At 60.7% G+C, this 57355-nt stretch carries 51 protein-coding genes and 2 pseudogenes (2 of these 53 cut by a window edge); 32 read left to right on the forward strand and 21 right to left on the reverse strand.

Annotated elements, in window-relative coordinates:
- The 12 genes from HF916_RS19630 to HF916_RS19685 all read left to right on the forward strand — a co-directional run.
- On the forward strand, positions 1 to 241 hold the 3' portion of the coding sequence (locus HF916_RS19630; protein WP_168790514.1) for an ExbD/TolR family protein. The gene continues 185 nt to the left of window position 1, outside the view; the window shows 241 of its 426 coding nt (coding positions 186–426); its start codon lies off the left edge, out of view; the stop codon is at positions 239 to 241.
- Between the two features lie 58 nt (positions 242 to 299).
- Complete coding sequence (locus tag HF916_RS19635) at positions 300 to 728, forward strand: ExbD/TolR family protein (RefSeq protein WP_168790515.1); 429 nt, start codon at positions 300 to 302, stop codon at positions 726 to 728.
- A gap of 40 nt (positions 729 to 768) precedes the next feature.
- Positions 769 to 1761, forward strand: coding sequence for a succinylglutamate desuccinylase/aspartoacylase family protein (locus tag HF916_RS19640; protein WP_168790516.1), 993 nt, complete (start codon positions 769 to 771; stop codon positions 1759 to 1761).
- Positions 1762 to 2346: 585 nt separating this feature from the next.
- Positions 2347 to 2895: a GNAT family N-acetyltransferase gene (locus HF916_RS19645; protein WP_168790517.1), complete on the forward strand. Its 549-nt coding sequence runs from the start codon at positions 2347 to 2349 to the stop codon at positions 2893 to 2895.
- Between the two features lie 58 nt (positions 2896 to 2953).
- The gene (locus HF916_RS19650) at positions 2954 to 3898 is read left to right on the forward strand and encodes an ABC transporter substrate-binding protein (RefSeq protein ID WP_168790518.1); all 945 of its coding nucleotides are present in this window, start codon (positions 2954 to 2956) and stop codon (positions 3896 to 3898) included.
- Between the two features lie 135 nt (positions 3899 to 4033).
- A complete protein-coding gene (locus HF916_RS19655) occupies positions 4034 to 6535 on the forward strand; it encodes a TonB-dependent receptor plug domain-containing protein (protein ID WP_168790519.1) in 2502 nt (833 codons plus the stop codon).
- 138 nt (positions 6536 to 6673) lie between these two features.
- Positions 6674 to 7675: an LLM class flavin-dependent oxidoreductase gene (locus HF916_RS19660; protein ID WP_168790520.1), complete on the forward strand. Its 1002-nt coding sequence runs from the start codon at positions 6674 to 6676 to the stop codon at positions 7673 to 7675.
- A 28-nt stretch (positions 7676 to 7703) separates the two neighbouring features.
- A complete protein-coding gene (locus HF916_RS19665; RefSeq protein WP_168790521.1) occupies positions 7704 to 9026 on the forward strand; it encodes an LLM class flavin-dependent oxidoreductase in 1323 nt (440 codons plus the stop codon).
- A 31-nt stretch (positions 9027 to 9057) separates the two neighbouring features.
- Positions 9058 to 10878 carry an amino acid ABC transporter permease/ATP-binding protein gene (locus tag HF916_RS51525; RefSeq protein WP_168790522.1) on the forward strand — a complete coding sequence of 607 codons (1821 nt, stop codon included), beginning with the start codon at positions 9058 to 9060 and terminating at the stop codon, positions 10876 to 10878.
- A 41-nt stretch (positions 10879 to 10919) separates the two neighbouring features.
- The gene (locus HF916_RS19675; protein WP_168790523.1) at positions 10920 to 11861 is read left to right on the forward strand and encodes an ABC transporter substrate-binding protein; all 942 of its coding nucleotides are present in this window, start codon (positions 10920 to 10922) and stop codon (positions 11859 to 11861) included.
- Positions 11862 to 11955: 94 nt separating this feature from the next.
- Positions 11956 to 12996 (forward strand): LLM class flavin-dependent oxidoreductase, encoded by a 1041-nt coding sequence (locus tag HF916_RS19680; protein ID WP_168790524.1) that lies wholly within the window; start codon positions 11956 to 11958, stop codon positions 12994 to 12996.
- A gap of 111 nt (positions 12997 to 13107) precedes the next feature.
- Positions 13108 to 13635 (forward strand): GNAT family N-acetyltransferase, encoded by a 528-nt coding sequence (locus HF916_RS19685; protein ID WP_168790525.1) that lies wholly within the window; start codon positions 13108 to 13110, stop codon positions 13633 to 13635.
- A gap of 27 nt (positions 13636 to 13662) precedes the next feature.
- Here HF916_RS19685 and HF916_RS19690 read toward each other — a convergent pair whose 3' ends face one another.
- Entirely contained in the window at positions 13663 to 14994 is a 1332-nt protein-coding gene (locus HF916_RS19690; protein WP_168790526.1) for a type II toxin-antitoxin system HipA family toxin, read from the reverse strand.
- Between the two features lie 2 nt (positions 14995 to 14996).
- The gene (locus HF916_RS19695; protein WP_206001917.1) at positions 14997 to 15584 is read right to left on the reverse strand and encodes a helix-turn-helix domain-containing protein; all 588 of its coding nucleotides are present in this window, start codon (positions 15582 to 15584) and stop codon (positions 14997 to 14999) included.
- Positions 15585 to 15774: 190 nt separating this feature from the next.
- On the opposite strand from HF916_RS19695, the gene HF916_RS19700 reads away from it, so the two are divergent.
- Entirely contained in the window at positions 15775 to 16836 is a 1062-nt protein-coding gene (locus HF916_RS19700) for an LLM class flavin-dependent oxidoreductase (RefSeq protein WP_168790527.1), read from the forward strand.
- Positions 16837 to 16902: 66 nt separating this feature from the next.
- Here HF916_RS19700 and HF916_RS19705 read toward each other — a convergent pair whose 3' ends face one another.
- The 7 genes from HF916_RS19705 to HF916_RS19735 form a co-directional block, all read right to left on the reverse strand.
- Entirely contained in the window at positions 16903 to 18144 is a 1242-nt protein-coding gene (locus HF916_RS19705) for an acyl-CoA dehydrogenase family protein (protein ID WP_168790528.1), read from the reverse strand.
- 90 nt (positions 18145 to 18234) lie between these two features.
- Complete coding sequence (locus HF916_RS19710; RefSeq protein WP_168790529.1) at positions 18235 to 19239, reverse strand: NrtA/SsuA/CpmA family ABC transporter substrate-binding protein; 1005 nt, start codon at positions 19237 to 19239, stop codon at positions 18235 to 18237.
- 35 nt (positions 19240 to 19274) lie between these two features.
- Complete coding sequence (locus tag HF916_RS19715; protein WP_168790530.1) at positions 19275 to 20021, reverse strand: ABC transporter ATP-binding protein; 747 nt, start codon at positions 20019 to 20021, stop codon at positions 19275 to 19277.
- A complete protein-coding gene (locus tag HF916_RS19720) occupies positions 20018 to 20857 on the reverse strand; it encodes an ABC transporter permease subunit (RefSeq protein ID WP_168790531.1) in 840 nt (279 codons plus the stop codon). The genes HF916_RS19715 and HF916_RS19720 overlap by 4 nt, the downstream gene beginning before the upstream one ends.
- A 132-nt stretch (positions 20858 to 20989) precedes the next feature.
- Positions 20990 to 21856 carry a class II glutamine amidotransferase gene (locus HF916_RS19725; RefSeq protein ID WP_168790532.1) on the reverse strand — a complete coding sequence of 289 codons (867 nt, stop codon included), beginning with the start codon at positions 21854 to 21856 and terminating at the stop codon, positions 20990 to 20992.
- A 192-nt stretch (positions 21857 to 22048) separates the two neighbouring features.
- Positions 22049 to 23008, reverse strand: coding sequence for an aliphatic sulfonate ABC transporter substrate-binding protein (locus tag HF916_RS19730; RefSeq protein WP_168790533.1), 960 nt, complete (start codon positions 23006 to 23008; stop codon positions 22049 to 22051).
- Positions 23009 to 23104: 96 nt separating this feature from the next.
- A complete protein-coding gene (locus tag HF916_RS19735) occupies positions 23105 to 24346 on the reverse strand; it encodes an SfnB family sulfur acquisition oxidoreductase (protein WP_168790534.1) in 1242 nt (413 codons plus the stop codon).
- Between the two features lie 412 nt (positions 24347 to 24758).
- Here HF916_RS19735 and HF916_RS19740 point away from each other — a divergent pair, with 412 nt between their 5' ends.
- From HF916_RS19740 to HF916_RS19755, 4 genes are all read left to right on the forward strand, one after another.
- Positions 24759 to 25313: an OsmC family protein gene (locus HF916_RS19740; RefSeq protein ID WP_168790535.1), complete on the forward strand. Its 555-nt coding sequence runs from the start codon at positions 24759 to 24761 to the stop codon at positions 25311 to 25313.
- A 136-nt stretch (positions 25314 to 25449) separates the two neighbouring features.
- Entirely contained in the window at positions 25450 to 27039 is a 1590-nt protein-coding gene (locus HF916_RS19745) for an ABC transporter substrate-binding protein (protein WP_168790536.1), read from the forward strand.
- A 411-nt stretch (positions 27040 to 27450) separates the two neighbouring features.
- On the forward strand, positions 27451 to 28500 hold the full coding sequence (locus HF916_RS19750; protein WP_168790537.1) for a sulfonate ABC transporter substrate-binding protein: 1050 nt from the start codon (positions 27451 to 27453) through the stop codon (positions 28498 to 28500).
- Positions 28501 to 28619: 119 nt separating this feature from the next.
- Entirely contained in the window at positions 28620 to 29375 is a 756-nt protein-coding gene (locus tag HF916_RS19755) for an SDR family NAD(P)-dependent oxidoreductase (RefSeq protein WP_168790538.1), read from the forward strand.
- A gap of 57 nt (positions 29376 to 29432) precedes the next feature.
- Here HF916_RS19755 and HF916_RS19760 read toward each other — a convergent pair whose 3' ends face one another.
- Complete coding sequence (locus HF916_RS19760) at positions 29433 to 30203, reverse strand: GntR family transcriptional regulator (RefSeq protein ID WP_168790539.1); 771 nt, start codon at positions 30201 to 30203, stop codon at positions 29433 to 29435.
- Positions 30204 to 30391: 188 nt separating this feature from the next.
- Between HF916_RS19760 and HF916_RS19765 the strand changes: the two genes are divergently transcribed.
- The gene (locus HF916_RS19765) at positions 30392 to 31936 is read left to right on the forward strand and encodes an SLC13 family permease (RefSeq protein ID WP_240975600.1); all 1545 of its coding nucleotides are present in this window, start codon (positions 30392 to 30394) and stop codon (positions 31934 to 31936) included.
- A gap of 43 nt (positions 31937 to 31979) precedes the next feature.
- A complete protein-coding gene (locus HF916_RS19770) occupies positions 31980 to 34394 on the forward strand; it encodes a hypothetical protein (RefSeq protein ID WP_168790540.1) in 2415 nt (804 codons plus the stop codon).
- Positions 34395 to 34488: 94 nt separating this feature from the next.
- Here HF916_RS19770 and HF916_RS19775 read toward each other — a convergent pair whose 3' ends face one another.
- Both HF916_RS19775 and HF916_RS19780 read right to left on the reverse strand, forming a co-directional pair.
- Positions 34489 to 35832, reverse strand: coding sequence for a tetratricopeptide repeat protein (locus HF916_RS19775; protein WP_168790541.1), 1344 nt, complete (start codon positions 35830 to 35832; stop codon positions 34489 to 34491).
- Between the two features lie 55 nt (positions 35833 to 35887).
- A complete protein-coding gene (locus tag HF916_RS19780; protein WP_206001918.1) occupies positions 35888 to 36178 on the reverse strand; it encodes a hypothetical protein in 291 nt (96 codons plus the stop codon).
- Between the two features lie 380 nt (positions 36179 to 36558).
- Here HF916_RS19780 and HF916_RS19785 point away from each other — a divergent pair, with 380 nt between their 5' ends.
- The 5 genes from HF916_RS19785 to HF916_RS19805 all read left to right on the forward strand — a co-directional run bounded on the left by HF916_RS19785 (position 36559) and on the right by HF916_RS19805 (position 40949).
- On the forward strand, positions 36559 to 36774 hold the full coding sequence (locus tag HF916_RS19785; RefSeq protein ID WP_168790543.1) for a hypothetical protein: 216 nt from the start codon (positions 36559 to 36561) through the stop codon (positions 36772 to 36774).
- A gap of 151 nt (positions 36775 to 36925) precedes the next feature.
- The gene (ahpC, locus tag HF916_RS19790) at positions 36926 to 37489 is read left to right on the forward strand and encodes an alkyl hydroperoxide reductase subunit C (protein ID WP_168790544.1); all 564 of its coding nucleotides are present in this window, start codon (positions 36926 to 36928) and stop codon (positions 37487 to 37489) included.
- Positions 37490 to 37674: 185 nt separating this feature from the next.
- Entirely contained in the window at positions 37675 to 38742 is a 1068-nt protein-coding gene (locus HF916_RS19795) for a sulfate ABC transporter substrate-binding protein (protein WP_168790545.1), read from the forward strand.
- 4 nt (positions 38743 to 38746) lie between these two features.
- Positions 38747 to 40531: a SulP family inorganic anion transporter gene (locus tag HF916_RS19800; RefSeq protein ID WP_168790546.1), complete on the forward strand. Its 1785-nt coding sequence runs from the start codon at positions 38747 to 38749 to the stop codon at positions 40529 to 40531.
- 214 nt (positions 40532 to 40745) lie between these two features.
- Entirely contained in the window at positions 40746 to 40949 is a 204-nt protein-coding gene (locus tag HF916_RS19805) for a cold-shock protein (protein ID WP_083083486.1), read from the forward strand.
- Positions 40950 to 41019: 70 nt separating this feature from the next.
- Here HF916_RS19805 and phaP read toward each other — a convergent pair whose 3' ends face one another.
- Entirely contained in the window at positions 41020 to 41589 is a 570-nt protein-coding gene (phaP, locus tag HF916_RS19810; RefSeq protein WP_168790547.1) for a TIGR01841 family phasin, read from the reverse strand.
- A gap of 361 nt (positions 41590 to 41950) precedes the next feature.
- On the opposite strand from phaP, the gene tauD reads away from it, so the two are divergent.
- From tauD to HF916_RS19825, 3 genes and pseudogenes are all read left to right on the forward strand, one after another.
- The gene (gene tauD, locus HF916_RS19815; RefSeq protein WP_168790548.1) at positions 41951 to 42784 is read left to right on the forward strand and encodes a taurine dioxygenase; all 834 of its coding nucleotides are present in this window, start codon (positions 41951 to 41953) and stop codon (positions 42782 to 42784) included.
- 53 nt (positions 42785 to 42837) lie between these two features.
- Positions 42838 to 42984: pseudogene (locus tag HF916_RS50975) on the forward strand (ATP-binding cassette domain-containing protein); the annotation flags it as partial.
- A gap of 160 nt (positions 42985 to 43144) precedes the next feature.
- Positions 43145 to 43456 carry a hypothetical protein gene (locus HF916_RS19825; protein WP_240975601.1) on the forward strand — a complete coding sequence of 104 codons (312 nt, stop codon included), beginning with the start codon at positions 43145 to 43147 and terminating at the stop codon, positions 43454 to 43456.
- A gap of 72 nt (positions 43457 to 43528) precedes the next feature.
- Here the strand turns inward: HF916_RS19825 and HF916_RS19830 are convergent, their stop codons facing one another.
- Positions 43529 to 44356, reverse strand: a complete 828-nt coding sequence (locus HF916_RS19830; RefSeq protein WP_168790550.1) for a MetQ/NlpA family lipoprotein — start codon at positions 44354 to 44356, stop codon at positions 43529 to 43531.
- A 124-nt stretch (positions 44357 to 44480) separates the two neighbouring features.
- Positions 44481 to 45881 carry a dihydrolipoyl dehydrogenase gene (gene lpdA / locus HF916_RS19835; protein WP_168790551.1) on the reverse strand — a complete coding sequence of 467 codons (1401 nt, stop codon included), beginning with the start codon at positions 45879 to 45881 and terminating at the stop codon, positions 44481 to 44483.
- Positions 45882 to 46307: 426 nt separating this feature from the next.
- On the opposite strand from lpdA, the gene HF916_RS19840 reads away from it, so the two are divergent.
- A complete protein-coding gene (locus tag HF916_RS19840; protein ID WP_168790552.1) occupies positions 46308 to 47246 on the forward strand; it encodes a helix-turn-helix domain-containing protein in 939 nt (312 codons plus the stop codon).
- 197 nt (positions 47247 to 47443) lie between these two features.
- On the forward strand, positions 47444 to 48535 hold the full coding sequence (locus tag HF916_RS19845; RefSeq protein WP_168788681.1) for an IS630 family transposase: 1092 nt from the start codon (positions 47444 to 47446) through the stop codon (positions 48533 to 48535).
- Here the strand turns inward: HF916_RS19845 and HF916_RS19850 are convergent.
- From HF916_RS19850 to HF916_RS19870, 5 genes are all read right to left on the reverse strand, one after another.
- Positions 48494 to 49015 carry a DoxX family protein gene (locus HF916_RS19850; protein ID WP_168790553.1) on the reverse strand — a complete coding sequence of 174 codons (522 nt, stop codon included), beginning with the start codon at positions 49013 to 49015 and terminating at the stop codon, positions 48494 to 48496. The genes HF916_RS19845 and HF916_RS19850 overlap by 42 nt on opposite strands.
- On the reverse strand, positions 49012 to 49926 hold the full coding sequence (locus tag HF916_RS19855) for an HvfC/BufC N-terminal domain-containing protein (protein ID WP_240975603.1): 915 nt from the start codon (positions 49924 to 49926) through the stop codon (positions 49012 to 49014). The genes HF916_RS19850 and HF916_RS19855 overlap by 4 nt, the downstream gene beginning before the upstream one ends.
- A complete protein-coding gene (locus tag HF916_RS19860; RefSeq protein ID WP_240975606.1) occupies positions 49898 to 50686 on the reverse strand; it encodes a hypothetical protein in 789 nt (262 codons plus the stop codon). Before HF916_RS19860 ends, HF916_RS19855 begins: the two co-directional genes overlap by 29 nt.
- A 185-nt stretch (positions 50687 to 50871) precedes the next feature.
- Positions 50872 to 51813 (reverse strand): MNIO family bufferin maturase, encoded by a 942-nt coding sequence (gene bufB / locus HF916_RS19865; protein WP_168790556.1) that lies wholly within the window; start codon positions 51811 to 51813, stop codon positions 50872 to 50874.
- Positions 51814 to 51878: 65 nt separating this feature from the next.
- Positions 51879 to 52211, reverse strand: coding sequence for a BufA1 family periplasmic bufferin-type metallophore (locus tag HF916_RS19870; RefSeq protein ID WP_168790557.1), 333 nt, complete (start codon positions 52209 to 52211; stop codon positions 51879 to 51881).
- 534 nt (positions 52212 to 52745) lie between these two features.
- Between HF916_RS19870 and HF916_RS52075 the strand changes: the two are divergent.
- A pseudogene (locus tag HF916_RS52075) lies at positions 52746 to 53022 on the forward strand (DDE-type integrase/transposase/recombinase); the annotation flags it as partial.
- A 158-nt stretch (positions 53023 to 53180) separates the two neighbouring features.
- On the opposite strand, the gene HF916_RS19880 reads toward HF916_RS52075, so the two are convergent.
- Entirely contained in the window at positions 53181 to 53897 is a 717-nt protein-coding gene (locus HF916_RS19880; RefSeq protein ID WP_168790558.1) for a transposase, read from the reverse strand.
- Between the two features lie 446 nt (positions 53898 to 54343).
- On the opposite strand from HF916_RS19880, the gene HF916_RS19885 reads away from it, so the two are divergent.
- Together HF916_RS19885 and HF916_RS19890 are read left to right on the forward strand one after the other, a co-directional pair.
- Positions 54344 to 55486, forward strand: coding sequence for a helix-turn-helix domain-containing protein (locus tag HF916_RS19885; protein WP_168790559.1), 1143 nt, complete (start codon positions 54344 to 54346; stop codon positions 55484 to 55486).
- 91 nt (positions 55487 to 55577) lie between these two features.
- A protein-coding gene (locus tag HF916_RS19890) for an NAD(P)/FAD-dependent oxidoreductase (protein ID WP_168790560.1) crosses the window boundary here: on the forward strand, positions 55578 to 57355 show its 5' portion. Its footprint extends 25 nt past the window's final position; only the first 1778 of its 1803 coding nucleotides appear in the window; the start codon lies at positions 55578 to 55580; its stop codon lies beyond the right edge, outside the window.

A 57355-nucleotide genomic window follows, 5' to 3' on the forward strand; every position in this document is an offset into this window, starting at 1 on the left:
CAGCATCGAGATCGCGGTCAACAAGGACGGCGACCTGTTCTGGAACGAGAAGCTGGTCGATCGGCCGACCTTGCTCGCGCGGCTGAAAGTGGCGTCGGTGAAGCTGCCGCAGCCAGAGGTACATGTACGCGGTGACCAGACTACGCGCTATGAGTTCATCGGCCGTGTGGTCACGGCCTGCGAGCGTGCCGGGATTTCGAAGATGTCATTTGTTACTCAACCGCCGGCGCGCGGCGGTTAGATTTGCATGGGATCGGACTAAGCGCTAAAGCGCCAAGTCCGATCGACAGGAGACGACGATGGGAATGAATGTATCTTCGGGTGGCGGCAATGAACCGGAGGTGATGGTGGACATCAACACCACGCCGCTGATCGACGTGATGCTGGTGTTGCTGATCATGCTGATCATCACGATTCCGATCCAGATGCACTCGGTGAAGATGAACCTGCCAGTCGGCAAGCCACCGCCTCAAGCCGTGCCGCCGCCGGTCGTGCAGGTCGACATCGATTTCGACGGCACAATCAGGTGGAACGGCGCGCCGGTTGCGGCCGGCGCCGATCTGGAGAAGCATATGGCCGAGGTCGCGGCGCACACGGACCAGGCGGAGATTCATCTGCTGCCGAACAAGCTCGCGCCGTATAAGGACGTGGCCGCCGTACTGGCCGCTGCCCAGCGCGAAGGGGCGACGAAGATCGGGCTTATCGGCAATGAACAATATATGCAGTGAGCGCGTCTGAGCGGTCGTCGCGTATCAAGAAGGAGATCCCATGAGCACGCTCCACAATGAAATCGACCTGAATGCCGACGGACGTCACGTAGGTTATCTGCGCCTACCTCACTCGGTTCATCGCTCCGCGTATGGCTGGATTCCGATTCCGATCGCCTCGGTGCGCAACGGCGACGGTCCCGTCGTGCTACTCATGGGCGGCAATCACGGTGACGAATACGAAGGACAGGTACTCGTTTCCAGTCTGATTCGCGAGATCGAACCGCAATGGGTCCGCGGGCAACTGATCTTTTTGCCGATGGCGAATTTTCCGGCTGCGGCCGCGGGCCTGAGGACTTCGCCGCTCGACGGCGGCAACCTGAACCGCAGTTTTCCTGGCGATCCGCAAGGCGCGCCGACCGCCGCGATTGCCGACTACATCGAGCACTCGCTGCTTGCACGCGCGCAATATCTGATCGACCTGCATTCGGGCGGAAGTTCGCTTCTCTACCACGGCGCCAATATGCTGGCCATCGAGCCGCGCGATCCCGAGGAAGAGGAACGACTCAAGGCATTGCTCGCTGCATTCGGGTTGCCGCGTGCATTTCTGCATCGGCCGAATCCGGTCCACGCGGCGAGCGCCGCGCGGCGGCAGGGCGCGATTTCCATTCTCACGGAACTCGGCGGCGGTGGCACCGTGCAGGCGAGCCTGCTGCGCGATGCGCGACACGGACTGCTGAATCTGCTCGGCTTCATCGGCGTGTTGAGTGGACCGCTCGTACCGGACGGCCCGCCCGCGCAGACGCGCTTCTTCACGGTGTCCGGCTCGCGCCACTATGTCTATGCCTATGATCGCGGCGTGTACGAGCCACTCGTCGAGTTGGGCGATCAGGTCGTGGCGGGCCAGCCTGCGGCGCGAATCCATTTCCCCGACACGCCGCTGCGGGAACCGGTCACCACCTTTTTCGCGAGCGCGGGCGAGGTCGTTTGCAAACGTGTGCCGGCCGCCGTAGAGCGTGGCGACTGTCTATTCCATCTCGCCGAGCCGGTTTGAAGACGATGCGGCGAGGTCCAGTGCCGCTATTGTGGAAGATTGCACGTTTCATCGACGGTGCCATCCGGTTCGCAATGAGATGAATGGCGACGCGAAATGAACGATTAGAATTAACCAGAAACAAAAAACCTACGCCGCTATTCTGGAAATTTACACGCTCTATTAGACTTGCGGATGTTCTGCCGTGATCTGCCTGATCAAGCGAATTCAATATTTGAAAGTAATTAGAAATAATTCTGCAATTATTGGACGTCAAACCCGGGATATAAAATCATTACCGGATGGGTGTTTGCCACGTTTCGTTGGTGAGGCAGCTTAAACATGAAAGCAACATGAAATAAATGTGCAATCAATAAACAGCCAATCAGCGTATATCACCCTCATTTAGAGCACCTGCCGCTATAGCGCGGTTAACGACGTCAATTAAATATACGAATTACACGGAATAACGATTCGTTAAATGTTTGGTTCATTCGGAATGGGCGGCCTGTTATCTTATTTATAGTTCGACGCCAATCAAAGTCGGACGGGAAAAAGAATTCAACGACAGGAGCGGTAGGGATAAGAGCTATCCCCCTATTCAGCATGACCTACAAAATTATTGACACCACGCCGCTGGATCCGATTGCGCGGCCGCTACTGGACGCGCTGAACGTCGAATACACGACACGCTATCGCGAGTTCCGGCCGGCAAGCGCGGCATCGGTGAGTGAAGAGATGTTGCGTTATCCGGCCGAGTTGTTCGCGCCGCCCGATGGCGCGTTCATTGTCGTCGTGCGCGATGGGGAGACGGTCGGCGGCGGTGCGTTCAAGCGCTATGACGCGACGACCGCGGAACTCAAGCGCATCTGGACACACGCTAGCCAGCGACGTCAGGGATTGGCTCGCCGCGTCGTGCAGGAACTCGAGGATCGAGCGCTGCGCCAGGGATATCGCCGCGTCTATCTGACCACCGGCTTCAAACAGCCGGAAGCAAGCGGACTCTATTTCAATGCGGGCTACGAGCCGCTGTTCGACCGTTCGATCGCACCTGAGATCCATTTTCGTCTTCCGTTCGGCAAGGATTTGCTGGAGCCGGGTCGCGTCGACTCGTTACACGATCTGGTTGCGCCCGAGCCGCTCGGCCAACGGTAGTCACGTGCGCAACGTAGCGCATCGATCAATTCGTTCATCTCACGGGGTACATCAAGTCATGAAGCAAAGCAGGGGAATTCGGGTAGCTGCGGCCGGGACGTTCGTCGCATTGGCGATGGGTGTAGCAGGCATCGCTCTAGCGGCAAGCAGCGTCTTCAATCTAAGTCCGGATCAGCACGACCAGATCCGGACCACGGCTGACACCGCGGCCATCAAGGCTGTACCGGCGACGTTTCCGTTTGCCGCGAAGGACGAACTGGTCATTGGCATGACCGTGGCGTGGCCGCCGCTCGGCACCTATGCGACGGATAACAAAACGATCGTCGGCTTCGACCCGGATCTTGCGCAACTGGTCGCGGACGGTTTGGGACGCAAACTAAAAATCGTGGTGCTCGCGTGGGAAGACTGGCCGCTCGCCGTGCAATCGGGCAAGGTCGACGCGGTTCTGTCGAACGTGACGGTCACCGAGCAGCGCAAGGAGAAATTCGATTTCTCAACCTATAGACGCGACGTGCTCGGTTTCTACGTAGCCAGTTCGAGTCCGATCAAGGCGATCCGCGAGCCGAAGGACGTTGCGGGTCTACGAGTCATTACCGACTCCGGCACGAATCAGGAAAAGATCCTGCTCGCGTGGGACAAGGAGAACATTGCGCACGGACTCAAGCCCGTGCAGATTCAGTACTACGACGATATCGCCGTCAGGGATGTGGCGCTCCGCTCCGGGCGCGCCGACGCGATCCTTAGCGTCAACTCGGCACTCGCTTACGAGTCCGCGCAGAGGGGCGGAATACGCGCGGTCGGCACCATCAGCGGCGGCTGGCCGATCATGGCCGATGTCGCGATCACGACGAAGAAGGGCAGTGGACTCGCCGCGCCGCTCACGGTGCTGCTGAACGACCTCATTCGCAGCGGTAAATACACTCAGGTACTCGACCGCTGGAATCTCGGCTCCGAAGCGATCGATCAGGCCAAAACGAATCCTCCGGGGCTTCCCAAGAGTTAAATCGTCGAGGCAGTTGAGACTGCCTCGATAAGGTCAGTTGTCAATCATAAGGATTACTACAGAGTGGCTTTGCGCGTGTCTGATATCAGGCACGTGCTGGAGCATTGTGTCCGCAAATAACCAACGGAATAGTCGATGCGTGGGAAAGACAGGAAGAATAGGGCCGATCGGCCCATTATCGGGGTTCGCAGAAAAGTGCTGTCAGTTGCGGTTCTGGCAGCCACTTGCAACAGCGTGGCATGGGCACAGAGCGCGGCGGCGCCGACGGAAGCGAGCAACGCTGCCGCCGTTGCACCGAGCGCCGCTCAGCCGAATGCAGGAGCGGCCGACGCGAAGCAGTCCGGCGCAGTCAATACCGTGCAGCAGGATACGGTGGTCGTCACTGGTACGCGTACCGACACGAAGGCAAGCCAGAGCCTGACACCGGTGGACGTGATCAGCGGCGCTCAATTGCGCGCCACTGGCCAAAGCAATCTGCGTGATGCGCTCGTTCAGCTATCGCCGTCGATCTCGCGCGAGAACTACGCAGGCGATGCCGCGGTGCTGACCGACGCGCTGACGCTCCACGGGCTGAGTCCTGACCACGTGCTCGTGCTGGTGAACGGCAAGCGCCGTCATACCACGGCGAATATCGCGCTCGACGGCGGGTTGAACCAGGGCTCGACCGGTGTCGATATCGACATGATTCCGGTGGGGCTTATCGACCACATCGAGGTGCTGCGTGATGGGGCCGCGGCACAGTACGGCTCGGACGCAATCGCGGGCGTTATCAACATCATCCTGAAGAAAGGTTCGCACGGCGGAGAGTTGCAGACGACAAACGGCCAGACGTATGCCGGCGACGGCTTCAAGAACGGCGAGTCGGCCACTATCGGTTTGGACCTGGGCGGCAAGGGATTTCTCGATCTGAGCGCGGAATACAATCGTCAGAACCACACGATCCGCACCGGCCCTGACGACTACTTCGGATCGTTTCAACCGGGCCACGGTTACTACAATCCGATCGAGGGCGACCCGGCGAGCACGCGCACGTCAGTGGGTTACAACGCCGGCTACTACCTCGGCGACGATGTCGAACTCCATGGCTTTGGTACCTATGCGCATCGCGACGCAGAGTCCTATCAGAATTACCGTCCGCCTTCAGTGCTGCCGCAAATCTATCCAAACGGTTTCGTGCCGGTGGAGACAATCAACGAGAACGACTTTTCGGTGACGACGGGCATCAAGGGCCAGAATCTATTCGGCTGGTCGTGGGATCTGAGTACAACCTACGGCGGCGATCATGACGTCGTGGGCTTGCGCAACTCGGCTAACACAGGGTTGTATGCGGCGCAGGGCTATACGCCGACCAGCTTTCACCTTTCCACCGTCAGCAACGCGCAGCTGACGAACAACCTCGATTTCTCGCGGGCATTCCAGCTGCCGCTACTCCCGGCGCCGGTGAATGTTTCATGGGGCGTGGAGCAGCGCCGCGAGACCTACTCGGTGGGAGCGGGCGATTACGCGTCGTATGTCGACGGCGGCTCCCAGGCGCTGCCGGGCCTCGCGCCAGTGAGTGCGAGCGACAACTCGCGCAACGTGCTCGGCACCTATCTCGACCTGTTGACCCACCTGACGCCGAAATGGACGGTCGATCTGGCAGGACGCTTCGAGCACTACAGCGACGTGGGCAACACGACGAACGGAAAGCTATCCACGCGCTACGACTTCACGCCGGCATTCGCGATCCGAGGCAGTGTCAGCACCGGCTTCCGTGCGCCGTCGCTGGCCGAGGAGTACTACAGCAATATCAACGAATCGCCTGCCTCCGTGTTCGGTCTGCTTGCGGCCAACTCAGCAGCGGCGAAGCTGATCGGTGCGCAGCAACTGCAGTCGGAGAAATCGACCAACTACAACATCGGCTTCGTGCTGACGCCGGTCAAGAATCTGCACGTGACGCTCGACGCTTATCAGATCGACATCCGCAACCGGATCGTCGAGGGCGGTACGGCGTCGGGCGCGGATGCCATCGCCGCGATGCAGGCGGCGGGCCTGTCGGTGCCCACTTCAGTGCCGGCATCGGCGGTATCCGCGAGTTACTTCACCAACGGCGCCAGCACGCGTACTCGCGGGATCGATCTGACCGGCACTTACCACACGGGCTTTGGCCGCTTCGGATGGGTTGACTGGGATCTGGGCGTGAACATCAATACGACCTCGGTCACGCATGTCGCGACCGGCCCGAACGGCAAGCCGGAACTCAACGCGCAACAGGTCGCGTGGCTGAGCACGTCGACGCCGAAGAACAAGATCATCATCGGCGGCACGTGGCATCTCGACAAGTGGGGTGTGAGCCTGCACGAGACGCGTTATGGCGCCACGTCGAGTGAGGAAACCTACATCGTCGGGCCGAACGCGTTCTCGACGACACAGTTTCTCCATTTCGAGAATGCAGCCCGCTACATCACCGACGTCGAAGTCCGCTATGACGTGACGAAGAAATTCCAGATCGCGGTGGGCGCCAACAATCTCTTCAACGTCTATCCGAGCAAGCTGCCTTATGAAGCGCAACTCGAAGGCGTGCAGTACGACGCATTCGCTTCGACGACAGGCGTGAATGGCGGCTTCTACTACGCGCGGGCTCGCTACGTGTTTTGACGTTTTCTTGATATGCATAGAAAAATTTGCTCGAACGGTTTCGCACCCCGATAGCCATAATGGGATCAACGGAGTCGTTCAGCGAATTCCATCAATTTCTTTTCCCATGTGCCGCAGCGTGCATTGGGAGGGTTCGATATGTCCTACTCACTTTCGATTCTCGACAAGAGTCCGATCGCCGACGGAAAGAGTGCTCATGATGCATTGCGCTTTACCGTGCGGCTCGCGCAGCGCGCGGAAGCGTTGGGTTACAAGCGTTACTGGATCGCCGAGCATCATGGCGCACCAGGACTCGCGAGTTCCGCGCCGGAGATCGTCGTGTCGCATCTGCTCGCGCACACCTCGCGCATTCGTGTCGGTTCGGGTGGCGTGATGCTGCAGCACTACAGTCCCTTCAAGGTGGCGGAAACGTTCCGGGTGCTCGCGTCACTTGCGCCGGGGCGCGTCGATCTCGGCATCGGCAAGGCGCCGGGCGGACTGCCATTGACGACGCGCGCGTTGCAATGGTTTCACGACAAGGCGAAGAAGCAGGACTTCGCGCATCAGTTCGCGGAACTCGACGCATTCCTGAAGTGGGGCGTCGCGGAAGATCACCCGCTGGCCGGCGCGATTGCGCTGCCGACGCCGCCCGAAGCGCCCGAGCGCATTCTGCTGGGCGCGAGCGCGGAGAGTGCGGCGCTTGCCGCGCAGCACGGCTGGCAGTTCTGCTACGCCGGCCATTTCAACGGCGACGAAGCCAACATCGAGCGCTCGCTCGACACCTATCGCAGCGTGACCGGACGCACGCCGCTGCTCGCGCTCTACGCGTTCGCAGCGCCCTCGCGCGCCGAAGCGCAGCGCCAGGTCGGCGCACTGCGTATTTTTAAGCTGCAGCTTGCAACGGGGCAGAGCGTCAATCTTCCGAGTCCCGAGGCGGCAGCGGAATTCGCGCGACAAACCGGCGTGACCGACTATCGTCTCGACGAACTGCATCCACACGTCATCGCCGGCACTGCGGAAGACGTGCGCCGGGAACTCGACGTCTTGCACGAACGCTTCGGCATCGAAGAATTCGTGATCGACACCCCGATAACAGACTACGCGCTGCGCCTCGCTTCGGTCGAAGCGCTGGCCGGCGCGGAACAGACCGCGCGCGTCTGATTAGCTCATTCTATTTACGGACCAGACTATGACTCAGCGAAATCTCACATTCGGCATCATGCTGCACGGCGCGGGCGGCCATATGAACGCGTGGAAGCATCCGGCCGGTCCCGCGGACGCCAGCGTCAACCTGGATTTCATCACCGGCGTCGCGCAGAAGGCCGAGGCCAATGGCGTTGCGTTTGCGTTTGTCGCCGATGGACTCTATATCAACGAAAAGTCGATTCCTCACTTCCTGAACCGCTTCGAGCCCATTTCGATCCTGTCGGCACTCGCGACATCGACTTCGAAAATCGGCCTCGCCGGCACGCTGTCGACTTCGTACAGTCATCCGTTTACGGTGGCGCGGCAGTTCGCGTCGCTCGACCTGATCAGCGGCGGGCGCGCGGGATGGAATGTGGTGACCTCGCCGCTCGAAGGGTCCGCGAAGAATTACGGCGGCCAGCATCCGGACCACGAACTGCGCTACGAGATCGCCGACGAATATCTGGAAGTCGTGCAGGGACTGTGGGATAGCTGGGACGACGACGCATTCGTTCGCGAACGCGAGAGCGGCCGCTTCTTCGACCGCGACAAGCTGCATACGCTCGATCACAAGGGACGATTCTTCGAAGTCGCCGGGCCATTGAACATCCAGCGCTCGCCGCAAGGACAGCCGGTGATCTTCCAGGCCGGTTCGTCGGATTCGGGGATTGCGCTCGCCGGCAAATACGCGGACGCAGTGTTCACGCATTCGCCGTCGCTCGAAGAAACGAAGGCGTTCGCCGACCAGGTTCGTCAGAGCGCGGTCGAGCACGGACGCGCGGCGACCGACGTGAAGATCTTTCCGGGCATCGGACCCATCGTCGGCGCGACGGCAGACGAAGCCGAAGCGAAGTATCGCGCGATCCGCGACCTGCTGACCGTGGACGATGCGCTCGCCTATCTCGGGCGCTTTTTCGAGCATCACGACTTTACGCAATACCCGCTCGACGAGCCGTTTCCCGAACTGGGCGATCTCGGCTCGAACAGCTTCCGTTCGACGACCGACCGCATCAAGGCCGACGCCAAGCGCACCGGTGCAACGCTGCGCGAGGTCGCACTGGAAGTGGCCACGCCGAAGACGCAGTTCATCGGCACCGGCGAGCAGATTGCCGACGAACTGATCCGCTGGTTCGACGCGGGCGCCTCCGACGGCTTCATCCTCGGCTTTCCGGCGCAGGCAGAAGGGCTGGACGATTTCGTTCGATACGTGATCCCTGCATTGGAGGCGCGCGGCCGTTACAGCCGAACCTTGACCGGCACGACGCTGCGCGATCACCTGGGCCTGCCGCGCCGGGAAAGCCGCTACGTGACCGCGGAAACGGCCTGATGAACGGCATGCCACGCACAAGGACAGCATCATGAACGACACTACCCAGCTTGCCGGTCCCGCTCATGCGGTTCACGCGGCACACGCGATCGGCGCCGATGACGGTCATGACTACGCGCGCTATCGGATCGTGCCGGCGCGGCATCATGCACGCACGGCCGCCACCGTGCTAGCCATCGTCGTGATCGGGCTCGTACTGAATTCGATATTCGGTAATCCGCGCTGGGGCTGGGGCGTCTTCGCGCAATGGTTCTTCGCCGAACCGGTGCTCTCGGGGCTCGGGCGTACGCTTGTGCTGACGGCGCTCGGCGCGCTGTTCGGCTTCGCGCTCGCGACGCCGCTGGCACTGGCGCGCGTATCGCGTTCTCCGCTGCTGGCGGGCTGTGCGTGGGCCTTCATCTGGCTGTTCCGCTCGATCCCTCCGATCGTGTTGCTGCTCCTCTTGAACAACCTCGGCTATCTGTACGAGACGATCTGGATCGGCGTGCCGTTCACGCACTTCGCGTTGCTCAACCAATCGACCACTGACCTGATCAGTCCGTTTTTCGCGGCAGTACTGGGACTCACGCTGAACCACGCTGCGTTCTCGGCCGAGGCGATCCGCGGCGGGATTCTATCCGTCGACCACGGACAACGTGAAGCGGCCGCCGCGCTCGGCCTGCCGGGCGCGCGCCAGGTCCGGCGCATCGTACTGCCGCAGGCGATGCGCTCGATTCTGCCGACCGCCTTCAACGACGTGATCGGTCTCGCGAAAGGCACCTCGGTTGTGTATATCCTCGCGATGCCGGATCTGTTCTACACGGTGCAGATCATCTATCACCGCAACCTGGAAGTGATTCCACTACTGATGGTCGCGACGGTCTGGTATCTGATCATCCTGACCGTGTTGTCGGCGCTCCAGGTTCACATCGAACGTTACTACGCACGCGGCGCGACGCGCGAGCAGGTGGCGGTGTCGCCACTGACCGCGCTATTCGGGCGGTGGCGTACCGCGCGTGCTGCTCGCAGCGAGGCCTCGGGTCCGCCGGATCGCCAGCAACGCACACCAACGACGGCGGACGCGGCAGCGGGAGGCTGGGCCCAGCGGCGCGTCGGCGGCCGGGTCGGCATCCACAACGTGTCGAAAAGCTTCGACACGCTGAAGGTGCTCGACAATGTCTCATTGTCGGTCCCGTCGGGCAGCGTCACCGTGATTCTCGGCCAGTCTGGCTCGGGCAAGTCGACGTTGCTGCGCTCGATCAATCACCTTGAACGCGTCGACGACGGCTTCATCGACATCGACGGCGAACTCGTTGGATATCGCCGCGAAGGGCGCACGCTCTATGAGCTCAAGGAGCGGGACATTCTTCAGCGCCGTCGCGACGATGTCGGGATGGTGTTCCAGAGCTTCAACCTGTTTCCGCATCTGACTGTGCTCGACAACGTCGTCGAGGCGCCGCTCGCGGCGGGCGTGCCGCGAGCGCAGGCAGAAGCGGCGGCGCGCGCTCTGCTCGCGCGCGTCGGACTCACGGGCAAGGCCGACGCGTGGCCACGCCAGCTATCCGGCGGCCAACAGCAACGCGTGGCGATCGCGCGTGCGCTCGCGCTCAAGCCCAAGGTTCTGCTGTTCGACGAACCCACCTCGGCGCTCGATCCGGAACTCGTCAACGAGGTACTCGACGTGATCCGTCAGCTTGCGCGTTCCGGCACGACGCTGATCATTGTCACGCACGAGATCGGCTTCGCGCGCGAGGTCGCCGACACGATCGTCTTCATGGATGGTGGCCGCATCGTGGAGTCCGGTCCGCCGTCGCGTGTGCTGCGCGACCCGGCCCATCCACGTACCCGCGAATTCCTTTCGAAGGTGCTTTGAAACGCATGTCACGCAGACAACCCCAACCCCCGACTCGATCGATGACGAAACGCCGGACATTCCTGAGCAACATGGCCGCGCTGGCCGCCGTGCCGATCGCGTGGCACGCCGGCCTCGCACGGGCAGCCACGCAGTCTTACGATTTCAGCCCGCAGCAGCAAGGCCGCGTGCATGCATCGAAAGATCCCGAAGTGCTGCGCCAGGTGACGGACTATCGCTTCGTCACACCCGGCGTATTCACGGTGGCGGTAGCGCCATTCGCGGCACCGATCGCCACGTACGCGACCGATGCCCGCAGCATCGTCGGCTCCGATCCCGATTACGCGCAGCTGGTCGCCGACGCACTCGGCCTGCGGCTGCAAATCGTGCCCGTCGCGTGGCCGGACTGGCCGCTTGGTCTTGCCTCCGGCCGCTACGACGCGGTGATTTCGAACGTCGGCGTGACGGAGAAGCGCAAACAGAAATTCGACTTCACGACATACAGGTTGGGCCTGCACGGTTTCTATGTGCGGGACGACAGCTCCATCAAGTTGATCAGCGAACCTAAGGACATTGCGGGGCTGCGCATCATCACGGGCTCGGGTGCGATTCAGGAGCGCATTCTGCTCGAATGGAACCGGCGCAACGCGGCGCAGGGATTGAAGGAGGCCACGTTGCAGTACTACGACGACGGCGCGTCCGAGCGCCTTGCGCTGCTGTCGGGGCGCGCGGATGCCATCTTCAATCCGCACGCGCCGCTGGCCTATGAGGCCGCGACGCAGGGGCAGATCCGTCAGGTGGGCACGGTCAACGCCGGCTGGCCGTTCAAGGCCGATGTCGCGATCGCGACTCGCAAGGGGAGCGGACTGGCGCAGGCGCTGACCATCGCGACGAACGGGTTGATCCGTGGCGGGCAATATCGCACGGCGCTTGCCCGCTGGGGTCTGCAAACGGAAGCAGTGGCTCACTCGGAAACGAATCCGCCCGGCTTTCCGGACGCCTGAACCAAGAGCGGTTCCTGCTGCAAACGCCGCCCCCGGTTGGCGGCGCGATCAGTCGGGTGCCATCGAAATCGCCAGAACAACCACCAGGTCCGGTATGTGTGCCGTCCACATCGATCATCTTGCTTTCCTGACGCCCGGCAATTACCCGGACGACGCCCCGCTCGCGGGCTTCGAGCGGACGCTCGAACTCTTTGGCGCCGGCGAGGCGCTCGGCTATGACAGCGCATGGGTGCGTCAACGCCACCTCGAACGGGCGGTGTCGTCCGCCGCGACTTTCCTCGCGGCCGCGAGCCAGCGCACGACGCGTATCGGACTCGGCGCGGCCGTGATCCAGATGGGTTACGAAAACCCGTTCCGTCTTGCCGAGGATCTTGCCACCGTCGATGTGCTATCGCGCGGCCGTCTGAACATCGGCCTGAGCGCGGGCGCGCCCGCGCACGGCATTCTGCTCGGCGAGCGGCTCTTCGATGCCAATCCTGGACTGATCGATTTCTCGCATGCGCGCGTCGAGCGTCTGCGCCGCAATCTCGCGGAAGAATGGCTGGGCGACGAGGATACTTTCGTCGAATCGGCGGCGGGCCGTGTGCGCCCCCGTGTGACGCCGTACGCGCCGGGCCTGACCGATCGGCTCTGGTACGGCGGCGGTTCGCGTCGTTCGATCGAATGGGCCGGCCGCAACGGTTTCAATCTGCTGATCGGCAATATCACGACGGGCGAGGGCACTGACGACTATCGCGAGGCGCAGTTACGCCAGCTTGATCTGTTCCGGTCGCATTGGAGCGAAGCGCGGCCGCCGCGTGTTGCGCTAGGCCGCGTGATCGTGCCGACCGACAGCGCCGATGCCCGCACACGACAGCGCTATCGCGAGTTCGCCGAAGGGCGCCACGCGCGCACGCTGACTCCGCATGGCGAGCGGCGCACGCTGTTCGTGCCCGATCTCGTCGGTACGGCTGACGAGATCGTCAGCCGCTTGCTGGCGGATCCCGTCGTCGGGCAGGTTCGTGAACTGCGCCTCGAATTGCCGTACGACCTGCCGTTCGAAAACTATCAGCAGATTCTCGAAGATGTCGTCACGCGCGTCGCACCCGAACTCGGCTGGCGGCCCGAAGCCGCGCGCGAGGCCGCGGCCGCCTAGCCGTGGCGCGTTTGTCGCCGGCGTAGCTCCAGCGAGCGCGAATACGTTTTACTCACTCATTTCGAAGGGATTGTTCACCATGAGTTCAGCCACACACGCAAGGGGTAAGGCATGGTAGCTGTGTTCTCGTCCGTTGTGCCGGAGGACCGCTTCGCTTACGTCTCGGTTCACGACCCGCTGGCCCGTCCTTTGTTCGATGAATTAGCCTACGAGTACGGCAGCCGCTACGCCGGGCTCATCAATGCCGAGGAAATTTCACACGAACTCCGGCGCTATCCGGACGAGGCGTTCGCTGCGCCGCACGGCGCGTTCGTGCTGCTGTTGCGCGACGGGCAGGCAATCGCAGGCGGCGCGTTGATGCGCCATGATGACGTCGGCACCGCCGAGTTCAAGCGCATATGGGTCCGTCGCAGCCATCGTCGTCAGGGGCTTTCACGTCGCGTGCTGGCCGAGCTCGAGGCGCAGGCTGTTCGTCAGCGCTACACGCGGGTATTTCTGAGCACCGGTCCCCGTCAGCCCGAAGCCATCGCGCTTTATCAGACGAGTGGCTATACGCTGTTGTCGGCCCATGATTTCGGTGAGGAGGAGCCGCCTGGCTATCTGTTCGAGAAGAATCTGCTGACGTTGCAGACTGGCTAGCGCCGGTACGCGTTGCCATCAACCGGTCTACTGGGCAGCGAGCTTCGAGCTTTGTTGTCGCAGGCCCTCAAAGATCCTGTCCGACACATCGTTTGGAAACGCGGCTGGCAACAGCGCATCAACCTCCGCGACGACAGCCTCCGTCATGTCCGTTAGGGTGGTGATCATCTCCTCGACATCAGCCGGGGCTAGCGTGACTCGTTGCCCTTGCGCAGTCCAGTGGCGTCGCCGGATCTCATTGATCAGATAGTGAGCGTTGTTGCCCCTCACCGCCATTGCCAGTTTCACCCGACGCGCGGAAAGCAGGTTCGGTCCGTTTCCAATAATCGGGTGCGCGGAGAGAACGTCATAGATCGGCGTGGATTCATAGCGGTTCGACTTCAGGTGGGCGATGCTGAAATTCTTTGCGTGCCCGTCGGTGGCTGCGAGCATCCAGAAGACGATCTGCGTCATGAAGAAATGGCGCTGATCGATCGCGGAACGCTCTGAACCAGCCAGAACTTCCATGACCTTCTGGATGCCGGGGCCGCCATCTGACTCATATTTGTCCGCTGCGGACGTTCCGGTCGCCTGGCACATATCCTCCTGGGGAAGCCGCAGGATCCATGAACCGTCGCTCGCATACCTGCGATCGAATCGCTCGACGACAAGTACTTTCTGGTCCTCGAAGGTTGCGATGTCGCAACTGGCGATGGGCAAACCATACGCGGCGACGATTTTCGAGCACAGCCACTCGTTTTCCACCGACGCGCGCATGTCGGCGCGCATGTTTCCGATGAGCCCAAGAGGCAGCTTCAGGATATGCGTGGTCGGGGTACTGCCTTCCGGAATGGCCCACTGGTCGTCGTGCCACAGAAGCGCGGTCTTTTCCTGCGCGCCAGCGATGGACAGGCGCAGGTCGTCGATGGGCTCATGCTGGCCCAACACGGGCGGGGCCGTTGTTTCCCGCAGTAGCCGCGCGATTTCCGCCTCGTTGAGGGGGCGCCCGCTGATCTGCTCAAGATCCACCGGGGTTTCATCCGGAGGCAGCATCTGGATAGCACCTACGCAGTCTCGGCCAAGCATGGCCAGCAACTCGAAAGGCGACGTGCCACCCGTTTTGTAGCGCCCTGCGATGCGCTCGCGGATAGCCCTGCTATCGGGCAGCAGGTTGTCAAAATAGTCCGAGACGACCTTGCCGCGGTAGGGCTGATTGCCGGCCGTAAACGGCAGCGAGAGCGACAGGGGACGTCCTTGTTCGTCTGCTATCCAATCTTCGAAGTAAGTGAGTTTTTCCCCGTCCCGGGTTGTCTCCCATGTACCGACGGGCAACCCGTTCATCCAGAGGTTCAGGCTTTTGGTGTGTGCGCGGCGGCCCATTGTTACCAGTCCTCCCGCTTCTTGGGTGCAGCAGCCATTGACGCCGCTCGCTTCCGTGTGAGCGGCTTCGGTGTGCCTTGCGTGCTACCGCGCGCCGGTGTGGCGGCGGCTTTCCGGCTACCGGCCGTCTTCGCGGCCGTAGTAGTCGCGCGCTTTTTTGTCACGCTCTGTTTCGCCACGGCCGGCGACTCCGTTGTCCGCAGACGCGCGGATGGGCGGCCTTCGAGATCTGCCGGGCTCAACACCTGGGTCAGAACGATATCGACCTTGAGCACCTTCAAAACGTGGAATAGGCGGTCCATGCTCGCGGATTCGGGCTTTGCCTCGAGTTGGGCGTAGGTCTGCTGGGTGATCCCCAAGCGGCTCGCCACTTGGGCCTGCGTGAGTCCGGCGGCCTTGCGGAAGCCGACAAGAATGGGCCGCAACTGGCGAGGGGTTTTAACGGGATAGTCCACGGTCGACCTCGGATAGTCGTGAAAAACAGTAACCAGCCTGTAAATGACAAAAACAGTATATATCCTGTATTCGACAAATACAAAGAATAGCCTGTAAATGGCAAATACAGGAAGTAGCCTGTAAAGCTGGCTCATCGGCTGCGCGCGGGTTGAGCCAGGCTCGTCCCCTTGAGGATAGGCCGGGCAAGTGTCATTGTTGACGCGCCAATCCGAGGGTCTTAATGCCATTCTGCCAATTGCATATCGATAGAAATTGGAAGGCGAGGCACACGGGTAGCGGTAGCATGAGCCTCCCTTCACGTGTCTCTTCCCGCGTATCAAATCGATGTCAGTCAAATCTCCACGCTTCGGTATCTGGGCGCTCGTGCATGGCAGCCGTGCGGCGCTGCAGGATCCCGCCGAACCGTATGACGCCTCATGGGAGCGCAACAAGGCGCTCGTGCTCGACGCCGAGCGCCTCGGCTACGACTCGGTGCTCGTCGCCCAGCATACGGTCAATCCGCATGACGCCTCGCTCGACCAGCTCGAGGCATGGACGGCATCGGCTGCATTGGCGGCGCTCACGTCGCGCATCGAGATCATTGCGGCCATCAAGCCCTATCTCTATCACCCGGTCGTACTCGCCAAGATGGCTCAGCAAATCGAGCACATTAGTGGCGGGCGCTTTGCGATCAACCTGGTGAACGCATGGAATCGTCCGGAGCTAGAGCGCGCCGGCATCGGCTTTCCGGAACACGATGAACGCTACGTGTACGGCCGCGAATGGATCACGGTCGTCGATGCGCTGTTGCGCGGCGAAGTGGTGAATCATCACGGCGACAACTTCCGCATCGACGGGTATCAGTTGCGTCCCGCCGATCCGTTTCGCGCGCGTCCGCGGATCTATGTGGGCGGTGAGTCGGAGCCGGCGCGCGCGCTGGTGGCCGCACACGGCGACGTGTGGTTCATCAACGGTCAACCGCACGACGACGTCGCGCGTCTGATCGCCGACGTGTCCGCTCGCGCTCGCCCGGTCGGGCAGGACGCTTTGCGTTTTGGCCTGTCGGCTTTCGTGATCGCACGCGAAACACAGGTGCAGGCAGAGGCTCACCTTGAACATCTCTTCGCGCTGGCCGAGTTGGACAAGCCGTTGCGGGAGCGGCAGAAAGCCAATATCGATCCGAACGTCGTGATGATCCAGACATTCGCGCAGTCGCCCCGTGTCGGTTCGAACGGGGGGACTGCCGCAAAACTCGTTGGCGATTACGATACGGTCGCGCGGCGTATTGCCGAGTTTCACCGAGCGGGGATCGAACTCTTCATGCTGCAGTTCCAGCCGTTCGAGGCCGACATGCAGCGCTTTGCAGAAGAGGTCGCGCCGCGCGTTCGCCGTCTGCTTTCCGCCTGAGCGCGGAGTATCTCGCTGGCGGCCATCAAGGCTCGTCCCCGGCACCAGGGACGACGGCGTTCGCGCTCAGAAGAACGCGCCTGTGGGCGGAAGACGCCCAGTGAGCAAGTTCTGGCCGAGCAGGCGCTCCTTGTAAAGTCGTGGATTGTGCGAGGCAATGACCTTGATGTTGCGCCAGTGCCGGTCCATTGCGCCCACACGCGAGACGACCGAGCCGGACCCAAGGTCGATCAGCCAACTCGCGATCTGCGGAGCGAGATCGTCGATCACCACTTTGGCTTCTGCCGCCGAAAGCGTAGCGGCAAGTGTGCTCTCATATTCGTCGCTGGTGCCATAACTGTCCCACGCTCGTTGCAGCGCGCCGACAGCGCGATCGACAGTCGCCTCGGCGCTGGCCGCATACGCGCGGATACGACCGAGCAACGTCTGCAGGACCGGCTCATCGGTCGGATGCGCGGCTTCGCCATGATAGAAGTTGCGTCCCCGTGCGCGCAGCACCTCTATAGCGTCCAGAACGATCCGCCGCACGACGCCGGCGATGCAGTTGGTCAGATAAACCTGATGAAACGTATATCCCCACGGCGCGGCTTCCTCAGCCTTCGGCGGATCCGGCGGATAAACATGGTCGGAGGGCACGATCACGGCGCGAAACGTCGCCGTGCCTGAGCCTGTCAGGCGCTGGCCGAAGCCCTGCCAGTCGTCGTGGTCGCTAACCCCTTCGCCCCGGTCGAGCACGTATTGCACCGTCCGGCCGGCACGGCTTTCCACAGCGAGGCCGATAAATGCGTCGTTGTAGAGGTTGCCGGTCGCATAGACTTTATCTCCGGAGCCGATGTAGGCATGCCGTGTCTCGTCCCATTCGAGCTTGCTCAGCACGCGGATGGGACGAGCGCCGGCCGCCACCACGTCGCTCTCGGTAAAGCTGAGACCGACTGTCTTGTTCTGTCTGGCCAGGTCGAGGACATGCGCATGGAAGGGATGATCTCGCTGTCTAAGCGACGCTTCGACTTGCCACAGATGGTTACGAAAAGCATGGGCGATATTAGAATCGGCCGCTGCAACATCGCGGGCTACGACGAAGAGGTCGGTCAGCGACGCACCTCGTCCTCCTGCCTCGGTCGGCAGGCGCAGTGCACCGAAGCCCAGCGCCTTGAGCCTCGCGATCTCATCGTATGGCAGACGATGCGTTACTTCCCGCTCGGCGGCAGTCGACGCGATATCGGCGATGGCCTCCGAAAAGCCGAGGGTTGCGGTCAGTGGCGAGACGAGTTGGGGCCGGCCGCTATCGACGATCGTGGCGTCAGACATGCTTACGCCGACCACAGAAAGCTTCGTTGCGGCCACCGGCCTTCACCTCGACGCCCGGACGAATGTGTCGTGCGATCATCATTTGCCCCATCAAACCTTGATGCTGTAATCCGCGACCTTGATTCGCGAGTGGATGATCTTGCGTTCCGCGAGCCAGTCGGCTGCCCGTTGAAGCTGCGAGATGAAAGCGGCGTCGTCGGGTTCGTGGAATTGATTCACCCGCTTCAGGCCGGCCAGATAATCGCGCACCTGGTTCGGGTATTTGGCTTCTCCCTGTGCGAGTTGCTCGGCTTCGGTAGAGTGCGTCGACTGCCACGCGCCTTCGACGTAGTACGCATCGATCACTGCGCGAATCAGATCGGAGTTCTCTTCGGTGAACCTTCGGCGCGTCACCAGCGAGCTGTAATCGATCAGGAAATCGAGGTCGCGTCCCTCGTTGAAGATGTCCTTTGCATCGTTCGAATTACGCGCGATGTCCACCGCCGGTGACCACATCGACCAGGCATCGACTTTGCCTTGCGCGAACGCCGGAGCGGCATCGGGCGGATTCAGGTAGACAAACTCGACCTTCTCGCGGTCGACGTGGTTCTTTTCCAGCGCTGCGATCAGCAGGAATTCGCCAAGCCCCGAACGATTGATCGCGACCTTGCGGCCCGCCAGATCGGCAACCGAGTTGATGCCGCTCGATTTCTTCACGATGATGGCGGTCGAGCGCGGCGAATAGACATCGAACGCATTGAAGACGATGGGCGACCCGGCCAGCATGGCGGCCAATGCCGGCGTGGTCGATCCCCAGAAGCCGAAATCCGCACTGCCGCCGACCACGGCCTGAATCGACGGCGCGTGGTTCGGGAACGGACCGATCCATTCGACCTTGATGCCTTTTGCGGCGAGCGTTTTTTCGAACACGCCGCGTTGCTTGGCGACGTCTGGCAGGCTCCCGTAGCCCCAGCCGATACGAACCGTATCGGTGTTGCGTGTCAGTTTGCGCGGCTCGGCTGCCCGGGCTGGGAACAGACTGCTGGCGGCGGCACCGGCCAGCAGGCCACCCGCCGCGCGCAGCAGCTGGCGGCGACTCAGCGAAGAATCATTCATTCTTTTCAGGTCCTTGGAGTAATACAGGAAATCGATCAGTGAGACGGAACGCCCAGTTCTTCGAGCAGCGTGGACCGCAGTTCTTGTGGCGTGCCATTTTTGGGCCGGAAGGAAGCCGCGATGCGCCCCGAGCGCATGACGAGAATCCTGTCGGCGAGCGTGAGCGCTTCGTCGACGTCATGCGTCACGAGCAGCACGCCCGGGTGATGGCGGGCAACGAGTTCCTTGACGAGTCCGTGCATCTTGATTCGCGTGAGCGCGTCGAGCGCCGCAAACGGTTCGTCCAGCAGCAGGAGCGCGGGATCGCGAACGAGAGCGCGCGCCAACGCGACGCGTTGCGCTTGACCGCCCGAGAGATTGCGGGGCCAGTCGCTCTCGCGACCGTCAAGCCCGACTTCGGCCAGGGCGCGCGCTGCGCCGGCCCGGCCGACCGTTGTTTCATGACCGAGCGCGACGTTTTCCCACAACGTAGCCCAAGGCAGCAACCGAGGCTCCTGGAACACGACAGAAGGGCGATCGGGCGCGCGGATCTGCCCGGCGTCAGGCAGATCGAGCCCAGCAAGCGCGCGCAGCAGGGTGGTCTTCCCGCACCCGCTTTCACCTAGCAGTGCGACGAATTCACCTTTGTGAATATCAAGGTCCAGCGCATCGATGACAACACGCGTGCCATAGCAGCGCCGCAGGCCGCGTACGGATACGCCCAGCGGGGACTGACTGACTCGATCTTCGATGACGAGTGCCGAAACTTCGGGATCACGGGGCAGTGCGATGCTTCCGCTCACTTTTGCGCTCCTTTGGCGTAATTCGCGTGCCATGAGAGGAAACGGGTTTCAAGCAACCGCACCAGCGCGTCGGCCACGACGCCGATGATCGCGTAGATGATCATGGTCAGCAGAATGACATTGGTTTGCAGGAATTCGCGGGCATCCATGGCGAGGAAGCCGATGCCCTTTGTCGTCGCGAGTGTTTCAGCGATCACAAGCGCGAGCCAGGCGTGAGCGAGCGCATAACGTACGCCCGTGAGGATCGACGGCATTGCTCCTGGCAGAATGATCCGTCGCACGATCGCGGTCCAGTCCAGCCCGATGACCTTGGCCAGTTCCATCAGCTTCGGATCGATCTGGCGGATGCCCAGCATGGTGTTGATATAGATGGGGAACAGCACCGCGAGCGCGACCAGAAAAATCTTTGCCACCTCGCCCACGCCGAACCAGACGATGACGAGCGGCAGCATCGCGAGGAAAGGGATGGCGCGCACCATCTGGATCGAACGGTCGAAAAGCGCCTGTGCCAGCGGCGAGAAGCCGACCGTGATGCCAAGCGCGAGGCCGATCGCTCCGCCGACTATGAAGCCCGCCACGGCACGCAGAAGCGAAACGCCGAGGTGAACGAACAGATCCCCATTTCTGACCAGATCCAACGCGGTTTCGGCGACACTGCTTGGTGCCGGGAGTACCTGAGGAGCAATCAGTCCAAGACGCGCCGCGGTCTCCCAAAGCACCAGAACCACAGCAGGAACGAGCCACGAAAGCCAACTGTAGAGCGCGCCTTTCGAAACACCGGAACTCAGCCATTTCGAAGAGACATAGCTGTTGCGAGAAGAAGTTACGTCAGCCATGTCGGTTCCATATCAGCCATGAAAAAATGCTCAATGTCGGCGCATCGAAGGCGAGCCTTCTATTAGAGGCCGGTTGACATGGCAATGACAAACAGTTTTTTATGCTTTGCTTTTCAGTTTCCGCGCGTTGTTTCAGGGCAGCGTCGCCAGAACGCAATCGGCCGTTGGGCATGACGCCTCGTGCGCTGCCCCTGGCGCCGATGCACTAATGTGTTCTGGAACCGGGATAAAGGCTTGTCGCTGCAATGTGCCGCGTGAGAACATCAGGAGGTCGCCCGGGCGGCAGATGATCCACTCTTCGTCCGTCAACGGCGTAGTCGCGATCACCGTGGTGCAATCTTCCGGTTTGCCCCGCTCAGCAAAATCGATCGACAGATCCGCATCGACGAGTCGTGCGCTGGTGAATGGCCACGTTCGCGTCACATACGCGAGCCGCGTTGAGCAGTAGGCGAACTGCACCTCGCCGTTGGACAGCAGGAAATTGAACGTTCCTTTCGGATTGAGGCCTTCTACGATCGCGATAAGTGCGTCGAACACGGCGTCGAACTGGATCGCAGCGCCACGAAAGCGTGCCGCCAATGTATTCATCATGCTGCAGAAAACAGCTTCGCTATCCGTGGTTCCGACGGGCGAAAACGGTCCCGCCGCTAACGGCTCAAATGCATTGAGGTCGCCGTTGTGCGCAAAGACCCATTGCGAGCCCGATAATTCACGCATGAATGGATGGCAGTTCTCCACGCTCGGGCGGCCCTGCGTTGCCTTGCGAATATGAGCGACAACATTGCGCGACTTCACCGGGTGCGCCTTGACGAATGCGGCGATCGGAGAGGTGTATGCCGGGCGGTCATCGGCAAACAGGCGACATCCCTTTCCCTCATAAAACGCGATGCCCCAACCGTCCACGTGGTCGTCCGTCAAACCACCGCGCGCCGCGAAGCCCGTGAAGGAAAAGGTGATGTCGGTAGGCTCGGCCGCATTAAGCGCAAAGAGTTGACACATGGACTACAAGGGATGAATTGACAATTGATATTTGGAAATCGAATCGAAATTTAACGTACTGCGTACGGATTGTATCTCCGCGTGAATGCGGTACAACGCGGATATTCATCCTTATTTAATCTTCGTTGTTCCATATGCTTATGGTTTTTTCTCCTAAGCCGGCGTCATATGTCCTGATCAGGTTTTAACCTGTCATGATTGAGCCTTCCAGACGATGTCGCGCACATTGACCTTCCTGGGAATGAGGCCTAGAGCGAAGAGCCGGTCTGCGGTGTTCTGTTGCGCGTCGAGTAGCGACGCGTTCAGTGCTGTTACGTCGAAACTCGCATTCCTGTTTACCGCCGCCATGACGTCGGGCGAGATGCCGGTGGCGACCGAAAGCGTGGTGGTGACCTCAGCCGGATGAGACTTTGCCCATTCGGCCGCCTCTTTCGAGCCGTCGATGTATTCGCGCACAAGGTCCGGATGCGCTGCGGCAAACGTGCTGTTCGCCAGCAGGAACCCCGAACTCGGTTTCACATCGCCGCTGTATGCCAGAACGCGCGAAGGTGTATGTCTTTGCGCGATCGTAAAGTAGGGATCCCAGATCACCCACGCGTCGATATTGCCGCCTTCATAGGCAAATGCGGCGTCCGCGGCGCCAAGGGAAATGGTATTGATCTCCGACAGTTTCACACCGGACTGCTCCAGCGCCGCCGCGATCAGATCATGGGAGCTCGAACCTTTTGCGTAGCCCACTTTCCTGCCGCGAAGATCAGCAAGATTGTGGATGCCGGAATCCGCCCTGACGAGAATGCCTTCGCTTTTCGGCCCCGAGGGTTGAGCCGCTATGTAGTCGATATGGCCGCCCCCGGCTTGCAGGAAAATGCAGCCCACATTACCGGAGTTGCCGAAGGAGATCGCACCCAAGTCGAGCGCCTGCAGTAACGTGAGACCCGACGGAAACTCGATCCATTTGACGCGTAAGCCGCGCGGCTCGAAGCGCGTCTCAAACACTTTGAGCTGCTTTGCGACGAGCGGAATACCGGTTTTCTGGAAGCCAAGCGTGATCGTGTCGGGCTCTGTCGCGAGCGCGCTTGTCATTGGGGTGATGAAAGTCGAACCGGCAAGCGCTGCGACTCCAGCAGCAAGAAATCGACGACGTCCGGGCATGCGGATATCTCCTGAGCACAAATTCTGGCGGCGATTGGTGACCGGTACCGGTTGATGGAATAGCGACCTGAGGCGCGCGAGCAGTTTCGCGTGGGCTTACGTCTGCCCGGAGGTCGCCGGTCGCACACCGTTAAGATAGAAGTTGCCGACCGCCGCGTATTTCCAGCGAACAGGATCATGTAGCGTGTGAACGCGTGCGTTGCGCCAATGCCGGTCGAGATTGAATGACGGATGCGTCGAACGGGTGCCAGCTAACTCGAATAGCTTGTTGCTGGCTTCAACGGCAATTTCCGTCGTCAACGCCTTGGCTTCCGCCACGGCGATCGAGGCCTCGGCAATCGTGTCGAGCCCAGGATTGGCGAGACAACGGTCGATCTCGCGGCCGGCGCGATCCATCATCGCTTCGGCCGCGTGCAGCCTTGTTTTCAACTCGCCAAGCTGGAAAATTACATACGGGTCAGCGCCGATTGGCGGTATGCCGCTCGACAGTGAAGCTGCATCGCGATCGCGGATGAATGAGATCGCCGCGTCGACGGCCGCGCGCGCAATGCCAGCATCGATGCCCACGTGGCTTATCTGGGTGACCGCATTCTGCGGCCATTCCGCGTAGCTTCGATAGATCGGCAGTACGTTGAGTGCCGGCACCCATACGTCGTCGAAAATGACGGTTCCGCTTGCGGTCGTTTTCTGGCCGAAACTCTGCCAGTCGTCGAGAATTCGCATTCCCGGATGGCCTGCGGGGACTATTGCGACGATTCGGCGACCCTGTTCGTCCTGGCCGATCGTCGACACATAGTCGGCAAAGAGCGCACCCGTCGAATAGAGCTTGGTGCCGGACAGACGGAAGCCGTCGCCATCCGGCGCAATGGTCATTGCCGAGCCCGTTGGCAGTCGTCCACCGACATCGACGTTGGCGTTGCCAAAGCGCGCGCCGCGCAGAATCTCGCCGAGAAAGAAGGCGCGTTGCTGTTCGTTTCCGGTTTTGCAGAGCCAGAAAACCGCGCTGTTGTGGTTCTGCTGAATCTGCGCGATAGATGGGTCGGCTGCCGCGAGGGTGGCGAATACGCGGCCAACGGTTGCGTAGGAAACCTGCGCGCCGCCGTAAGCAGCGGGTATGGTTATCGCCCACAGGCCGGCAGCCGAGCAGGCGTTAATCTCTTCATAGGGCAAGATTCGTTCGCTATCGCGCCGGGCGGCGTCGATTGCGAAGCGTGCGGCCAACTCCTGCGCTACGCGAATCGCCTCGTCGTCCGAGCCGATGATATGTGCCGCGGAGTACTTGCGCGGTGTAACTGGGGCGTTTCCGGAAAACGCAATGTCTGAAGCGTGGGCGCTCATCAATGGCTCAAGGGCGATCTATTCAGGACTAGGATTGGACGAGGGGTGTCTGTCGGACGGGCGTTGCTGCGATCTTCGCGGACATGTCCGATGCTTCGACATGCAAAACCTTTTCCGAAGCAGCGCAGGGTATCCGCCTCGGTAGGCAGCAGAAGTTATCAGGTATTAAACATCGTGGACAACCAATGAATGTAGCTATTCTTATCTGATCTGCGGGAGGAGAAGGGCATTGAACGAGCGGGAAAGTTAGGGGCCTCAGGCGGGAAATGAAGCGTCGACTTATGCAAAGCAGAATCGCTTGGTTCATTCCCGTGAACGGGTTTGCTACCTTGTCGTGCGAAGCCGAAGCCGCTGGCCTTTCCGGCGCGCACTCCATCGATATCACCTCGCCCTTTAATTGAACCATCGAACTATGACGACTCTCAACGAGTATCTGGTACAAAAGCGCGTGGCCTGGCTCGCCAAACGCGAGGCAGCACGCAAAGATCCGGATATCAAGGCAAACCAGTTGAAGGCCAACGTGCGTGCATTGGGCCGCAGCGGCGTACGTGAAATCCGCATCCGTGACTTTCAGGTGATCAGCGATAGTCCAGCGGATTTTGCGGGCTACAACCTCGGTCCGGCGTCGCCCGAACTGCAACTCGGGGTTTTGGGAAGCTGCATCACGCACATCACGCTGATCCAGGCTGCGGAGCGGGAATTGCGGATCGACTCCATCGACGTCGAGGTGACCGGCGAGCAGCATCCGCTCGCACAGCAGCCTGGCTTCGAACATGTGCCGATCTTTCCGCACAACATTCGTTACACGCTAGACATCGTTTCGCCCGAGGCGCCCGAAGCAATCCGCGCGTTGCATGAGGCAGTCGAAGCGGTCTGCCCTATCTTCAATCTGCTGAAGAACCCGCAGACGATCGTGGGTGAATTGAGGCATGCGAGCACGGCGGAGGCAAAGCACGGCGCTCCTTGAGTTTTATTGCTGCCCGTGGTGTCCGCTGTCCTCTTGAATGGCGTTAAGCAACGATGCAAAGCTAATCACTTTTGCTTGTTTTCCGTTCCTTTCAGCGACCCTTACTATCCGCTATTCAATAATAAAGAGGATTGTTATGAGCACGCAAAACGGACTGCGCGGAACCCTGTTCGCCGCGTTGATCGCTTTCACTCTGATCGGCGCCGGCCCTGCACCCGCTCTGGCGGCGCCGAATCATGGCGGAACCCTGACATGGCTCGTCACGCCGGAACCGGCGTCGATCATTCCGTTGACCACTACCGCCGGGGGCAATGCGGAGATCGGCCCGAAAGTGGTCGAAGGCTTACTGACTTACGACAAGGATCTCAATCCTCAACCTTTGCTGGCTAGCGCATGGTCGGTCAGCAGGGACGGGCTTCAATACCGTTTCACGTTGCGTCGCGGCGTGAAGTGGCACGACGGCAAGCCGTTCACTTCCGCCGACGTTGCCTTTTCGATTCTGACGCTCAAGCAGGTTCATCCGCGTGGCCGAAGCACGTTCGCGAACGTGACCGACGTCAGGACCCCTGATCCCTACACCGCGATCATTGAGTTGTCGAAGCCGGCGCCGTTTCTGATTACCGCGCTTTCGGGTTCCGAGTCACCGATCATCCCCAAGCATCTGTACGAGGGAACAGACATCGTGTCCAACCCGTACAACAGCGCGCCGGTCGGCACAGGCCCCTTCGTTTATAAGTCGTTTGTGCACGGCAGCTATATTCTTCTGGAACGCAATCCGGACTATTGGGACAAGCCCAAGCCGTACGTCGACAAGATCATCGTGCGCTTCCTTCCTGATGGTGCGGCTCGGGCCGCCGCGCTCGAATCGGGTGCAGCCAATCTTGGCGACCAGGCAATCCCGCTGTCGGACGTCAAGCGGTTTGCAGCGCTGCCCAACTTCAGTGTGGATACGACCAATTGGCCGTACGTGAGCAACCATCAACAGTTGATCTTCAATCTGGACACGCCGGTTCTCAAAGACAAGGCCGTGCGTAAGGCGATATCGCAGGCGATCGACGTCAACGCGTTGAACCGCGTCGTTTGGTATAACTACGGTCAAGTTTCCGCCGCAGCCATCGGCGTGGCTAACACGAAGTATCACGACGCCGACATCCATTACTTTCCGTATGACATCGCTCAGGCCAATGCTGAGCTGGATGCAGCCGGGTTGAAACGTGGCGCGGACGGAAAGCGGTTCAAGCTACGGTTACTCTTCAATCCGTTCCAGGATCCGCGGGCCGCTGATTTTGTCCGCCAGTCCCTGGCGCGCATCGGGATAGACGGCGAGATCGAAAGCTATGATTTCGCGACTTACGTGAAGAAGGCCTACACGGATCGCGCTTTCGACATTACGCTCGAAGCGCTCGCAAACGTGTTCGATCCGACCGTGGGCGTGCAGCGCGTGTTCTGGTCGAAGAACTTCAAGATTGGGTTGCCGTTCTCCAATGCGGCACACTATTCGAATCCTGAAGTGGATCGGTTGCTTGAGGCCGCCTCGGTGGAGACCGATGAGGCGAAGCGACGTCAGCTATTCATTCAGTTCCAGCAGATCGTGCATGATGACGTTCCGTCGATCGAGTTTGGCGCGAATCCGAATATCGCTATTGTTTCGAAGAAGGTCAAAGACTATGCGCCGACTGGCGAGGGATTAAGGGGAAATTTTGCTGATCTGTATATTCAGCAATGAATTGAGGTTGATGTCGGTTTGTTGACTGCGCCGCTTACGGTGGATTATTTGCTGGGATGTGTTCGCAAGGCTGACCTGAATCTGGTCGCGGCTCGCACGGCGGATCTGCATAAGCCCTATGTGATCGATATCGCTAACGCGTATCGGTCAGCCGAATTCAAGCGTGTAATTGACGAGCGCTTTCCTGGCTTCTCCAAACCCGCTGATTGGCGCTAAACACGTTGTGCGCGCTTTGCTCGACGAAGGCGCACGACATGTTCTGTCGGCGCGAACGCGCTGATGCGTACCCGCGACGTACTTGCAGCGGAATCATAACCTTATGACCTTTCATTGGTTGCCGTACGCCGCGCTGCCCGTTATTTTCAAACTATCCAGTATTCCGCTCACTCAATTCATCAATCTGGCAGGCTCATGGCTTCTCGCGACACACCGGACTATTCGGCCCCTGCGGACTCCGCGGACAATCTGGCAGGCATCGACCTGACCGACGCACGCCGGCGCACGCTGCTAAAGGCCGCCGCGGCGGGTGCAGCGACCTTCGCCGCCGGCGCGCTCTTCACCGCGCAGCGGGCGCAGGCTCAAACGCAATCCTCGGGCAAAACTTTGCGCATCGGCTTTCAGAAATACGGCAACTTCGTGGTTCTGAAAGCGCGCGGCACGCTCGAAAAGCGCCTCGCCGCGCAGGGCGCGTCGGTGCAATGGCTTGAATTCCCGGCTGGACCGCAGCTTCTCGAAGGCTTGAATGCGGGCGCTGTGGATGTCGGGACAGTCGGCGAAACGCCGCCGATCTTTGCGCAGGCCGCGGGTGTCGACTTTGTCTACATCGGCAACGAGCCGCCGGCGCCCAAGGGCGAGGCGATCGTCGTGCAGCATGATTCGCCGATTCGCGCAGTCGCCGATTTGCGCGGCAAGAAGGTTGGGCTGAACCGCGGCTCGAATGTGCATTTTCTGCTGGTCAAGGCCCTGCAGCATGCGGGTCTCTCGTATGCCGACATCCAGCCGGTTTTTCTGACACCGGCGGACGCGCGTGCGGCATTTGTTCAGAAGAGCATCGACGCCTGGGTGATATGGGATCCGTATCTGGCCGCGATCGAACGGCAGGCGAATGCGCGGGTGATCGCCAATGGCGAAGGTCTCGTGCGTAACACGCAGTACTATCTCGCTGCGCGCAAGTTCGCCGATGCACAGCCTCAACTGCTGCGAGAACTGCTCGCCGAACTCGATCAGGTCGATCGATGGGGGCGCGACAATATTCCTGCTGTCGCCAGTCAGTTGTCGCCGCTCATCGGCCTCGACGCGCCGACGCTCGAAGTGGCATTGAATCGCGCAAGTTATGGCGTGCAGCCGATCGATGCAGCCACGCTCGACTACCAGCAACAGATCGCGGACACCTTCACCGAATTGAAGCTGATTCCGAAGAAGCTAGTCGTAGCGGACGCGAAATGGCGCGCCGCCGTTTAACTTACCGCGATCCGCTATTTCTATTCTCAGTAACGCTCGCGTACGCTGCGTGAAGTAGACGCGTAGACCTATCGCGGCCACATGTCGCGAGCCGCGGCAACGATGCAACGGAGAACCCAATGACCGAGGCTATCAGGACAAACGAAACGAACTCCCGACTCGCGTGGATTGCCGGAGTGGGCGCGAGTGCCGGACTAGGGGCGGCGCTCGCGCGCCGTTTCGCTCGCGAGGGTTTATACGTCGTCGTGACAGGCCGCTCGCGCGAGCGGCTCGATGCAATCGTCGACGAAATTCACAGCACGGGCGGTCGTGCGCTTGCATTGCCCGGCGATGTCACGAGCGAGAGCGATCTCGCCGATATTGCGCGGCAACTGGCCGAAATCGGCACGCTCGAAGCCGCCATTTTCAACGCCGCTGGCGCAACGCGCGCGCCGACGCTCGAGTTGAGCGCCGCGCAGTTCGAGGCGGCCTGGCGCGTCACGACGCTCGGCGGCTTTCTGTTCGCTCGCGCGGCATTGCAGCCGTTGCTGGCAGCCGGGCGAGGTTCATTGCTGTTCACTGGCGCGACGGCTTCGCTGCGTGGCCGCCCACCGTTTGCCGCATTCGCTTCCGCCAAGGCCGGCCTGCGGTCGCTCGCGCAGAGTCTTGCGCGCGAGTTCGGGCCGCAAAATATCCATGTGGCGCATGTGGTGGTGGACGGCGGCATCGACGGCGAACGCTTGCGCACGTCCGCACCGCAGCGAGTGGCCGAACGCGGCCCGGACGGACTGCTCAACCCCGACGATATCGCTGACGCGTACTGGCATCTCCATCAGCAGAGGCGCAGCGCGTGGTCGCAGGAAATCGATCTGAGGCCATTCAACGGATCGTTTTGATGTGGCGGGGACGTGATCAAAGGCGTGATCGTCATCGACACGTCGGCGCGATCAATCCTACTTGGGACTCGAGTGCTCCACCGTCCGCGCACTCAACTCGCCGTTCATCGCGCTGCTCACGACGAACTCATACCGTTCCGGCCGGATATGAAATAGCGTCGACTCGCAGACACGTCCATCCGTGAGACGTGAAATACGTTTCATCACCAGCAGCGGTGAGTGTTCAGGCGTTTGAAGACTACGCGCGATGGCTGCCGACGCCGCCACGGCGGTAATGCTCATGTCGGCGCGAGCGATTTTCCATCCCGGTAACGATTCGATGATCTCGTACGAAGGCCGCGTTTGCGCGAGCTGTTCGGAGATCGTTTCCGCTTCCGGCAGCAACCACGTCTGCGCGAGCGCGACGCTCACGCCGTCCACGGAATGCAGCCGTTCGAGGTAGACCGCGTGTTTCACCTCGCTCGCGAATACACCGGCCATGTCGGGCGGCAGCTTCTTGCCGGGCTGCATGCGCAGGAGCTTCATTTGCGGCTCGGCGCCCTGGCGCGCCAGCGAATCGTAAAAGCCCCGCAACACGTCCAGCCGATGCTGCATGCGCTTGCCGCTGGCAAAGGTGCCCTTGCCCTGTTTCCGCTCCACCAGCTTTTCGTCCGCCAGCTTGCCGATGGCCAGACGCACGGTCACGCGGCTCACGCCGAAGCGCTCGCTGAGTTCCGCCTCCGACGGCAGCTTGCCGGAAGGCTCGTAGCTGCCGTTCTCTATCTCGCCGCGCAATGTGCCGGCAATCTGATCGTAAAGCGACGTGACGTTCTCACGGACCAAAGTCATGTTCGGTGTTTCCCTTTCGCGGCGTGCCCCGGCACTGCCATGGATCGGTGTCGCGGCTAAGCGATTCTTCGTATAAGGATATGAGAAGTGCTTCGATCGACAACTTGTATTAATACGTATTATGCCAACTTTCCGGCACGTCGGGTCCGCATACGGACGAATCCTGGCCGCATCATGGGAGTGGGGAAGTGGCAAACGACACATCGGGCTATGCATCGGTCGCAAGTGTAGGTCCAGCCGCGAGGCCGCAGGAGAGTCACGCTGCGACGGCTCATCCGTCAGCGCGTGGGAGTCTGTTGAAGGCTCGTGCGGGATTTCTGCTCGCGTGGCTGTGCTTCGTCGTTATCGCCTGGGTGCTGCCCGCACCGCAGGGTCTGACACCGCACGGCAGGGCCACCCTGGCCGTGGTCGCGTGGGTGGCGATCGTGTGGATCAGCGAGGCGATTCCAGTTGGCGTCAGCGGCATTCTTTTGCCGATGCTGCTCGTGTTGTCGCACGCGGTCACGCCGTTCCCTAAAGCCGCGAGCGGTTTTGCCGCGCCGGTCGTGTTCCTGTGTCTTGCGGCGTTCCTGTTTTCCGCAATCATGCAGGCCGCGGGGCTCGATCGCCGCATCGCGCTGGTGTTGCTCGACAAACTCAAGGTGCGCTCGGCCAACGGCGTGATCTGGGCGATGTTCGTCGTCAACTTCGTGATGTCACTGGTGGTGCCGGCTGCCAATGCCCGTGCGGCCGCGTTGCTGCCGGTGACCAACGGCATTGTCGCGCTGTTCGGCGATAGCACCCGCGAGCGGAGTGCCAGAAAAGCCATTGTGATCCAGACACTGGTCTACGGCTCCATGATCAGCGGCATGTGCATTCTCACCGCGCATCTGCCGAACATGGTTGTCTCCGGTCTGCTGGAGAAGCAGTTAGGCATACGGATTTCGTATTTCACGTGGTTCCGGCTGCAGTGGCCGTACCTCGGCATGTTCGTGCTGACGCAGTTCTGGGTGCAGCGCTACTTCAAATCGCGCGGCGTGCCGGTGCCCGGCGGCCGTCAGGCGATCGTCGACGCGCGCCGCACGCTGCCGCCGGTGGCGCGCCAGGACTGGTTGGTGCTCGCGGTCTTCGGTTTCGTTGCAGTCATGTGGGCCACCGAATCGCTGCACCACCTGCAATCGGAAATCGTCGCGTTGATCGCGCTTGCGCTGATGTTCGCACCTGGCGTGCTGCGTTCGGGCTGGAAGGAGATTCAGGAGCGCACCATCTGGGGCACGCTGTTTCTGCTCGGCGGTGCGCTGTCGCTGTCCTCGGCGATCAGCGATTCGGGACTCGCGCAGTGGGCCGCCGATCACATCTACACGCTCGCTCACGGCTATGGCTGGTGGTTGACGCTGGCGATCGTGATGATCGGCACGCATGTGATCCGGATCGGCATGCTGTCGAACGTCGCGGCCGTGACCATGATCGCGCCGATCGCGCTCGCGTTGGCGCCGCGTCTCGGCCTGCATCCAGTGGCCTTCACGTTGCTGATCAGCGATACCGACAGCTTCGCCTACCTGCTGCCCACGCAAATCACAGCGGGTGTGATCGCCTACAGCAGCGGAGCCTTCACGACCTCGGACTACGCGAAAGTGGGCGTGGTGTCCGTGTTGATCGCGATCGCCTACGGCATCTGCGTGATGGCCCCGTGGTACGCCTGGCAGGGCATCCCGATCTGGAATCCCGCTGCGCCCTGGCCGTTCGCGCATTGATCGCGCCACTCTTTACCGCATTCTTCGATTAAGAGAACACCCAATGAACCAGGAACACGAAAGCCTTGAGGCAAGGCTCGCCGCCCGGGGCGCCGCGCTTCGCAAGCGGCTCGGCCCGCATGTTGCGCCAGCCGGTTTGTACGAGCGTCACAAGGCGCTGCCGTTCGCCGGACGGGTGAGTTGCAATGTGACACAACTCGAAGCGGGCAGTTGGAGCGAAATCGTACTCGACTATGAAGTGGGCCAGTCCGGCATTGCCGATGGTGCCTGGCTGAAGGCGACCTTCAAGTTTTATTCGGATTGGGCGCTGTTTCAGACCAGCGACCCGGCCGCGGCCAATTACATCAGCGCGGAATATCATGCGGCGCCGCTCGTCCCGGGTCAAAGCCCCGCGACGGTCCAGTCGCTGAACGTACGCTTCGATCAGAAGGGTCATGAGCGGCCGTTCCAGAAGGCCGTCATTGTGGATGTCGCCGACGGTTACCTGAACGCCGGCGACCACATTGTGATCAGACTGGGCGATCGGCGGCGCGGTCCGGGCACGCGTGTTCAGACCTTCGTCGAGGATCAGTTCCGATTCCGCCTTTACGTCGACCCGCTCGGCACTTCGCGTTTCGTCGCGGTGCCGGGCGATGTGGTGATCGATATCCGTGCCGGTGCGCCGGCTCAAGTGCTGCTCAATGGGCCGCGTTTCGTACAGCCTGGACAGCCCACGCCGTTCCGGCTGTCGTTGCAGGACCGGTGGGGCAATGCCTGTCGCGATGTCGGCGGCGACTTGTGCGTGCGGGCCTATGACGAGCGCGAACGCATCGTCTATGAACGGGCGCTGCCGCTGCCCGCCGAAGGCTGGGCGAGCGTCGCGCTGAACGACTTGCCGACTTCGCCCGGCAGCCTGCGTATCGTGGCGGATGTCCCGTCGCTGCGTGACGTCCGTGCGGCAGAGGCGTTCCTGACGGTGGATGCCGCACTGCCGGTTGCGCGTTCGTTGTACGCCGACTTGCATGTTCACGCCCACGACACAGTAGGGACGAACAGTCCGGCCTATAACGCGGCGTATGCCCGCGACATCGGCGGCATCGACGTACTCGGCTACACGGCCAACGATTTCCAGATCACCGACGAGAACTGGCAACTGGGTGTCGAAACCGTCGAGCAGTTCAACGAAGCCGGGCGTTTCGTTGTTTATCCGGTGCAGGAATGGTGCGGCAGTTCGACGGCAGGTGGCGACCACAATGTGGTTTTTCTCGGCGACGAGCGGCCCGGTTTCCCGTACAACGCGCGTGGCGAACACAACCGCACGCTGGTGTGGAACGAGGACATGAAGGGCGCGGCGGTCGAACTGGGCCGCTGGCCGGTGGACGAACTGTGGGACGCCTACGTGGACGATGCTGCGCATCATCTGGTGATGCCTCACGTGGGCGGCCGCCGTTATATCCCTGACTGGCATCATCCGGGACTGGAACGGCTCGTCGAAATCGCTTCGACGTGGGGCCATTTCGACTGGCTCTATCGCGACGTGATTGCACGTGGCTATCAGCTCGGCGTGGCGGCGAGCGGTGACGAACATCGCGGCCGGCCCGGCGGCGGTGCGCCTGGCGTCAGCGTGTTTGGCGTGCACGGCGGCTTGACTGGCGTGTTGTCCGATTCACTCGACCGGCGCTCGGTCGGTGAGGCTCTGCGTGCCCGCCGCACGTGGGCCACCACCGGCGAGCATAGCGCGGCGCTGGTTCGCTGCGGCGAGCACTGGCAGGGCGATGCCTTCACGCACCGTGGACCGGCATCGCTTGATTATCGTTTGCTCGGCCGTGCGGGCTGGGAGTATGTCGCCGCGTTCGATCATAACGGCCTGCTCGCCGAGCGCAATCTTCATGAAGAACTCGGCTATGCCGAGCGCCTGATCCGGATCCGCTGGGGCGGTGCGCGGATTCGCGATCGATATCGTTGGGCGTCCTGGCAAGGGCGCATTCGCATAATCAACGGCACCATCAACAATTTTGGCGCCGCAGGCTTCGAGCACCTGGAAGAGGCGGCGTGGCGCACGGGCGCAACCGACATTGAGTTTCGTAGCGATACCTACGGCGACGCCGACAGTATCGAGATCGATGTGAGCAATCTCGGCCAGGCGCGCATCGTGATCGAAGGCACGATCGACGGTTTCGTTAAAGTGGGTGATCCGCTGCAGGGCAATCCGTTTGCGCATGCCCCGACGTTTCGCTGGGAAATCAGCGGGGCGGAGTTGCTTGCAAACGGCGCGGCGCGGCATGAACTCGGTGGCACCGAACTGTTCCTCGCTGTCGAGCGTTTGACGGACAAGCCGCTCCCCGTGGATCTGGCGGGCAGTTTCGAGGTTGCGCCGCAGAACGCCGGCTTTGGTTTTCGGCCGGTCTATGTGTTCGGGCGTCAGCGCGACGACAGCAAGGTGTGGACGTCAGCGCAGTTCATCACGTTCGATGTGTAGTCCGACTGTTCGATGCGGGCATGCGTGGTTGGGGCAACTGCCTGGATGACGATCAGCGTGATGGCGCTCGGGCAATCGTTCAGAACCCACACCGTCAGATGGCGTGAAAAGAATAATCACCAATCCCGCCGACGCTCGCGTAATGCTGTCTGGTGCGTTCGGTCGGCCTCACCGCGATGCGTTCGGCGAGCAGTGCGCGGGTCAGCCCGAGTTGCCCCGCGCGTTCACTGGCAACAATGAGTGTCTGCGTAATGAGATCGCGCTGCGCGTGGCTGCCACCAATGCGAATCGCGTTGTAGCGCACCGGCAAGAAGTAGCCCACGGCTCGCGCGTATTCGCCTGCGGCAAAGGCGAGCACGCCATCGATCAGGCGGCGGCCGACTTCCGCAGTCACACTCCAGTTGTCACCTCGGCCGTCTCGCGTATAACGCTCTAGCGAGCGGCGAAACCGTTCGAGTTCCAGCCGGTTGCCGGCGCGCGAAACGGCAAGGGCGATATGCAGATCGTTGAATACCAGCACGTGATCGTCGACATGGGTCAGCCATTGGGCGGCGAGCGGGCCCCAGCGCTCTCCGACGTCAGCGCCCGCCAGTTCCAGTCGCCAGAGCAGTGCGGACGCATCGACGAGATCGAGCAGGAAGTCGCCTGCGAGTTTCGGTGCAACATACTTGTCGTAGTCGGCCAGCACTTCGTCGAAGCGTCCTTCCTCGATCAGATAGAGGGCAAGATGCCAGCCATTGTGGACAGCGAGCGCGTGAGCGCGGCTCCAGGCTGGGTGGGCCGCCTGCAGGAACGCGATGCCTTCGGCCTGGCGACTTTCTGTCTCCAGCACATGTGCAACCGCGTGAATCGCCCAACCGTCTTCGGCATTGCGGGCAATGGCGGCGTGAGCCACCTTTTCCGCGCGACGCAGTTCGCCCGCTTCCTCCAGGCCGAACGCATACTGTCCGAGAACATAGCCGTAGTTTTCGCCCTGCGGATCCCAATGCGGCAGCACCCTTGCAATGGAATCCCGGATGCTGAGCGACTGACCGAGGCAGAAGTAAGCGTCGTGAGCGAAGCGTAATGCCAGTGCGTCGGTCGGATGATCGACGAGGATGCTCTCCCACAGATCGATCGCATTGGCGATTCGTCCCGCAGCCAACGTCCGCGCGGCAGCGAGATGGCGGATTTCGCGCGGGGTCGCGCCGGCGCTGGCCTGTTCGGCCGAGTCGAGGGCGGTTGTAACACGCGGATAGTCGCCGCGAAATCCGCCGAGCAGAAACAGCGACGCGATGGCGCTACTGGCCAGACCGAAGTCAGGATCCTGATCCACCGCGTCCTGCAAGCGGGCAACAGGATCGCCCTTCCAACCGAAGCAGTCCGAGATGGCGCGGTCGAGCGCAACGACGGATTCGTCCGACGCTGTCACCGGCAGGCCTTGGGCGTCGATGGCCATTATCGTGCTCCCGGCTGGTGACCGTGCCGTTGCTCACATCCTTCGACCGATTGGATCATGGGATGTGGTTGAGCAGGATCGACACGAGATGGTGCAGGGTGTCGCTAGCATAGGCCGTCAGCGCGGAAAAGAGCGATCCATCGCTCGCACCCGAAATTTCCCTGTGAATGCACGCCAGAATAGCGCCGACTAACAACACGGTGCCCACCCGCTTAACGGACCCGCGCGGGAAATCAGCTGGCGCCGACGCGTTTTCTGTAGCGTCGTCGAGCGTTCGACGAGAAAGATATCCGAATCCCTTCATGATGGTCGGCGGATCGATTGAGAACATATCGAGTGTCTGCAATCAGGCGACTGCGTCGAACCAATTTTTTTGCATATCGATAGAAGCACGGCGGCTTAGCGCCGTAGCGCATATTGATCTGCTGATTTGTTCGTGGCGCCTGAACGCTGCCGGGATGAAAATCGCACCAGTGTTCTTTTTCTCTCCGAAGACATCCTGCTGAGTCTGCTGCTGATACGCATATGAGGTTTTGAGCGATGGGTCTGACAAGGCCCTCGCCGCGAGAAACCCACCGTTGCCCTATCGAATCTCTCCTTTTTTATCTATGCAACGACGAGTGAATACGGATTTGCATTTGCCAAATGCTTATTTCTCCCGCTCCGGTAAGCCGGTTAACCTCGACTCGTTGCTTTTAGCTGTCACGTATCGGAGGTGAATCGGGCATGCATTACAAAGGTTATGAAGTGGCGCCCGCGGCGCAAGCTCTACCCGGTGGATTGTTCGCAGCGAACCTCGTCATTCAGGACGAGGTGTCGCTGTTGAAGCCGGCTTTCGTGTTCGACGAACTCGACTACTTCTTTGAGTCGGATCTTGCCCTGGCCTATGCGGCTCGCTGGGCGCGCCTTTGGATCGATGACCAGCCGTCACGGTGGTCATGAAACCCGTGGCAGAAAGCTCATTCGCGTGACGAGACGAACAGCATTTCATTCTGCGCGGATTTCATACAAGAAAAGATCAGTTCCGTCGTTTCGTGGCGCGACTAGCCTAATTGATTGCTTCCGACAGCCTCAAATCGATCAAGGAAAATTTATGTCTCTCATCAACACACGGGTTAAGCCGTTCAAGACAACCGCGTACCACGGCGGTCAGTTTGTGCCAGTCAGTGAAGAGAATTTCAAGGGTAAGTGGTCGGTCGTAGTGTTCTATCCGGCCGACTTCACATTCGTGTGCCCGACCGAACTCGGAGATCTGGCCGATCACTATGCCGAGTTCCAGAAGCTGGGCGTCGAAATCTATGGCGTGTCCACGGATACCCAGTTCACACATAAAGCCTGGCACGATACGTCGGACACGATCAGGAAGGTGAAGTACCCGCTGGTCGCGGATCCGACTGCGACGCTCGCCCGCAACTTCGACGTGCTGATCGAGGAAGAAGGGCTGGCATTACGCGGCACTTTTGTGATCAACCCCGAAGGTCAGATCAAACTCTACGAAGTGCATGACAACGGTATTGGCCGCGATGCCAAGGAACTGCTGCGCAAGGTGCAGGCCGCGCAATACGTTGCATCGCATCCTGGCGAAGTCTGCCCGGCGAAATGGACTCCCGGCGCCGAAACGTTGACGCCGTCGCTCGATCTGGTGGGGAAAATCTGACCGCCTGCTTTCGATAAGCCGACGACTAGTCACGGCCGACGCTTTGCATATCACTAGAAATTGGTTTTCGACGAGTCCATCCCGGGCAGACAATCGTTTCCGGATGACGGTACGCAATACACCGCCTTTGCCGGAGTGTTTCAGTGCTGCAAGGGACCCGGATGGCCGGGGCCGCAGGAGAAACAATGAAACGTCTGCCTTTGCTCAACCTTGCCGCCGTGGCGGGAGTCGTGATCGCCGTGACGCTGATCACGGTGAAAAACGTCCAGGGGACTACGAACAATGAGCTCCTGAACGTTTCGTACGACCCCACCCGGGAGTTGTATCGTGCGCTCAACGCCCAGTTTGTTGCGGCCTACCAGCAGGAAACGGGAATCCGGCTGCAAGTGAAACAGTCGCACGGCGGGTCCTCCCGTCAGGCGCGCGCGGTGGTGGCGGGCGAGCAGCAAGCGGATGTCGTCACGCTAGGGCTTTATTCGGATGTCGACGCGTTGCGCAAGCAGGGTTTGATCGCCGATAACTGGGCTCAGCGTCTGCCGAATCACTCGCAGCCGTACTACTCGACCATCGTATTCGTGGTGCGCAAGGGCAATCCCAGGCATATCCACGACTGGCCGGACCTGATCGTGCCAGGTGTGGACGTCGTGACGCCCGATCCACGCAGTTCCGGCAACGGCAAACTGAGCGCCCTCGCGGCGTGGGGCGCGGTGACGACACGCGGTGGCAACGAAGGCGCAGCGCGCGACTATCTCAACGCGCTGTACCAGCATACGGTCCGGCTCGATAGCGGCGCGCGAGGGGCGGCGATCGGTTTCACCGTCGAAAAGATCGGCGACGTGCAACTCGCGTGGGAAAACGAAGCGCTGCGCGAGGTCGCGGATGCACGCGACGAACTCGAGATTGTCTACCCGCCGGTCAGCATTCTTGCCGAGCCCTATGTGGCTTGGGTCGACACGAATGTGGCGCGCCATCACAGCGAACGCGAAGCGCGAGCGTACCTGAAATTCCTGTTTAGCGACGCGGCTCAGCAGACCATCGCGCAGGCGGGCTACCGGCCTTTCAACGCGAACATTGCGCAACGCTTCGCCGCGCGCCTGCCGCCGCTCAAGCTTTTCCCGGTGACGGCGATCGCCCGCGACTGGGATGACGCGAACCATCGCTTCTTCGACGAGAACGGCATTATCGACACAGTGCTGAAGCCAACTGACGGCGCGGCGAATTCGTCCAGCCAGAGCGCAAGAGACAAAGGGTGACTTCATGGCGCTGCCACGTAACTTCTCCTACGACTGGAGCAAAGGTAAGCGAGATCTGCTTGCAGGTCTGACGGTTGCCGCCATTTCGCTGCCGCAAGGCATGGCATACGCGCTGATCGCGGGCGTCGATCCCCGCTTCGGATTGTATTCGGCGGTGGTGGTGACGCTGATAGCGTCGTTGCTGGGCTCGTCGTCGCATTTGATCAACGGGCCGACCAGCGCGATTTCCCTCGTCGTGTTCAGCGCGCTCGCCTTTCTCGATCCGAATGCCACGGCCGATGTCTACGAGGCGATGTTTCTGCTCGGCGTGATGGTTGGCATTGTCCAGATCGGCATCGCCGTCTTCAGATTGGGTGATCTGACACGCTACATTTCGGAGTCGGTCATCCTCGGCTTCATGGCGGGGGCCGCGGTACTGCTGGCGATCGGCCAGATCGGTAATGCGCTGGGCGTGCGCGAGAAGGGCACCGGTCACCAGCATGTACTGTACCGGCTCTGGTTGACGCTTACGCAGGGCGATCCCGTCAACCTGAAAGCCGTGGCGCTCAGCGCGGCTTCAGTTATCCTGGCGGTGGCGTTGCGCCGCGCAGTTCGGCGTTACCGGCTGCCGCAAATCGATATGTTCGTCGTTCTGCTGATCGTTGCAGGGAGCGCATACGCATTCGGCTGGTCGCAGCCAGAAGAGGGCGGTCATACGGCGGTTGCTGTCATCGGTGCGTTGAAAGCGGGGTTGCCGTCGCCTCATATACCGGAGATTCACTGGAACTGGATCGGTCAATTGTCGTCGAGCGCGGTCGCGATTGCGTTTCTCGGCTTGCTGGAGGCGCTCTCTATCGCGAAGTCGATTGCGCATCACACGCATCAGCCGCTCGATTACAACCGGCAATGTCTCGCAGAAGGCGTCGCCAACCTGGCGGGCGGTTTTTTTCGCTGCCTGCCGGGCTCGGGTTCTCTGTCGCGCTCCGCAATCAATTATCAAGCTGGGGCTGCCACGCGATTCTCAGGCGTGGTGACCGCTGTTGCTGTCGCGCTGGCGGTGCTGGTGCTTGCGCCACTCACGCGTTATATCCCAAAGGCGGCGCTCGCGGGGCTATTGCTGGTGACCGCCGTGCGCCTGATCGATGTCGAGCGCCTGCGCTACACATTCCGGGCCTCGAAATATGATGCCGGCCTGATCGTATTGACGACGCTCGCCGCGTTGTTGATCGGCGTCGAATTCGCGATCCTGGTCGGTGTCGCACTGTCTATCCTCCTGTTTGTTCCGCGCGCGGCGAAGTTGAAGGCCACCGAACTGGTCGTGAGTCCGGAGGGTGTCGTGAGAGAGCGTTTGCCGTCCGATCCGTCATGCGCCGCCGTCGCGGTCTGGGATTTTGAAGGCGAGTTTTTCTTTGGCGCAGCCCCGGAACTCGATCGTCATTTCGAAACGATCAAGGCGCGTGCGCAGCAACAGGGCGTCCGCTATCTCGTGCTGCGCTTCAAGCGCGTGAGGAATCCCGATGTCGTGTGCATCGAACGCCTCGAACATTTTCTGCGCGACGCACAACGGGACGGACTCGTCGTACTGCTCGCCGGACTTCGGCCGGCATTGCGCCAGGTGCTCGGCAATCTGCGTTTTACCAGCTGGTATCCGGCAGACCGGTTTTTCCCGGAAGAAGATGAAACGTGGTCGGCGACGGTACGCGCTGTCCGTTACGCCTACGCACAACTGGGCGCGAGCAACACCTGTCCTCACTGCGCGGGACGCTTGCAGGCCGAGCAACGCCCGGCGGATCTCTATTACCTCGTGTAGGCCTGGGTTGACTGGTGCAAAACGGTAGGGTTCGCGCGCGTGATAAACATCGAAGAATAGATTCGTTTCGAGTGCTTCACGCATGCCGTATTGTTTATATTGCGCCGCACGGATGCAACATCTCGTGACGCAACCTGGACCCGGCAGCAACGGAGCGCGTCACGCGCGAAACGCCTTCGCCGCGGTCCAGCCCAACACTCAGTCAGGAATGCTCATGGCAACAGGTACGGTCAAGTGGTTCAACGACGCAAAAGGATTTGGCTTCATCAAGCCCGATGACGGCGGCGACGATCTATTCGCACACTTCTCCGAAGTGCGTACGGAAGGTTTCAAGTCGCTGCAGGAAAATCAGAAGGTGAGTTTCGAGGTCAAGCAGGGGCCTAAAGGCAAGCAGGCTGCCGACATCAAGCCGCTGTAACTCGCGGGCGGCGACGGGCCCCAGTCGCGGGCCCGTGCGGCGCCCCGCGACTGGGGCATGGTCTCGTGTATCAGGCGGCCTTAGCGGCTCGCGCCGTGTGTGCAGCGCTTTCCTTGACGGCTTTCGACGAAGCGATAGTCACTGCATTGAAATTGTTCTCCGCAATCTCGGCGGCCTGTCGGGTTGCCTTGTTCACGGTGTCGTAAGCGGTATGGGCGGCGGTGATCGTTGACTTAAGCAGGGCGACTGCCGATTCCGAACCAGCCGGTGCGTTCTTTGTGACGCTGTCGACAAAGGCCTGAGCGTTCTGGCTGTACTCGACAAATTGCGCTTCGGCGAGCTTGACGAACTCCTGATGAGTGTCCGTCAGAATCTCGTACACCTGCCGGCTGTACGCATTGCCCTTTTCAGCGGCAGGCTGTAGGAGGGCGTTGTGAAGTTGGAAGAGTTCCGGCAGTTCTTTCTCCGCCAGTGCCTTTTGCGCGGTCTCCTGAGTTTCAGCAAATATCGACTTCGCGGCCTGCAGGTTCAGCAGGCTCAGCTTTTCGACGCCCTCGACAAATTTGCCTGTCAGGCTGAAGAATGTATCTACATGTTTCTTTTGGGCTGCGGCGAATTGTTCCTGAGAAAACTGGGTCATCTCGATCCTCTTGGGTAGACGGCAGTGGTGGCGACTTCGAACACATGGCGCGAACGTGATGCGTCGCAACATGAGCCCTATTCTTGGTGGTCACAGGTGATGAAGTCAAATCACTTATTCGCGAATGCATAGAGGGTCGACGAGATCGTGACATTCGCTGTCCCGCGTACTGGCAAATGAAGTCATCAACTGAAATCCATAAGTAAATGATTTCTTGTTCGTTGGTTTTGGGTCGATTTCTGCGGAGAATCTGGCGCCTGAGTTCCCCAGCCGAAGTGCCGGTCCGGATCGCTACCCGGGACGACAGCACGAGCTGGCGCGTGTGCGTCACCGGCAGAATCAAGCTTTCAAGGAGTGTGGAGTGAGTTTGAATTTCACCCGTCTTACGCCGGCGCTCGGTGCGCTGGTGGAGGGTATCGATCTGGCCCAGCCTATCGATAAGGACGTGCGGGACCAAATCCGCGAGGCGTTGACGCGCCATCAGGTATTATTTTTTCGCAACCAGACTATCAGTCCACTACAACAGCGCGATTTCGCTGCACAGTTCGGCAATCTGCACACCCATCCCATCTATCCGCAGCATCCCGAGGCGCGCGAGATCATGGTGCTGGATACCGAGGCTCTCGACCTCAAAGACAACGCCATCTGGCACACCGACGTCACGTTCACCGAGACCCCGCCGCTTGGCGCCGTACTCGCCGCGCGGCAGCTGCCGGAAACCGGTGGCGACACACTGTGGGCGAGCAGCTTTGCTGCGTATGACGCGCTATCCGACAGGCTGAAGACCTTGCTGGAAGGACTGACGGCAACGCACGATTTCACCAGGAGCTTTCCGCTCAAGCGTTTCGGCCTGACCGAAGCAGACAGACAGCGCTGGAATGAGACACGGCTCAAGAACCCGCCGTTGAGTCATCCGGTGGTCCGCACCCATCCGGAAAGCGGCCGCAAGGGTCTCTTTGTCAACGAAGGCTTTACCACTGAGATTGACAACTTGCCCGAAGAAGAAGGCAAGGCGTTACTCAACTTTCTGTTCGCACACCAGTCGCGCCCGGAATTCAGCGTGCGTTGGCGGTGGGCGTTGGGTGACGTGGCCTTCTGGGACAACCGCTCGACCAGCCACTACGCGGTGGACGACTACCACCCAGCTCGGCGTGTCATGCACCGCGCCACTGTTCTCGGCGACAAGCCATATTGAGCAGCGTAGGCGGATGACGCTTGCGTAATGAAACCCGGGCGATGAGTAACCGTGATGAGATTTCCAGCGGTTTGCGCCAGCGCGTCGGACTTGCACGGGCACTCGCGGCAGATCCGTCAATCCTGCTGATGGATGAGCCGCCTGGCGCGCTCGATGCACTCACGCGAGAGCATGTGGGCCGACTGACACTCATGTGGCGACGTGTCGCGTTTCATAACCATATCGGAACTCGGTCTTTCCAAATTTTTGCGAACCCTGCCATGCTTCCACTCAGGCTGCGCGCAGGTTCAGCGCGCGGCGTTCATTTCAAACCCGTAGTGGCCGACCTTTATGAGCATGGATCCGTTAATCGATAGTTTGATGCTGAAAATGCGACACAACCGCGTCTACACGACAGTGACTTTCGCCCGCCTGTTCGGCGTGTCGGAAAAGGCCGTCGAAGCCGCGCTCGCCACGCTGATCGATGCCGGTAAGGTGCGCACCTGCATCAACGCGCGGCGCGACGTTGGCTACTGTTTGACCGGCGCCACACCGGTGTCCGGTTCGACGGCGCTGTCCGAGGCAACCACCGTTGCCACGCCGCCTTTGCTACGCCGCGTCGACGGTGCGCTTGCCGGCTACGACAGGCAGCTCGATGCGCATCGTTCGCTCGCCATGCTCGTGCGCCGCTGAGGTTGTCACGGGCTGCGCTGAAGCGCGCCGCGTGCTGCTCAGCCCGCGGCGCGCATTAACATTGGGTGCGCCTTAATGTTGCGGCGCACCTTCCCATGCCGGCAGCGTCGCACCGTGATAGACGGTCAGAATCGTGGTCGCGACGTTAGTCTGCTGATAGCTGTCCACCAGCGCCTTGACCCAAGGCGCCTTCCCATCTTTCGCGTTGACCGCGATGAAGTTGCGATACGGATTGCCCGGCACCTTCTCCTGCGCGATACGCTCCTGCGGGATCTTGATGCCGGCCTTGATCGCCCAGTCGGTATTGACCACGGCCGCGTCCAGATCGCCGATCGCGCGACCGACGATGCCCGCGTCGAGCTCCTTGATCTGAACGTGCTTCGGATTGTCTGCGATATCGCGAGCGGTCGGCAACAGGCCAACGTCAGGACGCAGCTTGAAGAGCCCATTCGCTTGCAGAAGCAGCAGCGCGCGGCCTTCGTTGCTCGGATCGTTCGGCACGCCGATCGTCGCGTTCTGCGGGAGCGCGGCGACTGATTTCACCTTGCGCGAGTAAAGGCCGATCGGTTGCACGTAGGTGTAGCCGACCGGAACGATCTCATAGTGGCGCGCCGCGATCTGCGCGTCGAGATAAGGTTTGTGCTGGAACGAATTGGCGTCGAGGTCGTGTTGCGCGAGCGCTTCGTTCGGCTGCGTGTAGTCGGAGAACGTCGTGACCTTGATGGTGAGGCCATGTTTGGCCGCGTTGACCGCGACTGCGCGCCATACATCCTCGTCCTCGCCGGACATGATGCCGACACGCACCGTTTGATCGGCTGCCAGCGCCGACTGTGCGCTCACGATGCCGCAAGTCAGAAGAAGGGACAGCAATGCGCCTTTGAACGTCGCGGTTGTTTTCATGTGTTCCGATGTGATCAAAATGAAGATCGAGAGATGCTAGAGAGTCTCTCGCCATGACACAAATAATATCGAGCACTATCGTTATGCAGATGCGCGCAAGCAGGGACGTACGGCGAATCCTGCGCTATGCGTGCATCATCCATCCACCTGCGGCCATTGCCGCCTGACGCAGTGCCTCCGACCAGACCGGATAGGGGTGACAGATTCGCGCAAAGTCCTCGCAAATCATGGAGGCCTCCATCGCAATGGCCACTTGTGAAATCAGATCGCCTGCCCCCGGCCCTATGAGATGCGCTCCGGCGATGAGATTCGTACGAGAATCGACCAGCAGTTTCACAAACCCTTCGGAAGTGTTGCAGATGGCGGCACGGGCACTGGCGGCGAGCGGATAATAGCCGACTCTATAAGCTGCTCTGGCCTCCTGAAGTTCGTCTTCGGTTTTCCCGATCATGGCGACTTCTGGGCTCGTGTACAGGACGTAGGGAATCGACGAGTAGTTGACGAATCCAGGAAGACCGGCGATCCGTTCGGCACAGGCTATTGCCTCTTCTTCGGCTTTTGACATCAACTGCGGGCCGCTTGCCGCATCGCCAACCACCCATATTCCCGTGCCATTCGTCACTAGCCCCTGCTGAGGCAATGCGCCTTCCGGGCCTGGCTGAATGCCGACGCTCGCGAAATTCAGTCCGACCGTGGATGGCCGGCGGCCGATAGCGACGAGGACCATTTCAGCGTCGACGGTGGTGCTCTCGGCGGATTGCGCGCTGCGGAGTCGAACGATAACGCTGTCGGAGTGTTTGTCGAGACCAATAACGTCGCTCGACAACCTGATCTCAATACCTCGTCGCTTTAGCGAGCGCTCCAGGGTGGCCGTCACAACGCGATCGAGCCAGTGGCATATGCGATCGCGCCGCTCGATGAGGGTGATGCGCGAACCGAGGCGGCGCCAGATCGAGCCGATCTCGACGCCTATAGAACCTGCGCCTATGATCGCCAGATGCCGCGGTACGCGATCGAGTGACAACGCATCAGCCGAGTCGAGAATCCGCTTGTGATCGAAAGCGGCAAACGGGAGCGGAATTGGTTCTGAGCCCGCGGCAATGACGACCGTAGTTCCGGACAGGGTTTGCTGCGCGCCGCCCGCTTTCCTGACGATAACTTGTCCCGAGCCGGCAAGTATCGCGTCTCCATAGATGAGCGTTACGCCCTGCTTGCGCAGCAGCCCGTGAACACTTTTCGACAGCTTTTCAACGGTCGCTGTTTTATAAGCCATCATCCGCGCGAGGTTGAGCGTCGGGACGCCGTCGATTCCTAGTGCGGCGTTCTTCCCCCTGCTGGCAAGGTCATATAGTTCAGACGTGCAGAGCAACAGGCGGGACGGAATGCAGCCAGTTCGAATACCAGCCCCGCCGACATTCGACGCTCGTTCGACACAGACAACGGCAAAGCCGAGCTGGGCTGCCCGGATGGCGGTGTTGTAACCGCTCGCGCCGCACCCGATGACGATGACGTCGTAATGGTTCATCAGCCTTGTGCCCTGGACTACTACTAACGAGGAAGTGAGCGGGATTGGCATTCGCCCTCGCGGCCATTCGTATCTGGCCACGACATGGAGAGATGGGTCGAGACTATCAGGACAAGGGCGAGCCGGATTGAACACTCGTGCTCACTTTGGTTGATGCTTGACGAGCAAAGCGGCAGCCTTTCTGTTGCACGGAAAGTGTCTAGCTTTATCGTTGAGCCAGACACCTCGCTGCGCCAGAAATCAGAAATATTTTCGTGTTAGGATCTGCGCACTGGGCTGCCACTTCGATCGCAAAGCCAGCACACCGCATGAGCGGAACGTTGTTGGCGGAGTCGGGTTGGCGGTTCCATTTTCTATCGCAATCGATACAGCGGCGCCTGGCGCTGATTCGAGCTTTCCGGCAGCAAGCTGATCTGGCACTGCGACATGTCGACGATTCATCAATCCGCGGATAAGCCTGTCACTATCGATGAGATCGTGCATGTCTTATCGCATCGTCCCACTGCGACAACGCGTGAGCGCGACTGGCCAGGGGTCACCGTTGACATGTATGCTGCTCTCCCCAATATATCGGAGCGGTATCCTGCTCTCGATCATCACCTTATCTGCTATTGCCCCTCCGGGAGCGCGCGACTTGTACAGGGGCGAGAAGGGACTGTCCACGAAAGCCTTATCTCAGCAGGCGTTTCAATGCTCATGCCGGCAGGGTATGACTCGCTCTGGGAAGGGTGTGCATCGGCGACGGCGAGGTTGCGCATTCCAACAACGCTGATTGCCACCGCGGGCGAGGAAATAGGGCGCCACAGCACGTCGCAGATCGAGATCCGCAATGTGTTCGAGACGCGAGATTCCGTCATCGAGCACGTAGCGCAGATTCTCATCGGGGAGCTCGATCGCGCGCCTCACCCCGCGCAGACTCTCGTTGTCGATCAGGTGTCGTTCGCGCTCGCAGCGCATCTGCTGAGGAGCTACAACCTGTTCGAGCCCGTCGTGCCACGCGTACTGCCGGCGCTAAGCCGCCTCGAGGTAGCTCGTGTTACCGCATACATCGAAGACAATCTGGATAGACCGATAGGACTCGTCGAGCTTGCCGCTATCGTGAACGTGAGCCGTTTCCACTTTACCCGTCTGTTCAAGCGAAGCACCGGTATGACAGCGATCGGCTTTGTCGAGCAATGCCGGATTCGTCGTGCTCAATCGCTGATCATGGAAACGGCGATTCCACTTTCGGAAGTCGCGCTCATGACGGGCTTTGCGGATCAGAGTCACTTTACCCGTCGTTTTCACCGGCACGTGGGTTGCACACCGGCCGCCTTCGCGCGGGAGCATGGTCGGCGACGTGCGATAAAAGGACCGCGGGACTGACTGTCGCCGCAAGGCAGTTTGCTTCTGGATGGCTTTCGGGATTGTCCATTGCTTCTCTTTGCGAAAATACCGAATACGAACAACGATCTGGAATCGGCGTTGTCTTCATATTTCTCGCCGATCTAGTGTGCCGTTCTGTTGTTAACTAATCTATGTTCACGTAGCATGCTGGTATCAACGGAACGGGAGATGCCAGCATGCCCATGGGACGACCGAAGGCCGAACTGGTGTTGAGTGAAGATGAGCACTCGCAACTGACTTCGATAGCGCGTTCGCGCTCGATTTCGGCGGCGCTGGTGACGCGTGCGCGCATCGTGCTGGCTGCTGCTGTCGGGGAACCCAACAGCGCCATTGCCCAGCGTCTTCAGCTCACGCGTGCCACGGTGGGCAAGTGGCGTCTCCGGTTCCTGGAGCATCGCATCAACGGGCTGTATGACGAAGTACGTCCCGGCAAGCCGCGCACGATTGACGATGAGCGGCTGGCGCAGCTGATTCACAAGACCCTGCACACCAAGCCAGCGGATGGCTCCACGCACTGGAGCGTGCGCACGATCGCCGCCGAAACGGCTATCTCGCCCACGAGTGTGCACCGGTACTTCAAGCTGCTGGGCCTGCAACCGCATCGCAGCGAAAGCTTCAAGCTCTCGACCGATCAATTCTTCATCGAGAAACTGCGCGACGTGGTTGGCCTGTACCTGAGCCCGCCCGAGAATGCATTGGTCCTGTGCGTGGACGAGAAGAGCCAGTGTCAGGCGCTCGAACGCACGCAACCCATGCTGCCGATGGGTTTCGGCTACGTCGAAGGCGTTACCCACGACTACGTTCGTCATGGCACCACCACGCTGTTCGCCGCCCTGAACGTACTCAACGGCGCAGTGCTCGCGACCTGCAAGCCGCGTCATCGGCATCAGGAGTTCCTGTCGTTTCTGCGCGAAATCGACAAGGCCGTACCGGCTGAACTCGACGTGCACTGCATCGTGGACAACTATGGCAGTCACAAGCATCCCAAAGTCAAGGCGTGGCTCGCAGCAAAGCCCCGCTGGCACATGCATTTCATTCCTACCTACAGTTCGTGGCTTAACCAGGTCGAACGCTTCTTTGCGCTGATCACCGACAAGGCCATCCGCAGGGGCTCGTTTGGCTCGGTCAAACAACTGATCAAGCGTATCGATCAGTTCGTTTCCCACTACAACGAAAACTGCAAGCCATTCATGTGGACTGCTTCCGCTGATTCCATCCTCGAAAAACTACACAGACTTTGTTCGCGAATCAGCGGAACGGAACACTAGCCGGTGGCTTATCAAGCGATCGAGCGACAGAGGTCCCGCACCCAGCGCCATGATCGCAACGGCAAGCGAAGCCCAATAGAGGTGGAAATTTGCCCAGCCGTCGGGAAACACCAATTGGATCACCGCGGTCATGAGCAGCAGAGCGAGAGCCGCGAACCGGGTCGCAAGTCCCAGCACGAGAAAAACAGGGAGCGTGATTTCCGCTACGGCTACGATGAAAGCGACAATGTCAGGCGCCGGAAAATTGTAGGCGCCGCCGAAGACGTGGACTTTGAATTGATTCTCGAACAGAAACAGCGTTGCCGGTGAAATGGACAGAAAGCCGTCCCATCGAGTAAGACCAGAGCGGAAGAAGGGAAGTGCAAGAGCAATCCGCAGCATTGGCGGAGCGAGCAACCAGCCGAGCGACTGGATTAGCGCCAAAGCGTGGCGAATCCGCAGTTCCAGACGGCCTTTCGTGCGCGCGCTAACCTGACTCATGCAGACCTCGCAATCTGGCTGCACTGGGAATCGTCTCGCATGTTCCATCCGACAATCGCACTGACCGCGAATAGATCTCGAAGCGTGCCGGCCAGGTCGAAATTTAAATCTTCGTCGAATGCGAGCGTGGCCGCATCGGCCATCGACGCTTTGGCCGCGAGGCTCAGGATAAAAGTCGCCGCGCCAGCAGGTATTCGGCGAACCTCGACCTCCGCAAAAGGGCGTATCACAAGAGCATTTTCGCCGCCGCTAAAGATGTCGAGCGCACTGGGCACGCCGTCGTCAATGTTCATCCGCCATATCTGGACGGCGGGATAAGGCGACCGTACCACGCGGGTGGAAGGGTGCAGCGTCAACACGATCTGAGGAAGGCTCCGGGAATCAATCGCGGCAAGCTGAGCGGGATCGGCCGGCGGCGCCTCGACGGCGTGATACGCCTCGGCCCACGCGCGCTCAAGTCGGGCGACATCGGCCAGATACGGCACGCTATTCGCGGGCTCGAAGGTTTCGACGAAACCCGGGAACGTTGCGCCGTACTCAAGCATGACCGGAGACCGTGGCGGCTCGAGCGCGACGTAGACGCGGGCCATCGCCGCGAAGAACTCAGCGCCTACGATGCGACGCACAGCAGGAAAGGCCGCTTTCAATGCGTCGACGAGGCCAGCCACGACATTATTCCGATATACGTTGAAGCGTCTTTCACTGGGCCGCCGATCGGGGCCGACGAGGCCTGGAGGGACGCGCTTACCGGGATCCAGCAGCGCCGTAGCGAAGCGCCTCTGGCGTTCGCACAGGCAATCCGGATTCGGGTCGGTGCGGCCGGTTCTGCTACTCAACTGTCCGGCGGATACTTGAGATGATGCTTCGCGTGCCATTGCGCTCTCACGTTCGGGGCGGGCGTTGAACGACATTCGTCCACAGCTCGCGAAGACTTTCGACGCCGCCGGCAGTCGAACTCCAGAGCGTGGCGTCGCTAACGAGCAAGGTGCCGGCAAACGTGTCCAGTCGAGACTGCAGGAGAGCATCGAATGTTGCGTGGGCAAGTGCGAAGGGATGCAGCGGGGCAGTGGGTTCGATTCGTTGACGGGCAAGAACGTCGAGTTTGTCGACCGCTTCGCCGAACCGCTCGAGTTGCGGCAGATGCGGATGCAGATTGAACGTGCTGACTTTCTGCAGCAGGCCTAACCGATCGAGCGAGATGTCGGCTTCGATCGGTGTTGGAGATCCGTTTGCTTCAGCGCCCGGCCTGAGTCCGAAGCGGTTTTCCACCGGCACGCCGAGGCCCGCGAGGAGCGAACGTGCGAAGCCTCCGAACCGTTGACGAGGCGGAATCGTCTTGTCGCCGTGATGTTCGAATTCTACAATCTGACGTTGCAACTGCTCGTTTTCCGGGAGATCGGTTACATCGCCGATATCATGGTGCGGGCAGATGAAGGCGAGATGGTCGGAATGTGCGAGGAACGCGCGTAGCGCTTCGATTTCCGCGCTTCCCGCTGTTTGCGCCGTCCTGAGCGAGTCGAAACTGATGACGATCAGCGTGTCGACTTCGTTCAGAAGTCGAGCATCCAGCGGCATGAGCGTCCCGTCGTCCGTGACACGCTCGATCTCTGTGACGCTCTGGCCAGTCAGCGCTGCCGCCAGATCGACGAAGGCGGTGAAGTTGCGCTTCATGATGTGGTCGAGGAAACCAGCAATGCTTTGATCGAACTCACGCGGGTTTGAGAGTTCATGGAATCTCGGGAAACCCATCCTGCGGCTTTCAAAGAGCGCCGGAAATCGATCTTCGATCACGTGGAGCGGGGCGCCGTTCTCATCAGGGCGACTCCACGCGTAATAGACAAGAACTTGCCGCTTGATCATTGTGTGTGTGCCTCTGTCAGTTGGTGCTGTGCGGCGGTGAACTGCGGCCGGCTGGCTACATGCCCGACACTAGCCGCTTGCGTGGCTGCCTGAATAATAGTGTCAGCCCGTTCAGCTTCTGCTTTGAGCGTCGGCCAGTCGGGTAGGTTCGAGTCCCACTCGATCAATGCGGGAATTGGACCAGTCTGTTCGATCGCCCGTGCAAAGAGGTCCCATACGACGTTCGCGACTTGACGGTCGTGAGTATCGATGAGAAGCAGGCGACTTTTTTCGTCTGCTTCCTCTGCGTGTCCGGCGAGATGAATCTGCTGCACGGCCGCAAGTGGATACGCGTCGATATAGGAAAATGGATTGATCTGCCGATTGACCGACGCGACGTACACGTTGTTGACGTCGAGTAAAAGACCACAGCCCGTGCGCCGCGCCACGGCAGCAATGAAGTCGGTTTCCGCGTAGGTGCTTTCCTCGAAGGCCAGGTAGGTCGACGGGTTTTCCAGCAAGATCTGCCGTCCGAGGACTTCCTGCATCTGGTCGATATGATCGACGACGCATGCGAGACTCTGTGCGGTGTACGGAACCGGCAGCAGGTCGTTGAGAAAACCGCAGTCGTGACTGGACCAGGCAAGGTGCTCAGAAACCTGCCCTGGCGCATAGCGACCGACGAGTGCTTTCAGGCGTTGGAGGTGGTCGCGATCGAGGGGGCGGTCCGCTCCAATCGACAGGCCGACACCATGAATGGATAGAGGATAGAGCCCGCGTATAGCCGACAAAAAGCGGTGCGGCGGCCCGCCCGCACCCATGTAGTTTTCAGCATGAACCTCGAAGAAGCCGATGTCCGGTCGCGATTCAAGGATCGTACGATAGTGCTCGGCTTTGAGCCCGACGCCGGCTCGCTGAGGCAGGCTCCGTTGGGCATGCTGTGACAGTAGCTCTGACATGGTCGCCCGTGGTTGCGATTGGAACTGCATGGCCGGACTTGACGGTGCCCGGCCGCTGATCGATCTTAGGCCTTCGGAGACAGGCTTCCGGGGCCGCTCGGTGTGGAGATGCCGGTGCAGGTTCCCTTGGGCACCAGCTTGAATGCGTTACCCTGGTAGTCGGCCGTGCTCGTTCCCGCACAGGTCGTGCCGGCGCCGGCATAGCAGTCGTTTTGCCCTTTCATAGCGGTGCCGAAACAGGGCTCGACCTTGCCCGACTTCACGAGAGCCGTGTGCTCGGCCTGAATCTTCTTCTGTGCCGCGGTGAACTCCTGTGCACTTGCAGGCGTGGCCGTCATTGCGGCAAGGGCGGCGACGAATGCACCGGCGACGAGAGTGGTGGTTTTGTAATCGGCCATACGATTTCTCCAACGTTAAAAGAGAGCAGCGATCTAAAGGCACAGCGACCCGACTCACGTTCCCGCGTACGGTATGTACGACGACGCTCACGTCCGGTCTCGCGCTGGTATGCCAGCGATAGCGAGTCGCTGCACAGTGAGCATACGGAATTGGAGTGAGCGAAAGATTGCACGGTCTTGTGCCGTTTGGTATCGGATTGCGATCAGCACGCACGGATGGGATGGGCGCGAAATCGGAAAACGGCTTCGACTGGCTACGGTGGTCGGGAAACTGCGTGAACTGGCGGAAAGCCGAAGATTTGAGGCCGTGCTCGTACGTAAAGGTTGCAGATACCTCTCTTCCGTTTCCGTCAAACCCAGGAAAAGAACGGTCGGATCGGTTGGGGGTATCCTCGAATCAACTACGGCTTAGTTATGACGCTGTGAAATGGAAGATATTTTGCGCGCTGCAAGGGGAGAAATGCCCTGTCTGCTGCGATGAACGGTCACGGTGCCGTATATCCACAGGCTCAATGCATCGGGAAGGGTGATGTGGCGGCCTCGCATCGCGCTGTGCGAGAAATGAAGACCGACGGCTTGCTGCCCGAGGATACGAAGGTTCGATCCTCGAAGTACCTGAACAACCTGATCGAACAGTACCATCGCTACGTCAAATCCCGGACAAACGTCATGCCTGGCTTCAAACGCTTCAGGAACGCCGCGACCTGAGCCGATGCATCGCATTCGCAAAGAGCAATTCCGCCTTGGCGGGTTGCGCCTCAAAGATACCGTTGCGTCAGTTGTCTGGAATACCGTCCTGTCGGCTCAATAAGACATCCCATCTATAGAAAACAGTTCGTCAGTACGGGCTATTTGCGCCAGAACCATGGGAAGGGTGATTTCGCGACATCGGTCGAGCGGACTGAAACGCTCTGACCTGACGTAGCAACTCTCAAACAAGCAAGGTTTCTTTGCATGTTTTTCTCTTGACTAGCCCCTGTGTGCGAGAGCGCGTGTCGGGCCGACCTTGGGCAGCCGGTCGCGCAGCAGCAGGGGCATCAAACGCCGGTTGGCTGTCTGCGCCGCCCACTCGCAATACGCGGCGCTGCCGAGCACCCAGCCCTTGAGCGTCGACTGCATCAGGTTATTGACATCGCGTTCGTCAAGGGGCTGTGCGCCCAAATCGCGGTAAGCCTGCTGACGCTCGGACGGTGTATTGCCGAGCGCCCGGTAGAGTGGATGATCCTTGATGAAGCTATCGACACGCAGCCCGATGTGATGCGTGTAGCTAGACCACTGGTAGTTTCCCGGCTCTGCCACAAGGCGGTTGCGCACCGGCGCATGATCGATGACCTGGCTCGCGAGCAGGAAATACGGGTCGGGCTCAATCACTGTTGCCGAGTACCCGCCACTCCACACCGTACCGCGGCGTCCGTGGCGGCGGTTGAAGGTCTCGACGTAACGACGGCCGACCGCCTGCATCGCCATGGCCACGCTCGACTCGTATGAGGGCGTGACGAGGAACTGTACCGCGTCAGGCATGAGTACCCACGCGTGGACTGCCAGATCGGCGACGCGCGCTGCGTCTGCCAGGCAGGCGAGAAAGTACAGGCAGTCTCCTTCGTCCAGGAAGGCGGGCCCTGTGAACCCCTGCAAGATAACGTGCTGCGGTTGTTCTGGGACGTAGTGCCGTGCAAGCCGTGTCATGCTGAATTAACCGGAAATCCGATGTGAGAAAGCGATCCGACAGGTATCGGGCGCGTGACGTTGCGTAACGTGCTATAGGACGAAATTCTATCGGTCATGTGCGTGCGTTTGCGTCGCGAATAGGCCTTTTTTATGGCCTCTTTTCGTTGATTTGCCGACAACGGTGGCCTCTTTTTATGTCACCGCTGAATTGTAGCGTCGCGCTATACCCCTCCCGACGCTCGGCATGCGCGCCATCCGGCGCCAGTCGCGGCAGGCCCGAGGCGGAGCGTCGTCGTGTGGTCGAGACGGTCCTGTCAACTGAGACGGAAGTCTCAATGATGTCGATGGTGCATTGCGGTGTGATCTCGGCGAACGCGCGTGGTACAACGCTTTAACCAACGAAGTATCGGTGTGCCGCGCAGTGCGTGTTGTGCGCGACGCCATCGGACCGCCGGAGACTCGCCATGCCCTATGTTCCGCAGACCCGACATATCGAACGCGTGCGCAATGCGATCGAGGCGCGTACGCCCCGCCCGGGCGACGGTGCGTCACCCCGACTCGTGTCATCGTACCGACGGTCGCTCGAACAATATCACCTCGATCCGGGTGCCACGGTCGGGCCCCGTATCCTCACGACGTCGGAGCTTCGCGATGTGCGTCAACGCGAGGAACCGGTGTTGCGCGCATCAGGGCAGTGCCTGTCGCAGTTGCACGAGATGGTGCGCGAAGCTGACTACTGCGTGATGCTTACCGACGCGGCTGGCGTGACGATCGACTATCGCGTCGACCCTGACCGGCGCCACGCGTTCAAGCGGGCGGGACTGTACTCGGGTTCATGTTGGTCCGAGCGCGAGGAAGGCACCTGCGGCGTCGCGACCGTGCTGCTCGACCGCGAACCGATCACGGTGCACAAGTTCGACCATTTTCGCGCCGCGTTCACTACGCTGACGTGCAGCGCCTCGCCGATCTTCGGCCTCGCCGGCGAGCTGATTGGCGTGCTGGATGCATCGGCGGTACGGTCGCCGGACGAACGCGAGAGCCAGCGCCTCGTCAACCATATCGTGCGACAAAGCGCGGTGCTGATCGAAAACAGCTATTTTCTCCATGCCACGACGCACCGCTGGGTGATGCTGGCACACCGCAACCGCCACTACGTGGAAACGCAGCCCGAGATCCTGATTGCCTTCGACGAGCGCGGCCGGGCTGTTGCCGCGAACCGCCGGGCGAGGGAGTGCGTGCCTGGACTCGAGCGCTTGCCGTGCGAGGTGTCGGAACTCTTCAACATTCGCGCCTTACGGCTTCTCGATGCCCGCATGGGGCACGACTTTATATCGCTGCGGCTCGCGCACAGTGGCGAGCCTCTTTTCGCACGGGTGCGGCCGCCGGTGCTCCACACGCCGCGCCGGCATAGCGTACCGGCCGGCGCCGCTAGCGCACCCCAAGCACCTGTATGCGAAGCCGATATGACCGAACGGCGACGTATCGTCAACGCGCTAACGACGGCCAAATGGCGCCCGATCGAAGCGGCGAAGCTGCTTGGCATGTCGCGGGCGACGCTCTACCGGCGCATCGCAAAGCACAAGATCGTGCCTCCACACCGACGCTGATTCACGCGGCTTTTGTGGTTCCAGTTCCAGAATGGGCGAGAAACCCGCCTTTAGCAATGTATTGACCATCCGTTCTAATGGAGGAGTAACCATGGCCGAAGCCAAATCCATCCCCGTCGTAGCAGGCGTGCTCGAGCGCCTGAACACCGCGCTCGCGAACCGGGACATTCCCGCCGTAGTCGAACTGTTCCAGCCGGACTGCTACTGGCGCGACCTCGTGAGTTTCACCTGGAACATCAAGACCATGGAAGGCCGTGAACAGATCGCCGCGATGCTGGAGGCGCAACTGGATACCGCCGACCCATCGAATTTCCGCGTCGCGACCGGTGAGCCAGAAACCGAAGCGGATGGGCTCGCGCAGGCGTGGATCACGTTCGAAACCGGCGTTGCGCGCGGCAATGGTTTCATCCGCCTGAAGAACGGCCGGATCTGGACGCTGCTCACGGTGATGAGCGAACTGAAGGGCCACGAAGAGCCGAAGAATTTCAAACGGCCGATGGGCGCGGAGCACGGCGCGCGCGTCGACCGAACGAGCTGGAAGGAACAGCGCGAGCATGAGAGCGAAACGCTGGGTGTGACGAAGCAGCCGTATTGTTTGATCGTCGGTGGCGGACAGGGCGGCATCGCGCTCGGTGCGCGGCTCCGTCAACTGAACGTGCCAACCATCATCATCGACAAGAACGACAAGCCGGGTGACGCATGGCGCAAGCGCTACAAGACCTTGTGCCTGCACGATCCGGTCTGGTACGACCACATGCCTTATCTGCCGTTCCCCGACAACTGGCCGGTTTTCACGCCGAAGGACAAAGTGGGCGACTGGCTCGAGATGTACACGAAGGTGATGGAACTGAACTACTGGAGCGCCACCACCTGCAAATCGGCGCGCTACGACCACACCGCGAAAGAATGGGTCGTGGAAGTCGAGCGTGGCGGCGAGACGCTGACGCTGCGTCCCAAACAACTCGTGCTCGCGACCGGCATGTCGGGCAAACCGAATATTCCCGCGTTCAAAGGCCGCGACGTGTTCGGGGGCGAGCAGCACCATTCGTCGCAACATCCGGGACCGGACGCGTATCGCGGCAAGAAAGTGGTCGTGATCGGCGCGAACAATTCGTCGCATGACATCTGTGGCGCGCTATGGGAAGCGGGCGTGGACGTTACCATGGTGCAGCGCTCGTCGACGCATATCGTGAAGTCGGAATCGCTGATGGAGCATGCGCTCGGCGATCTTTATTCGGAGCGCGCGGTCGCCTCGGGCATGACGACATGGAAAGCCGACATGACCTTCGCGTCGTTGCCGTACAAGATCCTTCACGAGTTCCAGATTCCGGTCTACGAGAAGATCCGCGAACTCGACGCCGAGTTTTACGCGCGGCTCGAACGAGCGGGTTTCATGCTCGATTTCGGCGACGACGGCTCGGGTCTCTTCCTGAAGTATTTGCGGCGCGGCTCGGGCTATTACATCGACGTCGGCGCGGCCGACCTTGTCGCCGATGGCAAGATCAAGTTGAAAAGTTGCGTCGACGTGGTGGAGCTGAAAGCGCATTCGGTGCTGCTGTCGGACGGCACTGAGTTGCCGGCGGACCTCGTTGTCTATGCGACGGGTTATGGATCGATGAACGGCTGGGCCGCCGATCTGATCTCTCGCGAAGTCGCCGACAAGGTGGGCAAAGTGTGGGGCCTCGGCTCCGCTACGACGAAAGACCCGGGACCGTGGGAAGGCGAGCAGCGCAACATGTGGAAGCCGACGCAACAGCAAGCGCTGTGGTTCCACGGCGGCAATCTGCATCAGTCGCGCCACTACTCGCAGTATCTGTCGCTGCAACTGAAGGCGCGCATGGAAGGCATTCCGACTCCCGTGTTCGGGCT

Origin of the sequence: Paraburkholderia aromaticivorans (assembly GCF_012689525.1) — a bacterium.
GTDB lineage: Bacteria > Pseudomonadota > Gammaproteobacteria > Burkholderiales > Burkholderiaceae > Paraburkholderia > Paraburkholderia aromaticivorans_A.

What these genes read in the sequence shown, in the direction of transcription:
- HF916_RS19770 (WP_168790540.1), top strand. Translation starts at nt 31,980, where the DNA reads ATGAACCAGGAACACGAAAGCCTTGAGGCAAGGCTCGCCGCCCGGGGC.
- HF916_RS19860 (WP_240975606.1), bottom strand. Translation starts at nt 50,686, where the DNA reads ATGAAGCGCAACTTCACCGCCTTCGTCGATCTGGCGGCAGCGCTGACT.
- HF916_RS19750 (WP_168790537.1), top strand. Translation starts at nt 27,451, where the DNA reads ATGGCTTCTCGCGACACACCGGACTATTCGGCCCCTGCGGACTCCGCG.
- HF916_RS19840 (WP_168790552.1), top strand. Translation starts at nt 46,308, where the DNA reads ATGTCGACGATTCATCAATCCGCGGATAAGCCTGTCACTATCGATGAG.
- HF916_RS19705 (WP_168790528.1), bottom strand. Translation starts at nt 18,144, where the DNA reads ATGTCTGACGCCACGATCGTCGATAGCGGCCGGCCCCAACTCGTCTCG.
- HF916_RS19740 (WP_168790535.1), top strand. Translation starts at nt 24,759, where the DNA reads ATGACGACTCTCAACGAGTATCTGGTACAAAAGCGCGTGGCCTGGCTC.
- HF916_RS19870 (WP_168790557.1), bottom strand. Translation starts at nt 52,211, where the DNA reads ATGGCCGATTACAAAACCACCACTCTCGTCGCCGGTGCATTCGTCGCC.
- HF916_RS19845 (WP_168788681.1), top strand. Translation starts at nt 47,444, where the DNA reads ATGCCCATGGGACGACCGAAGGCCGAACTGGTGTTGAGTGAAGATGAG.
- HF916_RS19830 (WP_168790550.1), bottom strand. Translation starts at nt 44,356, where the DNA reads ATGAAAACAACCGCGACGTTCAAAGGCGCATTGCTGTCCCTTCTTCTG.
- HF916_RS19760 (WP_168790539.1), bottom strand. Translation starts at nt 30,203, where the DNA reads ATGACTTTGGTCCGTGAGAACGTCACGTCGCTTTACGATCAGATTGCC.
- bufB (WP_168790556.1), bottom strand. Translation starts at nt 51,813, where the DNA reads ATGTCAGAGCTACTGTCACAGCATGCCCAACGGAGCCTGCCTCAGCGA.
- HF916_RS19785 (WP_168790543.1), top strand. Translation starts at nt 36,559, where the DNA reads ATGCATTACAAAGGTTATGAAGTGGCGCCCGCGGCGCAAGCTCTACCC.
- HF916_RS19800 (WP_168790546.1), top strand. Translation starts at nt 38,747, where the DNA reads ATGGCGCTGCCACGTAACTTCTCCTACGACTGGAGCAAAGGTAAGCGA.
- HF916_RS19825 (WP_240975601.1), top strand. Translation starts at nt 43,145, where the DNA reads ATGCTGAAAATGCGACACAACCGCGTCTACACGACAGTGACTTTCGCC.
- HF916_RS19880 (WP_168790558.1), bottom strand. Translation starts at nt 53,897, where the DNA reads ATGACACGGCTTGCACGGCACTACGTCCCAGAACAACCGCAGCACGTT.
- HF916_RS19695 (WP_206001917.1), bottom strand. Translation starts at nt 15,584, where the DNA reads ATGAGCCAGCTTTACAGGCTACTTCCTGTATTTGCCATTTACAGGCTA.
- HF916_RS19700 (WP_168790527.1), top strand. Translation starts at nt 15,775, where the DNA reads ATGTCAGTCAAATCTCCACGCTTCGGTATCTGGGCGCTCGTGCATGGC.
- HF916_RS19755 (WP_168790538.1), top strand. Translation starts at nt 28,620, where the DNA reads ATGACCGAGGCTATCAGGACAAACGAAACGAACTCCCGACTCGCGTGG.
- HF916_RS19640 (WP_168790516.1), top strand. Translation starts at nt 769, where the DNA reads ATGAGCACGCTCCACAATGAAATCGACCTGAATGCCGACGGACGTCAC.
- ahpC (WP_168790544.1), top strand. Translation starts at nt 36,926, where the DNA reads ATGTCTCTCATCAACACACGGGTTAAGCCGTTCAAGACAACCGCGTAC.
- HF916_RS19720 (WP_168790531.1), bottom strand. Translation starts at nt 20,857, where the DNA reads ATGGCTGACGTAACTTCTTCTCGCAACAGCTATGTCTCTTCGAAATGG.
- HF916_RS19665 (WP_168790521.1), top strand. Translation starts at nt 7,704, where the DNA reads ATGACTCAGCGAAATCTCACATTCGGCATCATGCTGCACGGCGCGGGC.
- HF916_RS19655 (WP_168790519.1), top strand. Translation starts at nt 4,034, where the DNA reads ATGCGTGGGAAAGACAGGAAGAATAGGGCCGATCGGCCCATTATCGGG.
- HF916_RS51525 (WP_168790522.1), top strand. Translation starts at nt 9,058, where the DNA reads ATGAACGACACTACCCAGCTTGCCGGTCCCGCTCATGCGGTTCACGCG.
- HF916_RS19645 (WP_168790517.1), top strand. Translation starts at nt 2,347, where the DNA reads ATGACCTACAAAATTATTGACACCACGCCGCTGGATCCGATTGCGCGG.
- HF916_RS19805 (WP_083083486.1), top strand. Translation starts at nt 40,746, where the DNA reads ATGGCAACAGGTACGGTCAAGTGGTTCAACGACGCAAAAGGATTTGGC.
- HF916_RS19885 (WP_168790559.1), top strand. Translation starts at nt 54,344, where the DNA reads ATGCCCTATGTTCCGCAGACCCGACATATCGAACGCGTGCGCAATGCG.
- HF916_RS19730 (WP_168790533.1), bottom strand. Translation starts at nt 23,008, where the DNA reads ATGCCCGGACGTCGTCGATTTCTTGCTGCTGGAGTCGCAGCGCTTGCC.
- HF916_RS19635 (WP_168790515.1), top strand. Translation starts at nt 300, where the DNA reads ATGGGAATGAATGTATCTTCGGGTGGCGGCAATGAACCGGAGGTGATG.
- HF916_RS19690 (WP_168790526.1), bottom strand. Translation starts at nt 14,994, where the DNA reads ATGGGCCGCCGCGCACACACCAAAAGCCTGAACCTCTGGATGAACGGG.
- HF916_RS19710 (WP_168790529.1), bottom strand. Translation starts at nt 19,239, where the DNA reads ATGAATGATTCTTCGCTGAGTCGCCGCCAGCTGCTGCGCGCGGCGGGT.
- HF916_RS19850 (WP_168790553.1), bottom strand. Translation starts at nt 49,015, where the DNA reads ATGAGTCAGGTTAGCGCGCGCACGAAAGGCCGTCTGGAACTGCGGATT.
- HF916_RS19735 (WP_168790534.1), bottom strand. Translation starts at nt 24,346, where the DNA reads ATGAGCGCCCACGCTTCAGACATTGCGTTTTCCGGAAACGCCCCAGTT.
- lpdA (WP_168790551.1), bottom strand. Translation starts at nt 45,881, where the DNA reads ATGAACCATTACGACGTCATCGTCATCGGGTGCGGCGCGAGCGGTTAC.
- phaP (WP_168790547.1), bottom strand. Translation starts at nt 41,589, where the DNA reads ATGACCCAGTTTTCTCAGGAACAATTCGCCGCAGCCCAAAAGAAACAT.
- HF916_RS19650 (WP_168790518.1), top strand. Translation starts at nt 2,954, where the DNA reads ATGAAGCAAAGCAGGGGAATTCGGGTAGCTGCGGCCGGGACGTTCGTC.
- HF916_RS19745 (WP_168790536.1), top strand. Translation starts at nt 25,450, where the DNA reads ATGAGCACGCAAAACGGACTGCGCGGAACCCTGTTCGCCGCGTTGATC.
- HF916_RS19685 (WP_168790525.1), top strand. Translation starts at nt 13,108, where the DNA reads ATGGTAGCTGTGTTCTCGTCCGTTGTGCCGGAGGACCGCTTCGCTTAC.
- HF916_RS19680 (WP_168790524.1), top strand. Translation starts at nt 11,956, where the DNA reads ATGTGTGCCGTCCACATCGATCATCTTGCTTTCCTGACGCCCGGCAAT.
- HF916_RS19725 (WP_168790532.1), bottom strand. Translation starts at nt 21,856, where the DNA reads ATGTGTCAACTCTTTGCGCTTAATGCGGCCGAGCCTACCGACATCACC.
- HF916_RS19675 (WP_168790523.1), top strand. Translation starts at nt 10,920, where the DNA reads ATGACGAAACGCCGGACATTCCTGAGCAACATGGCCGCGCTGGCCGCC.
- HF916_RS19855 (WP_240975603.1), bottom strand. Translation starts at nt 49,926, where the DNA reads ATGTCGTTCAACGCCCGCCCCGAACGTGAGAGCGCAATGGCACGCGAA.
- HF916_RS19660 (WP_168790520.1), top strand. Translation starts at nt 6,674, where the DNA reads ATGTCCTACTCACTTTCGATTCTCGACAAGAGTCCGATCGCCGACGGA.
- HF916_RS19795 (WP_168790545.1), top strand. Translation starts at nt 37,675, where the DNA reads ATGAAACGTCTGCCTTTGCTCAACCTTGCCGCCGTGGCGGGAGTCGTG.
- HF916_RS19775 (WP_168790541.1), bottom strand. Translation starts at nt 35,832, where the DNA reads ATGGCCATCGACGCCCAAGGCCTGCCGGTGACAGCGTCGGACGAATCC.